The sequence below is a fragment of the Roseiarcus fermentans genome, from assembly GCF_003315135.1.
Lineage (GTDB): Bacteria > Pseudomonadota > Alphaproteobacteria > Rhizobiales > Beijerinckiaceae > Roseiarcus > Roseiarcus fermentans.
This window is the reverse complement of sequence record NZ_QNRK01000019.1, coordinates 11,657-69,327: the sequence shown is the minus strand read 5'-3', so window position 1 is coordinate 69,327 and position 57,671 is coordinate 11,657. Positions and strand designations below refer to the sequence as shown.

46 protein-coding genes and 3 pseudogenes (1 of these 49 cut by a window edge) are annotated in these 57,671 nt (G+C 63.8%); 23 read left to right on the top strand and 26 right to left on the bottom strand.

Annotation, left to right across the window (positions count from 1 at the left end; genetic code table 11):
- Together istB and DFR50_RS17230 are read left to right on the top strand one after the other, a co-directional pair.
- Window positions 1–309 carry the 3' end of an IS21-like element helper ATPase IstB gene (istB, locus tag DFR50_RS17240; protein ID WP_113890515.1) on the top strand. 501 nt of this gene lie to the left of the window's left edge, so 309 of the gene's 810 nt are visible here — the last part of the coding sequence; its start codon lies beyond the left edge, outside the window; the stop codon is at window positions 307–309.
- A 581-nt stretch (window positions 310–890) separates the two neighbouring features.
- On the top strand, window positions 891–1,133 hold the full coding sequence (locus DFR50_RS17230; protein WP_113890513.1) for a BrnA antitoxin family protein: 243 nt from the start codon (window positions 891–893) through the stop codon (window positions 1,131–1,133).
- Between the two features lie 187 nt (window positions 1,134–1,320).
- On the opposite strand, the gene DFR50_RS17225 is transcribed toward DFR50_RS17230, so the two are convergent.
- Window positions 1,321–1,755 (bottom strand): DUF3291 domain-containing protein, encoded by a 435-nt coding sequence (locus DFR50_RS17225; RefSeq protein ID WP_245427876.1) that lies wholly within the window; start codon window positions 1,753–1,755, stop codon window positions 1,321–1,323.
- 260 nt (window positions 1,756–2,015) lie between these two features.
- On the opposite strand from DFR50_RS17225, the gene DFR50_RS33020 reads away from it, so the two are divergent.
- Both DFR50_RS33020 and DFR50_RS33015 read left to right on the top strand, forming a co-directional pair.
- Window positions 2,016–2,795 carry an IS110 family transposase gene (locus DFR50_RS33020; protein WP_281016411.1) on the top strand — a complete coding sequence of 260 codons (780 nt, stop codon included), beginning with the start codon at window positions 2,016–2,018 and terminating at the stop codon, window positions 2,793–2,795.
- 48 nt (window positions 2,796–2,843) lie between these two features.
- Window positions 2,844–3,230: pseudogene (locus DFR50_RS33015) on the top strand (transposase); the annotation flags it as partial.
- 11 nt (window positions 3,231–3,241) lie between these two features.
- Here DFR50_RS33015 and DFR50_RS17215 read toward each other — a convergent pair.
- Window positions 3,242–4,360: a zinc-binding alcohol dehydrogenase family protein gene (locus tag DFR50_RS17215; RefSeq protein WP_113890511.1), complete on the bottom strand. Its 1,119-nt coding sequence runs from the start codon at window positions 4,358–4,360 to the stop codon at window positions 3,242–3,244.
- Between the two features lie 141 nt (window positions 4,361–4,501).
- Between DFR50_RS17215 and DFR50_RS17210 the strand changes: the two genes are divergently transcribed.
- Window positions 4,502–5,110: a cupin domain-containing protein gene (locus DFR50_RS17210; RefSeq protein WP_342634569.1), complete on the top strand. Its 609-nt coding sequence runs from the start codon at window positions 4,502–4,504 to the stop codon at window positions 5,108–5,110.
- On the top strand, window positions 5,094–5,384 hold the full coding sequence (locus tag DFR50_RS33465) for a helix-turn-helix transcriptional regulator (RefSeq protein ID WP_342634568.1): 291 nt from the start codon (window positions 5,094–5,096) through the stop codon (window positions 5,382–5,384). The genes DFR50_RS17210 and DFR50_RS33465 overlap by 17 nt, the downstream gene beginning before the upstream one ends.
- A 494-nt stretch (window positions 5,385–5,878) precedes the next feature.
- Here DFR50_RS33465 and DFR50_RS17205 read toward each other — a convergent pair whose 3' ends face one another.
- The gene (locus DFR50_RS17205) at window positions 5,879–7,252 is read right to left on the bottom strand and encodes a tryptophanase (protein WP_113890510.1); all 1,374 of its coding nucleotides are present in this window, start codon (window positions 7,250–7,252) and stop codon (window positions 5,879–5,881) included.
- Window positions 7,249–7,458 carry a hypothetical protein gene (locus DFR50_RS32560; protein WP_210208944.1) on the bottom strand — a complete coding sequence of 70 codons (210 nt, stop codon included), beginning with the start codon at window positions 7,456–7,458 and terminating at the stop codon, window positions 7,249–7,251. Before DFR50_RS32560 ends, DFR50_RS17205 begins: the two co-directional genes overlap by 4 nt.
- Window positions 7,459–7,589: 131 nt before the next feature.
- On the opposite strand from DFR50_RS32560, the gene DFR50_RS17200 reads away from it, so the two are divergent.
- Entirely contained in the window at window positions 7,590–7,823 is a 234-nt protein-coding gene (locus DFR50_RS17200; RefSeq protein ID WP_113890509.1) for a hypothetical protein, read from the top strand.
- 115 nt (window positions 7,824–7,938) lie between these two features.
- On the opposite strand, the gene DFR50_RS31460 is transcribed toward DFR50_RS17200, so the two are convergent.
- Window positions 7,939–8,700 (bottom strand): hypothetical protein, encoded by a 762-nt coding sequence (locus tag DFR50_RS31460; RefSeq protein WP_210208943.1) that lies wholly within the window; start codon window positions 8,698–8,700, stop codon window positions 7,939–7,941.
- A 363-nt stretch (window positions 8,701–9,063) separates the two neighbouring features.
- On the opposite strand from DFR50_RS31460, the gene DFR50_RS17190 reads away from it, so the two are divergent.
- Both DFR50_RS17190 and recD2 read left to right on the top strand, forming a co-directional pair.
- On the top strand, window positions 9,064–9,471 hold the full coding sequence (locus DFR50_RS17190) for a PNPOx family protein (RefSeq protein WP_113890507.1): 408 nt from the start codon (window positions 9,064–9,066) through the stop codon (window positions 9,469–9,471).
- 867 nt (window positions 9,472–10,338) lie between these two features.
- Window positions 10,339–12,603, top strand: coding sequence for an SF1B family DNA helicase RecD2 (gene recD2, locus DFR50_RS17185; protein WP_113890506.1), 2,265 nt, complete (start codon window positions 10,339–10,341; stop codon window positions 12,601–12,603).
- A gap of 43 nt (window positions 12,604–12,646) precedes the next feature.
- On the opposite strand, the gene DFR50_RS17180 is transcribed toward recD2, so the two are convergent.
- Entirely contained in the window at window positions 12,647–13,213 is a 567-nt protein-coding gene (locus DFR50_RS17180) for a helix-turn-helix domain-containing protein (RefSeq protein ID WP_113890505.1), read from the bottom strand.
- A gap of 302 nt (window positions 13,214–13,515) precedes the next feature.
- Window positions 13,516–15,198 (bottom strand): long-chain-fatty-acid--CoA ligase, encoded by a 1,683-nt coding sequence (locus DFR50_RS17175; RefSeq protein WP_113890504.1) that lies wholly within the window; start codon window positions 15,196–15,198, stop codon window positions 13,516–13,518.
- Window positions 15,199–16,003: 805 nt separating this feature from the next.
- On the opposite strand from DFR50_RS17175, the gene DFR50_RS17170 reads away from it, so the two are divergent.
- Window positions 16,004–16,456 (top strand): phasin family protein, encoded by a 453-nt coding sequence (locus DFR50_RS17170; RefSeq protein WP_170153257.1) that lies wholly within the window; start codon window positions 16,004–16,006, stop codon window positions 16,454–16,456.
- A gap of 143 nt (window positions 16,457–16,599) precedes the next feature.
- Entirely contained in the window at window positions 16,600–17,406 is an 807-nt protein-coding gene (locus DFR50_RS17165; protein WP_113890502.1) for a PRC-barrel domain-containing protein, read from the top strand.
- Between the two features lie 94 nt (window positions 17,407–17,500).
- Here the strand turns inward: DFR50_RS17165 and DFR50_RS17160 are convergent, their stop codons facing one another.
- On the bottom strand, window positions 17,501–17,740 hold the full coding sequence (locus DFR50_RS17160; protein WP_113890501.1) for a hypothetical protein: 240 nt from the start codon (window positions 17,738–17,740) through the stop codon (window positions 17,501–17,503).
- A gap of 648 nt (window positions 17,741–18,388) precedes the next feature.
- Here DFR50_RS17160 and DFR50_RS17155 point away from each other — a divergent pair.
- The 4 genes from DFR50_RS17155 (at window position 18,389) to DFR50_RS17140 (ending at window position 23,379) form a co-directional block, all read left to right on the top strand.
- Window positions 18,389–18,577 carry a hypothetical protein gene (locus DFR50_RS17155; RefSeq protein WP_113890500.1) on the top strand — a complete coding sequence of 63 codons (189 nt, stop codon included), beginning with the start codon at window positions 18,389–18,391 and terminating at the stop codon, window positions 18,575–18,577.
- Window positions 18,578–19,095: 518 nt separating this feature from the next.
- Window positions 19,096–19,815 (top strand): ABC transporter ATP-binding protein, encoded by a 720-nt coding sequence (locus DFR50_RS17150; RefSeq protein ID WP_245427874.1) that lies wholly within the window; start codon window positions 19,096–19,098, stop codon window positions 19,813–19,815.
- Window positions 19,812–22,280: an FtsX-like permease family protein gene (locus DFR50_RS17145; protein WP_113890498.1), complete on the top strand. Its 2,469-nt coding sequence runs from the start codon at window positions 19,812–19,814 to the stop codon at window positions 22,278–22,280. Before DFR50_RS17150 ends, DFR50_RS17145 begins: the two co-directional genes overlap by 4 nt.
- The gene (locus tag DFR50_RS17140) at window positions 22,270–23,379 is read left to right on the top strand and encodes a lipocalin-like domain-containing protein (RefSeq protein ID WP_113890497.1); all 1,110 of its coding nucleotides are present in this window, start codon (window positions 22,270–22,272) and stop codon (window positions 23,377–23,379) included. The genes DFR50_RS17145 and DFR50_RS17140 overlap by 11 nt, the downstream gene beginning before the upstream one ends.
- A gap of 138 nt (window positions 23,380–23,517) precedes the next feature.
- Here the strand turns inward: DFR50_RS17140 and DFR50_RS17135 are convergent, their stop codons facing one another.
- The 5 genes from DFR50_RS17135 to DFR50_RS17115 all read right to left on the bottom strand — a co-directional run bounded on the left by DFR50_RS17135 (window position 23,518) and on the right by DFR50_RS17115 (window position 31,259).
- Window positions 23,518–23,700 (bottom strand): hypothetical protein, encoded by a 183-nt coding sequence (locus tag DFR50_RS17135; protein ID WP_113890496.1) that lies wholly within the window; start codon window positions 23,698–23,700, stop codon window positions 23,518–23,520.
- A 596-nt stretch (window positions 23,701–24,296) separates the two neighbouring features.
- Entirely contained in the window at window positions 24,297–26,021 is a 1,725-nt protein-coding gene (gene aspT / locus DFR50_RS17130; protein WP_170153256.1) for an aspartate-alanine antiporter, read from the bottom strand.
- Between the two features lie 131 nt (window positions 26,022–26,152).
- Entirely contained in the window at window positions 26,153–27,760 is a 1,608-nt protein-coding gene (locus DFR50_RS17125) for a bifunctional aspartate transaminase/aspartate 4-decarboxylase (protein WP_113890494.1), read from the bottom strand.
- Window positions 27,761–27,800: 40 nt separating this feature from the next.
- Window positions 27,801–29,396, bottom strand: coding sequence for an amino acid permease (locus DFR50_RS17120; protein ID WP_113890493.1), 1,596 nt, complete (start codon window positions 29,394–29,396; stop codon window positions 27,801–27,803).
- Window positions 29,397–29,459: 63 nt separating this feature from the next.
- Window positions 29,460–31,259, bottom strand: coding sequence for a pyridoxal phosphate-dependent decarboxylase family protein (locus tag DFR50_RS17115; protein ID WP_113890492.1), 1,800 nt, complete (start codon window positions 31,257–31,259; stop codon window positions 29,460–29,462).
- A 324-nt stretch (window positions 31,260–31,583) separates the two neighbouring features.
- Between DFR50_RS17115 and DFR50_RS17110 the strand changes: the two are divergent.
- The 3 genes and pseudogenes from DFR50_RS17110 to scpB all read left to right on the top strand — a co-directional run bounded on the left by DFR50_RS17110 (window position 31,584) and on the right by scpB (window position 34,567).
- Window positions 31,584–32,956: pseudogene (locus DFR50_RS17110) on the top strand (transposase).
- Between the two features lie 47 nt (window positions 32,957–33,003).
- Window positions 33,004–33,906 (top strand): DUF1403 family protein, encoded by a 903-nt coding sequence (locus DFR50_RS17105; protein WP_113890491.1) that lies wholly within the window; start codon window positions 33,004–33,006, stop codon window positions 33,904–33,906.
- A gap of 4 nt (window positions 33,907–33,910) precedes the next feature.
- On the top strand, window positions 33,911–34,567 hold the full coding sequence (gene scpB / locus DFR50_RS17100) for an SMC-Scp complex subunit ScpB (protein WP_113890490.1): 657 nt from the start codon (window positions 33,911–33,913) through the stop codon (window positions 34,565–34,567).
- 153 nt (window positions 34,568–34,720) lie between these two features.
- Here scpB and DFR50_RS17095 read toward each other — a convergent pair whose 3' ends face one another.
- From DFR50_RS17095 to DFR50_RS17085, 3 genes are all read right to left on the bottom strand, one after another.
- A complete protein-coding gene (locus DFR50_RS17095) occupies window positions 34,721–34,987 on the bottom strand; it encodes a hypothetical protein (RefSeq protein WP_245427872.1) in 267 nt (88 codons plus the stop codon).
- A gap of 93 nt (window positions 34,988–35,080) precedes the next feature.
- A complete protein-coding gene (locus tag DFR50_RS17090) occupies window positions 35,081–35,848 on the bottom strand; it encodes an IS6 family transposase (protein WP_113890489.1) in 768 nt (255 codons plus the stop codon).
- The gene (locus DFR50_RS17085) at window positions 35,820–36,128 is read right to left on the bottom strand and encodes a DUF1403 family protein (protein WP_113890488.1); all 309 of its coding nucleotides are present in this window, start codon (window positions 36,126–36,128) and stop codon (window positions 35,820–35,822) included. The genes DFR50_RS17090 and DFR50_RS17085 overlap by 29 nt, the downstream gene beginning before the upstream one ends.
- A gap of 332 nt (window positions 36,129–36,460) precedes the next feature.
- Between DFR50_RS17085 and DFR50_RS17080 the strand changes: the two genes are divergently transcribed.
- A complete protein-coding gene (locus DFR50_RS17080) occupies window positions 36,461–39,445 on the top strand; it encodes an AAA family ATPase (RefSeq protein WP_170153255.1) in 2,985 nt (994 codons plus the stop codon).
- A gap of 161 nt (window positions 39,446–39,606) precedes the next feature.
- Here DFR50_RS17080 and DFR50_RS17075 read toward each other — a convergent pair whose 3' ends face one another.
- A complete protein-coding gene (locus tag DFR50_RS17075) occupies window positions 39,607–40,533 on the bottom strand; it encodes an SDR family oxidoreductase (RefSeq protein ID WP_113890486.1) in 927 nt (308 codons plus the stop codon).
- 304 nt (window positions 40,534–40,837) lie between these two features.
- Window positions 40,838–43,261, bottom strand: coding sequence for an FAD-dependent oxidoreductase (locus tag DFR50_RS17070; RefSeq protein WP_113890485.1), 2,424 nt, complete (start codon window positions 43,259–43,261; stop codon window positions 40,838–40,840).
- 86 nt (window positions 43,262–43,347) lie between these two features.
- Here DFR50_RS17070 and DFR50_RS17065 point away from each other — a divergent pair.
- Window positions 43,348–43,485: pseudogene (locus DFR50_RS17065) on the top strand (DUF188 domain-containing protein); the annotation flags it as partial.
- A gap of 1,163 nt (window positions 43,486–44,648) precedes the next feature.
- Here the strand turns inward: DFR50_RS17065 and DFR50_RS31455 are convergent.
- The 8 genes from DFR50_RS31455 to DFR50_RS33610 all read right to left on the bottom strand — a co-directional run bounded on the left by DFR50_RS31455 (window position 44,649) and on the right by DFR50_RS33610 (window position 53,092).
- Entirely contained in the window at window positions 44,649–44,906 is a 258-nt protein-coding gene (locus DFR50_RS31455) for a hypothetical protein (protein WP_147262794.1), read from the bottom strand.
- 29 nt (window positions 44,907–44,935) lie between these two features.
- Complete coding sequence (locus tag DFR50_RS31450; protein WP_147262793.1) at window positions 44,936–45,121, bottom strand: hypothetical protein; 186 nt, start codon at window positions 45,119–45,121, stop codon at window positions 44,936–44,938.
- Between the two features lie 125 nt (window positions 45,122–45,246).
- Complete coding sequence (gene kdpA / locus DFR50_RS17060) at window positions 45,247–46,962, bottom strand: potassium-transporting ATPase subunit KdpA (protein WP_113890484.1); 1,716 nt, start codon at window positions 46,960–46,962, stop codon at window positions 45,247–45,249.
- Between the two features lie 11 nt (window positions 46,963–46,973).
- Window positions 46,974–47,714, bottom strand: a complete 741-nt coding sequence (locus DFR50_RS17055; protein ID WP_113890483.1) for a winged helix-turn-helix domain-containing protein — start codon at window positions 47,712–47,714, stop codon at window positions 46,974–46,976.
- Window positions 47,715–47,860: 146 nt separating this feature from the next.
- Complete coding sequence (locus DFR50_RS17050; protein WP_113890482.1) at window positions 47,861–48,877, bottom strand: potassium-transporting ATPase subunit C; 1,017 nt, start codon at window positions 48,875–48,877, stop codon at window positions 47,861–47,863.
- A 17-nt stretch (window positions 48,878–48,894) separates the two neighbouring features.
- On the bottom strand, window positions 48,895–51,039 hold the full coding sequence (gene kdpB / locus DFR50_RS17045; RefSeq protein WP_113890481.1) for a potassium-transporting ATPase subunit KdpB: 2,145 nt from the start codon (window positions 51,037–51,039) through the stop codon (window positions 48,895–48,897).
- A 70-nt stretch (window positions 51,040–51,109) separates the two neighbouring features.
- Window positions 51,110–52,930: a potassium-transporting ATPase subunit KdpA gene (gene kdpA / locus DFR50_RS17040; RefSeq protein WP_210208942.1), complete on the bottom strand. Its 1,821-nt coding sequence runs from the start codon at window positions 52,928–52,930 to the stop codon at window positions 51,110–51,112.
- A gap of 81 nt (window positions 52,931–53,011) precedes the next feature.
- Complete coding sequence (locus tag DFR50_RS33610) at window positions 53,012–53,092, bottom strand: potassium-transporting ATPase subunit F (protein WP_113890480.1); 81 nt, start codon at window positions 53,090–53,092, stop codon at window positions 53,012–53,014.
- 918 nt (window positions 53,093–54,010) lie between these two features.
- Between DFR50_RS33610 and DFR50_RS17030 the strand changes: the two genes are divergently transcribed.
- The 3 genes from DFR50_RS17030 (at window position 54,011) to DFR50_RS17020 (ending at window position 57,666) form a co-directional block, all read left to right on the top strand.
- Window positions 54,011–54,523: a helix-turn-helix domain-containing protein gene (locus DFR50_RS17030; RefSeq protein ID WP_113890479.1), complete on the top strand. Its 513-nt coding sequence runs from the start codon at window positions 54,011–54,013 to the stop codon at window positions 54,521–54,523.
- Window positions 54,524–54,653: 130 nt separating this feature from the next.
- On the top strand, window positions 54,654–56,045 hold the full coding sequence (locus DFR50_RS17025) for an IS110 family RNA-guided transposase (RefSeq protein ID WP_245427871.1): 1,392 nt from the start codon (window positions 54,654–54,656) through the stop codon (window positions 56,043–56,045).
- 229 nt (window positions 56,046–56,274) lie between these two features.
- Window positions 56,275–57,666, top strand: coding sequence for an IS110 family RNA-guided transposase (locus tag DFR50_RS17020; RefSeq protein ID WP_245427871.1), 1,392 nt, complete (start codon window positions 56,275–56,277; stop codon window positions 57,664–57,666).
- Window positions 57,667–57,671: the final 5 nt, after the last annotated feature.

Sequence of the window (57,671 nt, the reverse complement as noted above, 5' to 3'; positions counted from 1 at the left end):
TATCATCTGCTGGTCCTCGATGATCTGGCCTATGTCACCAAGGACCAGGCGGAGACGAGCGTGCTGTTCGAACTGATCAGCGCGCGATACGAGCGCCGATCCATGCTCATCACCGCCAACCAGCCCTTCGGCGAATGGGGAAAAGTCTTCTCCGACCAAGCGATGACGCTCGCCGCCATCGATCGTATCGTGCACCACGCAACGATCCTCGAAATGAACGTCGACAGCTATCGTCGAAAGGAAGCCATCGACCAAGCACGCGGGGCGGGACGCCCGCCGACACGCGCGACAATCAAAGGATCACGATGATTGTCGCGCCGCGACAATCAGACCATCTCTCAACGAAATAGCGCTTGCGTTATCGTCGCGCCGCGACAATCATCACCTCGCCGCGACCGCCAAAATAGCCATCCTGTTTGTCGCTGCTTTTTCCCATCCAGATTGTCGCGCTACACCGCGTGCAACCGCAAAGCCTGAGTTTCGCCCGCAAGGCGAGCCACGGCAAGTCGAGCGCCATTTGTGCTCTCTTCAGCACGTCGATGACGCCTCGCCATAGCCTCTGGACCATCCCGCCCATGGCGCCGGCGACTTCTTAGCCTGGAAAGCCAGGCATCGCCGGGTAGCGGCAAACGCGCCGTCTATCGACGAGAAGCAAAGGCACGATGTTCGGGAGGCGTGTCAGAGGCGTAACGTCATATGCCACTATGTGATAGTGGAATTCTCCTCAATCGGACTATCCGGAACGAGGGTCGGCCGCGCATCCCGCTCGCAGGACCCGCAGTCGGTGGACCGCAGCGTCAGCGAGGAAAGGGGACATTCGCCTTGGATCCCCATCGATTTCTGGGGGGCAGCTAAGTAGTATCGGTTAGAAACTCAGCGGGAGTATTCGCATGACAAGACCACCGAATCGGCATCGACCGACGGACGCCGTGTCCGTAGCCGAAGCTGTGTTCAAACCAGCTACGCCTCCGGCGGACGAGACCGTACGCGCGCAAAGAAAGGCTGGCGTTCCCGTCTCTAAAGAGTTGGTGTCGATCAAGCTCGACAGCGATCTGGTTGCACATTTTCAAGAAGATGGGCCCGGTTGGCAGGAGCGAATCAACGATGTGCTGCGCCGGGCAACGGGCTTGTAATCCGAGGGTGCTCAAAGTAGTGCTCGAGTGACAATTGTTATCAAAATATGCTGGTTTTGAAAATTGCAATGGACGACCGTCTGCTAATTGGCGGCGCGCTTTTCAAAGCCGTCGTCGAGCTACAATGCGCTTGTAGCGCGCCGCTGGCCCATCGTCGTCTCGGCTTCGTCCCGCCACGGCCCCGTCGTCAAAGCCGCATCCCGTAGCTCATCTTCGATTCGGCGAACCCCCGCTCGGCATGATCCAGCGCGGGATGTTTGAGCCTCAGCGGTCGCCCGACCTCGCGCAAGCGACGGACTGCCTCGGGCCATTCGGGGAGTTCGCCGCCGTGTTGGGTCCAATGACAAACGCTAGCCTGGTCGCCCCACTCGATGAGATGGGGCGCTGCTTTTCGGTGGGCGCCGCTGGCGGCGTACGCCCGCATCACGTTTTCGTCCCGCCAGACCGTCATCGTCCAGAAAGCCAGGTCGGCTTCGCGGCGGACCGCTCCGGCCAGGAAGCCTTCCGCCTTGCGGGTCTGCGCGATCGTGCGGTTCGTATGCAGGGTGAAGAACGGGAGGAAGCGCAGGGGGCGCAGTCGAAAGCGCGTCACGCTGACTATGGTCTCAACGGGCGCGCTCATTGGTGCACCCTGACCAGAGTTGAGCTTTTCATCCCGCATGCGGGATGAAAAGCTCGGCGCCGACCGAGCGCCCGACACGATGGCCAAGCGCGCTTGCCGTTTGACGGCCCGTGTGAGACCCGCCGCGTGGCGGGCGCCGGGAGGATACGACGGGCAACAGGGTGTAGCGCCAGGGTTCGCGGCCCGGAGCGCCAGTCAATGAGCGGCCCGCAGGTCCTCCCGACGCTCGGCAGTCTAACAAAGGCCAAGGGAGACTGCATGTGTCCTATTTCGCCGGGCTCGATTGGGGCGGCGCCCGTCATGCCGTGTGTGTGGTCGACGAACGCGGCGCCGTCGCGCTCCAGATGGAGGTTGCGCATGACGATGCGGGCCTCGGAGAACTCCACAAGCGATTGGCCAGGCTCGCCCCGGCCGGCGACCTTCCCGTCGCCATCGAGCGCCCGAGCGGGTTGATCGTGGACGCCCTGATCGACGCCGGCCACCCCGTCGTTCCGATCCATCCCAATGCCGTCAAAGCCTGCCGGCCGCGGTATCGCGCCGCCGGTGGCAAGAGCGATCCCGGCGACGCGTTCATGCTCGCCGACATCCTGCGCACCGACGGATATCGCTTCCGCCCGCTCACGCCCTGCTCCAACGAAATCAAGGCGTTGCGCGCCCTCGTGCGCGGTCGCGACGACCTGGTCGCCGAGCGCGTCTGCCTGGCCAACCGGCTGCGCGGCCTTCTGGAAAGCTTCTGGGCCGGCGCCGCCGTCATCTTCGCCGACGTCGACAGCCAGATCGCGCTCGCCTTCGTGCAGCGCTATCCCACCCCAGAAAGCGCCGCGCGGCTGGGTGAAAAGCGGCTGGCCGCTTTCCTCGCCGCGCACGCCTATTGCGGGCGGCGCGACCCTTCGGCTCTCCTCGATCGCCTGCGCGCGGCCCCCATCAGCCCCTGCGGCCCGGCCGAGGCCGAAGCCAAAGGCGAAATCGTCCGCCCTGGCGGCCGTCCTCGAGCGCATCGTCGGCGAAATCGCCAGACTCTCCGGCCGCATCGAGCATGACCTCGCCGAACCGCCCGACGGCAGGATCGTCATGTCCTTCCCGCCGCCGGGCGCATCTGCGCCGCCCAGATCCTCGCCGAACTCGGCGACGTCCGCGAACGTTTCCAATCCGCCGACCAGCTCGCCGCCGAAGCCGGCGTCTGCCCCGTCACCCACGCCTCCGGAAAAAGCCGGGGCGTCGTCTTCCGATGGGCCTGCAACCACCGTCTGAGAGCCGCCATAACCTGCTTCGCCGACAATTCCAGACACCAGTCCCCTTGGGCCGCTGACGCCTACAAACGAGCCAGGGCCAGAGGATGCGCGCATCCCCACGCCATCCGCATCCTCGCCAGAGCCTGGATTCGTGTGCTCTGGAGGGCTTGGATCGACAAAAACCCATATGACCCAAACGCCCACGCCACCGCCGCCCTCATCCAAGCGCGCGCCGCAGCTTGACACAGGGTGTCTCACAGCGTCACCACAAGCTTGGCGGCGGAGACGCCTTGACGCTGGCGTTCGAGAGCGGCGGGGATAGCCGAAAGTCCGGCGCCGATCACCGTGGCGGACGGCGCCGCCACGAACCGGGCTTCCGCCAGCGCCGCCGGCAGGAACGCCTCGAAGATCATCGGCCCCACCTCGTTGGCGATGAGCGTGCTGCCCCAGATCATCTTTGCCTTCACGCCGCGCCGGCGGGCCTTGAGCGTCAACGCCAGCGTTCCGGCGAGCATGCGCGCGATGGCTGGCGCGAGCCGCAGCCAGCGTCCGCGCCCGGCGGGCACGTCGTCGAACGAGGTCGGCGGCGTCGCCATCGCCACGAAGCGGTTGCCCTTGCAGGCGCCGACGACGCCTACGCACGCCGCTGCGGAACCAACGCCGATCGCCAGCGTTCCGGCGACCTCGCGCCCTCGCAACGCGCGCACGATATCCGCGACGACGGTCTTGGAGCGATAGTCGAACGCCTGACTCGCGCCGAGCCGCTTCACGTAGTCGAAATTGCGCGGCGAGGCGGTTGCGATCACGTCATAGCCGGCGGCGACCGCCAACTGTATCGCGTTGCTGCCGACGCTGGTCGAGCCGCCCCAGACGAGCAGCGTCTTGCCCGCGGGCCTGGCTGCTGCCGATGGGGCGTTCATGGCGAGGAGGTCCTTCTGGAACAGACCGCATGCCGCCGTCGACAGGCCGAGCGGCAAAACGGCAGCCTCCTCGAACGCCATGGATTCGGGAATAGGCGCAGCCATGTGCGCGAGGAGCACGACGTAATCCTGGAAGGCGCCTTCGGCGGCGCGGTTGCGGACTTTGTCCGATCCGGCGGCGAAGCCGACAACGCGGTCGCCGACCCGGAAGCGCGTGACCCCGGCGCCGACCTCGACCACTTCGCCGGCGACGTCGGAGCCGTCCACGAACGGATAGGGTGTCCAGGGCGTGACAATATCGCCCATCGTCTGTTGCAGCCGGTCCATGGGATTGACGGCGACGGCGCGTACGCGGACCACGATTTCGTTCGAGCGCGGCGCGGTATAGGGCGCGGGGCCGACGGTAAACGGCGCTCGCTTGGCGGCGAGCCAAAGGGAATTGTTTTCGGGCATGGGGGCGGTCCCTGAATCGACGCCGGGCTTGGCGTCGAGGTCAGAAATACGGGGAATTCGTTGGACGCTCCATGCTCGCTGGTCCATCATAACATCGCGATCGTCCAGGAACGCGATGGACCCTCTTTCCGATATCCTTTCGTGCTCAAACCCAGCGGCTACGGCTTCCGCGGCCTCGACGCAGGCGGCGAATGGCTCTTGCGCTTTGGACCGGAGGACGGGGTGAGGTGCTACGCGTTGGAATCGGGGGCGTGCTGGCTCGCGCTGGACGGCGCTTCCGAGCCCATGCGGCTGGGCTCGGGCGATTTCGTGCTGATTCCCGGCGGCAGGGGCTATCGCCTCTACAGTGCGCCTGACGTCGAGCCGATCGACGCCTTCGCGTTCTTTCCCTCAATTCCCGCCGGCGAGACGGCAGTGCTAAACGGCGGTGGCGGCGTATCTGGGGTGGGCGGGTACTTCGGCTTCGAGGGAATGCACGCCGAGATGCTGCTCGGCCTGCTGCCGCCTGTCGTCCACATCCGCGCCGAGGACAGCAAGGCGGTCTTGCGCGGGTCGATCGAACGGCTGATGCGCGAGCTTCGCGAACCGCAGCCGGGCAGCGCTGATCGCCGAACACCTCGCGCAGGCGCTGCTGATCGAAGCGCTGCGGCTGCATCTGGCGGATGCTTCGCCTCACAGCGCCGGTTCGTTGTTCGCGCTCGCCGACAAGCCGATGCACGTCGTGATCGCGGCCATGCACGCGCAGCCTGAACGCAAGTGGACTCTTGAGGCGCTGGCGCGGATCGCGGGCATGTCGCGGTCGAGTTTCGCGGTACGCTTCAAGCGGACCGTCGGCGAGCCCGCGATGGACTACCTCACCCGCTGGCGGATGATCGTCGCCTCCGACCGCCTCGCCAATCGCGGCATGCCCATCGCGGTCGTCGCGCCGCTGGTCGGCTATGAATCCGAAGGCGCGTTCGGCGCCGCGTTCAAGCGCGTGATGGGCTATTCGCCCAAACAGTTCGAGAGAGCCGCCGCCGGATAGTCGGGCGGTGAGCCCGTCCGCGCCTGGCCCTGCCCAGCCTCTTGCGGCGCCGGAGTGACTCCACGGTGCGCGAGCGGCGGCCCGAGTTTCCGCTGCTGTTCATCCCTGGCTACGCGAGAGCCGAGCTGCCGCCCGGCGCCGAGGTGATCGACAAACCCTTCGACCTGAACACCCTCGCTCGGAAGGTGCAGACGTCCTTGTCGAGGCACTGAAGGCGGCGAGCGAAAAAAGGCGTCCGGCGGGACTGGGCGCCGCCGCCGGTGCCGGGTCGCCGAAATCAGCATGGGCCACGCGGCTCGTCCCCTCCAGGCCGCTCTGCAACTCGATGACGGAAGCTTCGTCGTCGCGGAACCTGGAACCGGCAGAGGGCCCGGTGGACGGCGCTATGGACGGCAAGAGAGTCTTCGTCACGGAGTTCGAGGGCGGCGCTGAGGCGCGTCTACACTGCAACAGGCGCCAAGACGGTCGTGGACCTGGCGCGGCTTCCCCCGGGGTCAGCCGGGCCCAAGTGGTTTGTATCGCGCCGCAAAGTGCCGGAGCGCCGATGGCTCCCATTCGATCCGATAGCCGCGAAGCGACGTGCGCACCCCCGAGATCTCGGCGAAGGTCTCGACAACGTAGTCGGCGTGCGACTGGGTGTAGACGCGCCGTGGCATGGCGAGGCGAACGAGGTCCATCTTGGCCGGCTTTTCTGACCCGTCGGGCTGGCGGCCGAACATCACGGTGCCGATTTCGCAGGCGCGAATGCCGCCCACTTCATAAAGGGCGCAGGCAAGCGCCTGACCCGGGTATTCCAGCGGCGGGATATGCGAAAGCCAGGTCCGTGCATCGACAAAGACCGCATGCCCGCCAGTCGGCTGCACGATCGGCACGCCGAGCGTGGCGAGCCTCTCCCCGATATAGGCGTTGGTGCGCGCGCGATAGGCGAGATAGTCCTCGTCGACGATCTCGACGAGGCCCTGAGCGATGGCGTCGAGGTCGCGTCCGGCGAGGCCGCCGTAGGTCGGGAAGCCTTCGGTCTGGATGAGGCGCGTGCGGGCGCGTTCGGCGAGGTCGTCGTTGTTGAGCGCGAGCCAGCCGCCGATGTTGGCGAACGCGTCCTTCTTTGCGCTCATCGTCATGCCGTCGGCGAGCGCAAACATATCGCGCACGATGTCTACGACGGGCCGGCCCTGCTGGCCTGGCTCGCGCTGTTTGATGAACCAGGCGTTCTCGGCGAAGCGGCAGCCATCGACGATGAACCGCTTGCCGAATCGATGCGCCAGTTCCGCCGCCTCGCGGATGTTGGCGAGCGAAGCCGGCTGACCGCCGCCCGCGTTGTTGGTGACCGTGATCATGACGCAGGGGACGGCGTCGCCATTCTCGCGGAGGAAAGCTTCGAGCCGCGTGAGGTCGATGTTCCCCTTGAAAGGATGGGGCGCCGCCGGGTCGAGTCCTTCCGGCGCTGGCAGGTCGATCGCCTCGGCGCCGGTTGCTTCGATATTGCCGCGCGTGGTGTCGAAATGGGTGTTCGAGGGAATCTTGCGTCCGGGTCCGCCGATCAAATGAAACAGGATCGCCTCGGCCGCGCGGCCCTGATGAGTTGGGATGATGTGGCGGAACGGCATGAGGTGGCGCACCGCCTGCTCGAAGCGGCGGAAGGAGGGCGAACCGGCGTAGCTTTCGTCACCGAGCATGATCGCCGCCCACTGCTTCGCACTCATCGCCGAAGTGCCGGAATCGGTCAGGAGGTCGATCAGCACGTCGTCGGAAGAGAGCCCGAAAAGGTTGTAATGGGCGTCGCGCAAGAGGCCCTTGCGCTCCTCCTCTGTCGTGAGCCGCAACGGTTCCACGGACTTGATTCTGAACGGTTCGATGATCGTCTTCACGGGGCTTCCTTTCCGCCCCGTCGAAAGAGTCCACCGGGGCTGATGCGCTGCGGTTGCCGCCACGATGGCTTGCCGCGCTCAGCGCCCTGATCGGCCACCAAGGTAATGCAGAATCGACCGGTCTGCAATGAATGCAGTTTGCCCTTGGGAAGTTTGCTTAAATCGAGCAGCGAAGCCGCCAAGCGAGCTGAGGGAGGCGCGACCATGCTGACCTCCCAGCATGGCGTCGGCGCATATGGCGAGGCTCAACGTCGAGAAAGGGAGGGTACGGCGCTTCTGGGGCCCGTCCAGCGGCTATGTTCTTGTTGTGTTCTAAGAGGTCGACTATCCTACCCGGATGCCGGACGACGAAAATCTGACTCCCGCCACCGCGGCCGATGTCGCCGACGCGCTCGCCTTCGCGCTGCGTTTTCATGGCCGCAAGCGGGTCCACAACGCCGACGAATTCATGTCAGTTATCGTCGCCGAGCGGCTCGTCGAGCATCTCGAGCGCTCCGGATTTGTCATCATGAAGAAGCCTCCGCTTTGCGGAGGGGGCGCCCTCGGACGCGGGTTCGAAGGTGACCGCTGATGGTCCGAGGCCAAAGGAACAGCACCTCGCCAAAGCCCATTGGCAATTTCACAACTGAAAACGCTCGGCGAACGCGCGCTGTTCCTCGTTGCCACCGTTTTTTGTATTGGCGTGCTCAGCGTCCCTTGGATAAACGCCGCTTCCAGCGTTCGCCAAGTTTGGGCTCATCGCCGAAGACATAGCGACCCATGATGGTTCGCTTTCGACTTGGACGCGAAACGTCGTCGTCGCGCGTCTCGACCATCCCCACGGACTCGGTTTGCGCGATGGATGGCTGGTCTTTGGCGGAAACGGAGGGCGTCCTGGCATCGAGAGCGATCGGGATCTGGATTCTTCGTTTTGCCTTTGGATGCGGCGCCGGACCGCCGGAGTTTCCGACGGCCCGATTCGCCGTCGCCGTCGGTATGACTGACGAGCCGGCTGTCGCGTCACTCAGCGAGATGCCAGTCAGTTGATGGGACGCAACCGAAGGACTTTCCGACATGTGCGCGGTCAGATCAGACGAGGCCTCCGAACTCCGAGGCGCCTTGGATGTTTGTTCCTTGTCCTTTCGTGCGCGCACCAACGGCGCTTTCCGCGCGCGCGATTTTGGATTCGACGTTGCGGTGGACAACTCGCCTTGGAGCCGACCAACGGGCGGCATTTCTGGGACAAGGCTCTCAAGGATTCGACGCGTTGGATGCGATGCGGCGCCATCACTGGACGGCTGATTTGACGTCTTGGCCTCGAATGTCGCGGCGGCTACACGATGAGACTCACGTTCAAATGCTTTAGGTCGGGTCGTGGCCTCCAACAACGGCACGCCTTGGCTTGAGTTGGTTGCCAGTCTTGGCCGATGCCGGACTTCGACAGTGAATGACGGAACGGTGCGTCTCAATGAGGCCCTCGATCAATTGACGGCGGGTGGGAATTGGTCGGCTATAACCTTGCGTGCCAAAGCGCGGCAAAGCATTACGCGACAATCATAGCGGAAACCAGCTTGTCGCCTCGCCGCGTGCGTCGCCCCAACATAGTGATGGGGGCTGGTAAGCGCCGCATGCTGTTTCGAAGGTCAAAGCCATGCGCCTCAGCAATACAAACCGCTCGTAGGGAGGCGGTGATTTGACCGCGACCGTTACGCATTCCAGTGTTCGCCGGCGCCGACCAGTGTTCGGCGGCGCCGATCGCCGCGTCGGCGTGGGGCCTTGGAGACTCGCCGCGATAACCGGACAGCCGAGTTCCATGTTTCAAGGGGCTGACTGTGATCGAAGCGAACCTGGATCGGGTCTGGGCGGCCCTCATGACAGGCGCGCAGCCCGGCCGTACGCCGTTCACCGTTCTTCAGCTCGCCACCTCGGGGCTTGACGGCGCGCCGAAGGTTCGCAGCGTGATCCTTCGGGGCGCCGACGCCGAACGAGACGCCGTCTCGTTCTTCACCGACGTACGTCCTCGAAGAGATACGACATGGAGCCACGGGTTTTCCTGGTCGGGCTACGATGAAGAGGCCGGATTTCAAATCCGTCTTGAGGGCAAGGCGACCATTAGACACCGAGGGCCCGGAAAAGGCTGCGGTCTGGGCGGCTTGTCGATCACATACCCGCGCGCTCTTCCAGCATCCGCTGCCTTCCGGGAGCCCGATCTCCGCTCCAGCCGAAGCTGCGCCAGCTGACGATGTCGATGGCGAAAGGCATTTCGCCGTGATCGTGGTCTCGGTCATCCGTATCGGTTGGCTCGATATCTCTCGACCTCTCCACCTGCATGCGATGTTTCAGCGCGACGGCCGCGATTGGCGTGGAGGCTGGGTTTCACCGTAGGCGATGCGCCTTGCTGTCGAGAGCCGCGCGTTGGTTCCACGACATCTTTTCGGAATCTTGGCTGCTGGCGCAATCTTAGCGTGGCGCTTTCGAGAGCTTCCTTGGCTGAGACCGACCTTTCGTCTTTGATGATCACTGGGCCTTGCACTGCGGCGCGTCGACGGTCCTCGTTACTCGGGCGGCCAGGCAGTCACGCCGGCAGGGCGTAGATCCAGCGGCTCGGCGTTGTCGGCTACAACAATCGCGCCCCGATTGGGACGCTGCAGCGGTGGGGTGTAAGAGCGAACATATGGCCGACATAGTCTGGCAACCGCTGCCTCCACTCTGGCCGAGCCCTGCGGTTTCGACCGATGTTGGAGGTTTCATGCTGTGGTATTTACGGAGGATGGCGTCCCGACATGGGAGGTCCGGGCGCAAAACGAAAAAGGGCGGCGGCGACAGCGATCTGGTCATTGGCGGCACGGCGGACACATTCGAAGCGGCTAACGCAGCGGCGCTGTTTGAAGCGACGGCCCGGTCCGCAGGATGGCGAAACCATCTAAACGACGAAGACACGAAAAATGCCCGTCAGTCCGCAATGCGAAAACCTGGATTTGTTGCCCGCGAGAGACCACCCAGCAGGCGATTGACTCTGTCTCTGTCTCACGGGTCCAGCTCGCGTAACGGCAGGACGCCATAACGTTCGCGGCATCTTGCCGGAAAAGAAGGATCCTGCGGTCCGTATGAAGTCGAATCCTGAGCCTTCGACACAGGAAGTGCTCGCTGGCCTGGTCGAGCGGGTCACCTTCCACAACCCGGAGAACGGCTTCTGCGTTCTGAGGGCGAAGGCGCGCGGACACCGCGATCTGGTGACCGTGGTCGGCCACGCCGCCGTGATCTCGGCCGGCGAGTGGATCACCGCATCCGGCGAATGGATCAACGATCGCGCGCACGGTCAGCAATTTAGGGCGCGCTTTCTCAAGACCTCGGCGCCGAGTTCGATCGACGGGATCGAGAAATATCTGGGCTCCGGCATGATACGGGGCATTGGGCCAGTCTATGCCAAGAAGATGGTCAAGGCCTTCGGCGAGAAGGTCTTCGACATCATCGAGGCCGAACCCGATCGGCTTCGCGAGGTGACGGGCATTGGCGCGGTTCGGGCCAAGCGCATCACCGACGCCTGGGCCGAGCAAAAGGTCGTCCGGGAGATTATGGTTTTCCTGCATAGCAACGGGGTCGGAACCGCCCGGGCCGTCCGCATCTTCAAGACCTACGGCGTCGACGCCGTGCAGGTCATGACCGAGAACCCCTATCGCCTTGCCCGGGATATCCGGGGCATCGGCTTCAAGACCGCCGACGCGATCGCGATGAGGCTCGGCATCGAAAAGACCGCCATGATCCGACTTCGCGCCGGCATATCGTACGCGCTGACAGAGGCGATGGACGAGGGGCATTGCGGACTGCCGACGGATCAATTGATCCCGCTCGCCGAAAAACTACTCGAAGCGCCGAAGGCCTTGATCCTGACGGCCCTCGAGCTCGAACGATCCGACGGCGCCGTGATCGCCGACAAGGTCGGCGATGCCGACTGCATGTTCCTGGCGGGCCTCTACAGGGCCGAGCAAGCGATCGCCGATCGACTGATCCGCATCGCGCGCGGCCGGCTGCCCTGGCCATGGATCGACGAAGCCAAGGCCATACCCTGGGTTGAAAAGCGCAATGGGCTGCAACTTGCCGACAGTCAGAAGGCGGCGATCCGTCAGGCGCTGACCGCCAAGGTAGTGGTGATCACCGGCGGCCCAGGCGTCGGCAAGACCACGATCGTCAATTCGATTCTCAAGATTCTTGCGGCCAAGGGCGTGCGGCTGCTGCTTTGCGCGCCCACAGGTCGCGCTGCGAAACGCATGACCGAAGCGACGGGCGTCGAGGCCAAAACCATCCACCGTCTCCTCGAGGTCGATCCAAGGAACGGCGGGTTCAAGCGCAACGCCGACAATCCCCTCGATTGCGATCTGCTCGTGATCGACGAGGCCTCGATGATCGACGTCATGCTGATGCAGGCGCTGATGAAGGCGACGCCGGACGGTGCGGCGCTGCTCATCGTCGGCGATATCGACCAATTGCCTTCGGTCGGACCCGGGCAGGTCCTGGCCGACATCATCGGCTCCGGCGCGGCGCCCGTCGTGCGCTTGACCGAGGTGTTCCGGCAGGCCGCGGCGAGCCGGATCATCATCAACGCCCACCGCATCAATCAAGGCTTGACGCCCGATCTGAGCGCGCCTGCCGGCGAGACCGATTTCTATTTCGTTGCGGCCCAGGATCCCGAGACCGCCGTTCAGCGCATCCTGGAGTTGGTGAAAACCCGCATTCCAAAGCGCTTCGGCTTGAATGCGATCCGCGACATCCAGGTGCTTTGCCCGATGAATCGCGGCGGCGTTGGCGCCCGCTCGCTCAACATCGAACTGCAGGCGGCTTTGAACCCCGCTGGCGAACGCAAGGTCGAGCGTTTCGGCTCGACCTTCGCTCCAGGCGACAAGGTCATGCAGATCGAGAATGACTACGACAAGGAGGTCTACAACGGCGATATCGGCTACGTCGTCGACGTCGATCCCGACGTGGGCGAGCTCGTGGCGAGCTTCGATGGGCGCTCGGTGACCTATGGCTTCGGCGAACTCGACACGCTGATCCCAGCCTATGCCGTCACTATCCACAAGAGCCAAGGCTCTGAGTATCCCGCCGTGATCATCCCAGTCACGACTCAGCACTACCCGATGCTGCAGCGGAATCTCCTCTACACAGGCGTCACTCGTGGCAAGAAGCTCGTGGTTCTCGTCGGACAGAAGAAGGCCGTCGCGATCGCCGTTCGCAATGTTTCGGGCCGGCGACGCTGGTCGAAACTCGACGATTGGCTGCGGCTCGGCGCGTCGCGCGCCGCTCGTAGCGTCCGCCACGAGCTGGAGTTCCTTGATCGTGGCGAACTGCCTGACGCGCTCGGCCGCCATGGCTAAGTTGACGATGTCCGCGACGGTTTTCTGACTCCTGTCCGCAACGTCACGGCCCCGGCGGTTTCGCGCGGCGGGTCTTCTGCGACGCATGGAAGCCGACCGCCATGTCGAAGGCCGAGCCGACGAACTTCAGCACATGCGCGAAGTCTTCGTCCGTGAGGCGGCGTGCGGCGTCGTTCGCCCGATAGAGGTTGGCGAAGTCGCGCTCGCGGCCGGCCTGCACCACCAGCTTGCCGACCCCGAGATCGTCGAGCGCCTTCCAGATTCCGGGGTTGTAGGAGCGCGTGAGCTTCAGGGCGAAGGAGATCGGGTCGTTCCTGCCCAGCACCCCGGCGAGCCGCAGGACGAGGTCGAATGGGAGGGCCGCCTTGCCCTCCTCGGCTTCCTCGATCAGCGTCGGGTCGGGAAGGTCGACCGCCGTTCCGAGTTCGTCGACTGTGATCCCGGCGGCCTCGCGCGCCGCGCGCAAGAATTCGCCCGCCTTGCCGATCGCCGCCTTCTCCCCCGGGCCGCGCGCCAGGCTCTTGGCCGCGGCGACCGTCATTTCGGTTGCGCCCTCGGCGACGCCGAGCGCCGAATTCGCCCAGGAGGTGAGCTCGCGCGCGATCCGCATGATCGCCGTAGGCCCCGCCGCCTCCGGAGGCGACACGGCGGGCTTTGACGAACGCGCCCTGGCGCGCCCCGGCGCGTGCGATTTCGGGCGAGACGCGGACGGCATTCTGACCTCCCTCGGGTATACCTTGCGGCGCTTGGCGCTTTTTCTTGTTGGCGGCGATTGCCGCGCGGTTTCATTCTCTCAAATCAACGTGTTCGCTGCCAATTGGACCGCATGTCTTCGATGCCGATTCTTGTCGTGAAGCATTGAGTTTCCGAGCGTGATTGGGTCGATACCGGAAGACGAATTACAAGACGACGTCACTCCGCCGCCGCGGGCATGTGCCCCGCGGGCAGTTGGACGCGGTACTCCGCACGCAGCTTCTTCTTGTCGATCTTGCCGACGCTGGTCAGCGGCAGCGCGTCAACGAATTCGACGCGGTCTGGCATGGCGAATTTCGAGATCAGGCCCTTCTCGACGGAGCGCTTCACATGGGCGCGAATCTCGTCCCTACCGATCGATCCTTTGAACTCCGGTAGCAAATGGACCAGGACCAGTGGACGCTCGCCCCATTTGTCGTCATGAATGCCGATCACAGCGGCTCTCGTCACACCTTCCAGCCGCAGAATGATGTCCTCCAGGTCGATCGAGGAGATCCACTCGCCGCCGCTCTTGATGATGTCCTTGAGACGGTCGGTTATATGCAACGCGCCATCAAGGTCGATTGAGCCGACGTCCCCGGTATGCAGGTATCTCCCAGCCCAGAGCCGCTCGGACGCTTTGGGATCGTTCAGGTATCCCGTCGCCAGCCACGGCGCGCGGGCGACGATCTCGCCCGTGGCCTTGCCATCATGCGCCACGTCCCGCATATCTGAATCGACCACGCGCAACTCCATCAGCGGCGGGGCGTAGCCGGGTTTGATCCGAAGCTCGACCTCTGTGTCAGCGTCTCCTGTCGTCTGCGCCGTGCTGAGATGCATGATCGTAAGGGTCGGGCAGGCTTCTGACTGGCCATACGCGGCGCACACGTCTATCCCGCGCTCCAGGGCGGCCTTCACGAGCGGGCGCGGAAGCGCGGCGCCCCCAACGATCATCTTCAGCTTCGAAAGGTCCACGCCCTCACTGCCGGGCGCGTTCAAGAGCATCTGCAGGATCGTCGGCACGCAGGTTGTGAAGGTCACGCCCTCGTCCCGGATCAGCCGCAGGAACACGTCGGGCGCGTAGCGGCCGGCATAGACCTGCTTCAGGCCGATCAGCGTGGCGGAGTAGGGCACGCCCCAGGAATGGACGTGGAACATCGGCGTCATCGGCATATAGACATCGTCGCGATGCACGCGACCTTGCGCCGTCGCAACGCCGATATCGACCAGGGTGGCCAGGACGTGCAGCACGATCTGGCGATGGCTGAAATACACCCCCTTTGGCTGCCCTGTCGTGCCTGTGGTGTGGAACGTCGTCGCGCGAGTCCTCTCGTCGAAGTCAGGGAAGACAAAGAACGGCGAGCCTGATTCGATCAGCGCCTCGTATTCGCCGGCGACCGGCAGCGTCGTCGCCGGGAGTTCGGGCCGGTCGTTGAGCAGGATGAAGCGGGTCACGTTCGGCAGCCTCGACGCCAGCGGCTCGATCAGCGGCAGGAAATCGACGTTGAGCAGCAAGGTCGATGCGCCGGTTTCGTTCAATGTGTAGAGCAGTTGCTCAGGTGGCAGCGCGATGTTCGCCGTCTGCAGCACAGCGCCCATCATTGGGATCGCGAAGTAACATTCATGGTAGCGGTGGGAGTCCCACTCCAGCACCGCAACGACGTCGCCGGCCTTGACGCCAAGATCGGTCAGCGCACTGGCCAGGCTCCCCAATCGATGGCGGAACTGCCGGTAGGTGTGCCGGTGCTCGCGATAGACGATAACCTGGTCGGGCGAGCGGGCCAGAGGCGTGTCCAACAAATGCCTGATGAGCAGTGGATAATCGTAAGCTGACGGGGTGATCTCGATCAGATTGTTGGGCATTGTTTCCTCCGGATATTATTTGCTTTACTGGCCGTATCGCGCGCGGGCTATGCTGACTCCAAAAGATCGCTTGGGTCCTTGCGTTTCGCGGCGCCATGCTACCGCGGCTACGAAGTTGCTCCGAAGCGGGTCCGCGCTGCGACCGCGCAAATAGTGAGGTAACAATGACATTATGATTGTACTGGGGTCCGCGCTCCGCGAACGCGCAAGACTCGGAATGTACCTATGGGCAGCAAGGATCCGGATTGAAATGCTGGCTCCTCGGCTACCCGCAACGCCGCGGACGGCGTGTGTGCTTCCCATCGAGCGACGATAAAATCGGAGTTGTGTAGGTAAATTCCGAATCTGGCGTCTCCTGATATTCTATGCGACCGGTCGAGTTCAAATCGGTCGTCACCTCACCAACCATATGGCGGCGATGAGTTACCAGGCTTCTTCTGGAATAGAAAAATGCGGTGCGAACTGAGCCCCAGGGCGAGGTTGCGACGAGTAAGTGGGCGGCGTTGGCTCACGAATATGAGCGCACCGGTTGCGATCACGAGGCGTGCGCCAAATACGGTTGGTCGCAATCGAATAAATGACCTCAAGATATCGATTTCATCGTCGTCCTCGGCATGCGCAGCGGTCGAGTGCCCACCCACAGAGAGAGGCGCAAAGTTTAGCGCCAAACATGGCGCGGCGGCTCTGCCCTCCCGAGGGCGCTTTTTGAATAGAGCGCGGAATGCGATCTAACGCTTTGCTACCGAAGTCTGGCGGCCGGAGTGGCCGACAGCAAAAAGGGTTAACAGCGAGAGGAGCGACCAAGATGCCGACGAAGTCGAAAGAGGCGCCGAAGGAAGACGTCAATAAACAACTGGCGGAAGGAATTCGGGACTCAGCAAGTCGGATCTGGTTGGCCGGGGTCGGCGCCTTCACCGCGGCCCAGAAGCAAGGAACCGGAGTTTTTGAGTCGCTGGTCGAAGAAGGCGAACGGGTTCAAAAACAGGTCAAGAATGCCGCCGAAGATGCATATACCGGTGTTGTGACGAAGGCTTCCCAGGCGTGGGATCAACTATCACCCGACCAGTTGGGGCGCCCGTTTGAAGACAGTGTGGCGCGAGCGCTTCGCGTTTTGCGCATTCCGACCAGGGAAGATGTTGAGAAGCTTTCGCATCGCGTTGCGGAACTTACCAAGATCATTAGGACTCTATTGGAAGAGACGGAGGCGTCGGGAGGAAAACGCAGTCCCCGCGCTCACGCGGCAAGCAAGCGCGCCTGAATCGCGCGCGGCAGTGGCACTGAAGCGGCCGACGCGAGCGCAGCGCCGATAATGTCAGACACGATGGATAACACGCCGGTCTTCCGCCCGCTGCCGACTAGCCAAAGCCAACAAGGGGGCGATTAACCAGGAGTGACCGCACCATGTTGTTCGCCGTTAGCGGTTTGCTCGGATGCCCCGTCGAGGCAGGCGACGGCCATGTTGGCTCCGTCAAGGACTTCCTGTTCGACGACCGGAGCTGGAAGGTCCGCTGGATGGTGGTTGACACCGGACATTGGTTGCCCGGTCGCCAGGTATTGATCCACCCCTCAGCGATCGCTCCGTTGGACCTCGCTCCGGCAAGACGCGTTCTGCCGATGATGACTACGGGCGACACGCCGGTCGTGTCGGTCCGGCTGACCAAGGAGCAGATCGAGGCGAGTCCGGATGCGCGCCAGGATGAGCCGGTGACGAAGCAAATGGAGACCGACGTTTACGACCATTATGGGTGGGATCCGGCGTGGGGAACGACGTATTTTGGCGCAAGCGACATCGCCTCGCCGCTTTTGGAGCCGCTGATCTTTTCGGAGAATGCAGCGCGTCAGGCGGCGGACAGGGAAAGCCATCGCAGCGAGGGCGATCCGCATCTGCGCAGCTTCGTCTCGGTCAACGGCTATCACGTCCACGCAACCGACGGCGACCTCGGCCACGTAGAAAATTTCCTGGCCGACGACGTCAACTGGGACATCCGCTATCTCGTCATCGCCACCCGGGATTGGTGGCCGGGAAAGCATGTCCAACTGGCGCCGTTTGCGGTGAAGGACATCGACTGGTCCGAACATCACATCAATGTCGATGTCACTCGCGATCAGGTGAAATCAAGCCCAGCCTGGGACCCGCTGGCCCTGGAGGACCAGGTCGGCGAGCGACAATTACACCGCCATTTCGGCTGGCCAGGCTACGGCTGGTAGCACGAACTGAAGATTGCGGATGTCGATTTGCGCTTCATTTGAGACCATGGGCAAAGCTGTACGTCCCAGGGAATACCCGCGCGCCGACGAAACTCTATATTGCCGCTTCTGACTCGGGCGCCCGGCTCCTGCGGGTTCGCGCCTCGGCGAAGCTTTTCTCGATCTCGCGGGCGGCGAGACGGTAGAGCTGGCAATTCCTGACGGCGCGCATATTCGCGGCGACCTCCGTTAGATGCAAAGCCTCGTCCTGCGCCTCAAGGCCGAACCGAATAATCAAGTCCGTCGCGACGGCGACGACTTCTTCCCTTGTCGGATCAAAGAATGGCAGGCGCATTGCGTGGGCCAATTGCGAAGCCGGCGGGCGAGCGAGACGAGAACCGCGTCTCGTCCAGGATGAAGCCGATAACGGCGTATGAGCACCGCAGGCGGCCTCAGCCGGCCTGCCCGTCCTCATTCAAATCGCCCGCGCCCGCAAGGTCAACGGCGACGTCATCGTCGGGCAGCGGCCCACGCCGGACAGATGAGCGGCCGACCTCGCCGCCGAAATCGGAGCCGACATCTCTCGACAGTCCGCGCCGCCCGCGGTCCTTTGAGGAAAATCGCGCTTTGGGCGACTAAGGACCGGCGGAACAATAACTGAATCGCGCTCTGTTGGGGTGCGTCTGGATGACTTGGCTTGCTGGGATTCCGGATTTCGGCGAACCGGCGTACGCGGGTCGGATGATCGACGAAGGCGTTCCGAGGGAATCCATCGTCGGAAGCGTCAATTGATCCAACAGGCGATTGTTGCCGTATCTCTAAGTCGCCCGGAAAAGCGCAGTCGTTGGCGCTCGCGTCAAGCGAAAGCCATGTTGCAGCGCACAATCAGGGCCGTGCATCGTCAATGTCAGGCTGGAGTGACCCCAATGTGGGTTCGTGCTCGCACTATCCGCGTGCTGCCTTCGTCGTGGGGATTCCAGGCAGGACAACAGAGGAGGCTTCAATGACGACAAGCTCAAGAAAGTTCTGTGCCGTGATCATCGAGCGAAACGGAGAGGAACTCGCGCGGGACGTCCTCCATATCGACGGCGCCGCGGACGCTCGCAGCAGGCTTATGCAGCTTGTGAGGCGGCATGAGATCGACCCCTTCGACGAGCCGATCAATTGCAGGGTCGTGGAACTCTCCGAATAAGCGTGGATGTGATCAAGTCACGAACGACACCCCGTCCCCCGCGGAGCCTGGACGGCGCGCCGGACGAGACGCCTTTCGCCCAGTCGGGCCAGCGCTTTGCGCGGCGTACGGGTTCACCATCGCGGCAGTGACCGAAACGAGACAGGGAACGTCATGAATCAGACTCAGTCCGTCCAATCAGAAGGGGACGGACTGTTTCGCGTGAGGGCGGGCGTTCGCTGAGTTCAGGGAGCTCAAGCGCGGCACGCTGCAGATCGTCGCCAGCCCGACCATCGCCGGCTACTGGCTGCAGACCCTCACGAGGAACCACGAAACGTTCGCTTTCCCGATCCTCGATCCGCCACTTACGGATCAGCCCGTGCTCGCGATCCATGGTTCTTATGGCCGAAAGACGGAATGACGATATCGCCGGCAGAAGCCGTCAGGCTGCGGTTTCGCCTTTGGGTCTCTTACAGGAATCACCTCGCGTTCTATCTTCCCGGTGAAGCTGAAACCCATCAATGAAATGCGACGCGACCATGGATGACGCAGCCCAAACCGAACGAAGCGGCGATACGGCGGGCCAGGCCCGTGCGTCCGTGCTGCGCGTCATCGGCTTGAAGAAGAGCTATCTGACGCCTCAAGGTCGCGTCGCCGTCCTGAGGGGCGTCGATCTCTCGCTCGAGGCCGGCGCGAGCGTCGCCCTGATGGGAGAATCCGGCAGCGGCAAGAGCACGCTCCTGCATCTCGTCGCGGGACTCGACGACGCCGAAGACGGCGAGATTTTCGTGGACGGCGCCGAGGTGACAGGGCTTTCCGACTTCGGACGCGCTGCGCTGAGGCGTGAGACCCTGGCCGTCGTTTTCCAGCAGTTCAACCTGATCTCCAGTCTCACGATCCGCGCCAATGTCGCGTTTCAGGCGCGCCTCGCCGGCCGCTTCGACCCGGTCTGGCAGGAGGAGCTGATCCATCGCCTCGGGTTGGGAAATCTCCTTGACCGCTATCCCGAACAGCTGTCCGGCGGCCAGCAACAGCGCGCCGCCATCGGGCGGGCGCTCGCCGTTCGTCCGCGTCTCCTGCTGGCGGATGAGCCCACCGGCAACCTCGACGAAGCGACGGCCGACGACTTCATGGAGCTTGCGCTCGACGTCGTCGCCGCGACGGGCTGCGCTTTCCTGATGGTGACTCACAGCGCGCGACTGGCGGCGAGACTCGAACGGCAGGTCCGACTCAGCGCGGGAGTGATCGAAAAGCCGTGAAACAGGTCTATTGGACGCTCGTCACGCTTCTGAGCCATTGGCGCCGGCGCCCGGCCAATTTCGCCGCTTTGTTCGTCGGGCTGGCGATCGCCACGGCGCTTTGGAGCGGAGTCCAGGCGCTGAACGAGCACGCGCGCAAAAGTTATGATCGCGCTGCTTCGGCTTTCGGCGGCGGCGAGGCACAAAGCCTGGTCCCAACGAGCGGCGGCGCGATTGCGCAGGATCTTTTCGTCAAGCTGCGGCTGGCGGGCTGGAAGGTGTCGCCGGCGCTCGAAGGAACGGTTCTCATTCGCGGCATGCCCTTCCTGCTGATCGGGATCGAGCCCCTGACCCTGCCTCGCGGCGTTCGCTATGGCGACCTTGCGGGCGACAAGGGTTTCGGCGCCTTTTCCGCGCCGCCGGGAGAGACCATCGCCGCGCCGGAGACCTTGCGTGATCTCGGCGCCGCGGCAGGCGCTGCCGTCGCCATCGATGGCGGGAGGGCGCTGCCGCCGATCCGGCCGAGCGTCGGGACGCCGCCCGGGCTGCTGGTCGTCGACATCGGCATCGCGCAAGCGTTGCTCGGCCGGCCCGGACAGCTTTCACTACTGATCCTGCAGCAGGAGCCTGACGTCGAGACGCCGCCGCTGGCGACGGTCACCGGCGGCGCGCTGCGCCTTCGCCCGCCCGGCGAAGAGGAGGCCGACCTGCGGCGGCTGACCGAAAGCTTCCATCTGAACCTGACGGCTTTCGGGCTGCTCTCCTGTCTCGTCGGGCTGTTCATCGTTCACGCGGCCTATGGACTGGCCTTCGAACAGCGATTGGCGATGGTGCGAACGATGCGCGCGGTCGGCTTGTCCTCGCGCGCGCTCGTCGCCGCGATGCTCGGTGAATTGGCGCTGCTGGCGCTGGCCGCCGGGAGCGCCGGCGTCGTAGCCGGCTACTGGCTTGCGTCCGCGCTCCTGCCCAATGTCGCGGCCAGTCTCGATGCGCTTTACGGCGGACAGGTGTCGGGAAGGCTGGCGCTCGATGGCGGATGGCTGCTGTCGGGTCTCGGCATCGCCCTCCTCGGCGCGCTCGTCGCGGCCGCGGGCGGCCTCTGGAAAGCGCTTCGCCTGCCTGTTCTGGTCGCCGCTCAACCCTTCGCGTGGCGGAAAGCGCAGCAACGCTTCATGCGACGCCGGGCGTGTCTCTCGCTCTTTGCCTTCGCCGCGTCGCTCGCGGCGTATGTTTGGGGCAAAAACCTCTATTCGGGTTTCGCGGTGATCGCCGGGCTGCTGCTCGGCGCTGCGCTGCTGGCGCCGATTCTGCTCGCCGGCGCCTTGCATATTGGCGAAATGAGCGCGCGCGCGCCGCTGGCGCAATGGTTCTGGGCGGACAGCCGGCAGCAACTTCCCGGGCTCTCGCTTGCCTTGACGGCCCTGCTGCTGGCCCTGGCGACCAATGTCGGCGTCGGCGGCATGGTCGAAGGCTTTCGTCAGACCTTCACGCATTGGCTGGACGGACGGCTGGTCGAGGAAGTCTATTTCGAAGCGGCGGGCGACGCCGAAGCCCGGCGGATCGAATCGTGGCTCTCGACGCGGCCGGAGGTCTTGGCGTTACTGCCGGCGGCGAGAACGACCGTCAGGCTCGCCGGCTGGCCGACCCAGGTCGTGGGCATGACCTCCCATGAGACCTACCGATCGCACTTCCCGATGCTCGCGCAAGTTGCCGATTCCTGGGATGAGGTGAAGCGTGGCGACGGCGTGCTCGTCAGCGAACAGCTCGCGCGCCGCCTGGATCTCGCCCTCGGGTCGGAGCTCGCAATTCCTACGGCGGGCGGGATCTGGCGCCCAAGAATCGTCGGCGTCTTTCCCGATTACGGCAATCCGAAGGGACAATTGCGGATCGACATCGATGCGCTTGCGCGGCGCTGGCCCGACGCGCCGCGGGTGACGTTCGGATTGAGGGTTGCGCCGGACGCGGTTTCCAGATTGATCGTGGCCATGCAAAGCCAGTTCGGCGCGCAGATCGTCCGCATCGCCGACCAGGCCGCCATCAAGAAAATCTCGACGCGAATCTTCGAGCACACGTTTGCGGTGACGGCGGCGCTCAACACGCTCACCCTCGTCGTCTCGGCCATCGCCCTGCTGGCGAGCCTGACGACGCTCGGCGACATCCGTCTGGCCCAAGTCGCGCCCGTCTGGGCGACGGGCGTGCCGCGGCGGCGCCTGGCGCAGCTCGAATTCCTGAGAATCCTCCTGCTCACTGCCGCCACCGCCGTCATCTCGTTGCCGCTCGGGCTTGCCCTGGCGTGGTGCCTGGTGGCGGTTGTCAACGTGCAGGCCTTCGGCTGGCGCCTTCCGTTCTATCTCTTTCCCGGGCAGTGGCTCGAGATTCTGGCGCTTGCGCTGCTGACCGCGGGAATCGCCGCGATGGCGCCGATCATCCGTTTCGCCCGGACCACGCCGGCGCAGTTGGCGAGGGTTTTTGCCAATGAGCGCTAGATGGATTGTGTTGGTCGTTCTTGCCGCGCTGGCCTTGGCCGCGGCGCCGGCCGCCTTCGCGGAAGGGGCCGACAAAGGGTTCGCGGGACTGGGCGCGGAAGCGGCGGGTTTCGACCGGCCAATTCCGGGAACGCCGCTGGTCTTCCCGCGGGATCTTGGCCCCCATCCCGGCTTTCGCACGGAATGGTGGTATCTGACCGCCAATCTCGAAGACGAATCCGGCGCCGCCTACGGCGTTCAATGGACGCTGTTCCGCCAGGCTGGCGCGCCGGGAGACGAGCGCGAGGGATGGGCCAACCAGACGGTCTGGATGGGCCACGCGGCGGTGACCACCGCTACGGAGCATCTCTTCGCAGAAACCTTCGCCCGCGGCGGCGTCGGACAGGCCGGGGTGACCACGCAGCCGTTTCGCGCGTGGATCGACGACTGGATTTTCGAGGCGCGCCAGGAAGCGCCCGGCGCGGGCCTGGATGCTCCGGGGGCAGCGCTCTCGCGCGCAAGAATCTCGGCCAACGGCCCAGGCTTTCGCTATGCGTTCGATCTCGCCGCCGACAAGCCTCTTGTTCTCCATGGCGACCAGGGCTTCAGCCGCAAATCGGACGACGGGCGCGCCTCCTACTATTTCAGCCAGCCCTTCTTCAAGATCGATGGCGTCCTCGTGCTTCATGGAAGGAAGGTCGAGCTGTCGGGCCTTGCATGGATGGATCGGGAATGGAGCAGTCAACCTCTCGCTGCGACCCAAAAGGGTTGGGACTGGTTTTCGTTGCATCTCTCGACCGGCGAGAAGTTGATGGTCTTTCGGCTGAGAGACGGAACGTCACGTGATTTCTGCGCAGGGACCTGGATCGGCGCCGACGGCGCGGCGCAGACGCTCGATCGCAATGACATTACGCTTCTGCCGCTCTCGGAGACGCATCTCGCTGGGCGAGTTCTTCCCGTGAGCTGGAAGCTCCTTGTGAAGAGTCACGGGATCGACGTCGAAACGGCGCCGGTGAACGGCGCCAGCTGGATGGCGACAAGCTTCCCCTATTGGGAAGGCCCGATCAGCTTTCACGGCTCGCACGAGGGGAAAGGATACTTGGAGATGACGGGTTATTAAGCGCCACAGATCGAGGTGCCGATGCCTGCGCGTCGCAGGCAACCCTGCGAGGTGGTGGTGGTCCCATTTGCACGGTTCATTTTCGCGATCTGCAACGGCTTGGTCAGGAGGTCGATCGCACAACCTCGTAGCTGGTAGCTAACGCCGATGACCCAGACCAATTCCTAGCGCCAAGGCTTTTTGGCGCAATCCGCCCACGGTTCGCTTCATTGCTTTCGATATCGCCTCGACCGGAGTCCTTGCCTTGGAATGTTTCTTCAGATCACGCACTTCGTCCTTCGACCAAGGTCTTCTGGCGGGCGGTTTTGGTTTCTTCGCCATACTATAATTCTCCTGATGCGCCGCGGACCTCTTGATGGGCGCTCTTCTGCTCTCTAGCGCAGAATAGACTCGTATCATAAAGCACGCGACAAACGCCGTTCTGATTCGAAGCGATTCCGAACTTCATTGGGGTTCCGATCGGTCTTGTACCTTCTGTGGGGCATGGCGCAGGCGACGCGCGACCTGACGGAGCACCTGCGCTTGAGCGACATGGAGGCGAAAAGCTTTCGGCCCCCGTAACCGTTCGAAATTCCCGAGCGCGGTCGACACGCGGTCGTGCGACTGCAGCGCTTGGTGATGACGCGTTGCTCGTGACCTCGATCCGGTCAGCCGCGGGCAACGCGCTGCCCGATAGCGCGCGGCGTGTAGTCCGGCACGTTCTGTTGTTGTTGTGTCTGTCGAAACGGATATGGGACACTATGGAACCGAGAGCGCCACAATGCCGCCCTCCGTCCCAAGCGCAGGAGAACTTCGCTATGCTTACGAACGCGCGTTGTCGCGTTTCACCATTGACCGCAATCCGGCGCTTCGGTCGCGTTCGCCCGGGCCATCGGACGGTAGGAGTCCGCCCTTTGCGGACGCCCGAGATTGTCGGCCTAAGGCGAGACTGCATGGATGTTCATCGCCGCGAATGCCGCCACGAAGAGGGGACCGAGCAGCGGCAGCAGCACATTGGCGATCGCGTAGGTCACGGTGTAGCCGACGACCGGAACAGAATTGCCCGCGGCGGCCTCGGTCGCCTTGATCGCGGGCGTGCTGGCCTGCTGACCGGCGATGGCGCCGCAAAGTATCGCCGGCTCCATGTGCAGGAGATAGCGGCCAATGTAGATCGACGCGGTCGTGGGAACGAGTGAGATGAAGATCGCCGAGACCGGCAGTTCCCAACCGCGGGCTCTCAGAAGCGCCACGACGCTCGTCGCCGAAGTCAGCCCGATGGCGGCGATATAGACCGACAGTCCGAGGTCCTTCAGGATCTGCGACGCTGCCGGCGGGAACCTCCCGAAGGTCGGCCGCCTCGAACGCAGCCACCCGAAACCGAGGCCCGACAGCAGAGCGCCGGCGCTCCCCAGCGCAAGCGGCACGCCGGCCAGGGGCACGGTGACCAGGCCAATCAGAATACCGAGAACCAGACCTCCGCCGAGATAGACGAAATCCGTCGTGTCGTTGGGGGCTTCCGCCTCGCCGAGCAGGCGGGCGGCGCGCGCCACATCCTCCGGCTTGCCATAGAGCCTCAAGACGTCGCCGGTGCGGACCTTCGCTCCCGGCAGAGGCGGGAGGCTCCGATCCATCCGCTTGATCCCCGCGAGATAAACGCCGCGGCAATGGGACGCGCGAAGGAGGTCGACGATCGCCGCGGCGTCCGTGCGGTGCATGTCGCGGCGAGTCAGCACGACGTCCCGCGTTTCGACAATGAAGTCGACGTCGGCGGGCGCGCCGAGTTCCGGACCGAAGACGCGCGCCGCGTCGGCAAGCGTCGCGCGAGGACCGGTCACCGCGACCTCGTCGCCGGTTTCGAGCAAGCAGGTTTCGAGCACGGGAACGGTCGTCGCGCCTCGCCTAATGCCCTCGATGGTCGAAGCGCCGCTGAGCTCGGTTTCGAGCGCCGCGACCGTCTTGCCGGCGGCGGCGGCGACCCGGAAACCACGGCTGCCGAACGACGGGAAGGAATGGGTCTGGTCGGCGTCGAGGTTCTCGTCTGCGCCCCCAAGCTTCGCCATGACCTTGCGCGCCTCCGCGCGCAGGTTGATGCCAAGGAGCCTCGGCGCAAGCTGGCTGGCGAACAACACGATGGTGATAAGGCTGAAGATATACGACAGCGCATACGCGCTCGCGACATTCGCCTGCTGCGCTTTGGTCACGTCGGTTGCGAGCCCGAGCCGACCGATCGCCTCGCTCGCAGTGCCGACCATGGCCGATTCGGTGGCCGATCCGGCCAGCAGCCCACTCGCCGTGCCGACATCGAGCTTGAACAGCCAGGTGGCGACAAAGGCCACGACGACGATCAGGACGACTTCGACGCCGACCAGCAGGCCCCAGGTCCAGGTCGTGCGGTCGACGCTGGCGAAGAACTGCGGCGCGACCGAGAAGCCAAGGGCATAGATGAAGAGCGTGAACATGAAGCGCTGGAGGCTGGGGTCGATGGCGACGCCGACTTGCCCGATCACGAGCGCCGCGATCAGCGTCCCCGCCACCCCGCCGAGTTGAAACGGTCCGAACTTAATGCCCCCAACCGCGTAGCCGACAATGAGCGCGGCGAAGATCGCAAGCTCAGGGCGTTCGGACAAGAGTCCTTTCAGCATGCCGAAGAGGTCCTGAAACATCGCGAAGGCTCCTTCATTCAGACGGATCCCATCAGACGCAACCGCGTTCGATGTCGTTGAGCCCATGCGCCCCGGGGGGCGATCCGCCGCGAGGGCCGCCATGAGGGGCCGCCCCGAACGGATACAGCGCGTTACTCGGCCGCGGCGGAGGCGCGGTGAAGAAATTCCTGGTGGTACTCTTCGGCTAGGGTTCGGATCACCCGTCCAATATTCGTGTATTCATATTCATCGAGGTTCGCGAGCGATGCACGGGCGGATGGATGCAGGGTTCCGAATCCCTTGCCCGGCAGCAAGACGACGCCGCCCTCGTCCGCGAGCCGGAACAGCATTTCGAGCGGCTCCTTCTTCGCGAGCATCCATTGGGCGAACTCGGCGCCGTAAAGTTCGGAGGCAATCGCCTCGAGATCGAGCAACGTATAGTAGTCGGCGCCGTTCGGGTCCCGTTTGGCTGGCAGGCCGAGCTCCCGGTACAGGGCGCTCTGGCGGTGGCGCAGGACATGCTTGATCGCCTTCTTGTAGGACTCCTGCTCGTCCATCAGGGCAAACAGCGCGAAGAGGGCGATCTGAACCTGTTGCGGCGTCGAAAGCCCTGCCGTGTGGTTCTGCGCGACCGTCCGGCTGTCGGCGACCAACCGGTCGATGAACTTGAGTTTCCTCGGGTCGACGACGAGCGAGCCGTAGCGGCCGTCCAGAATGGCCTTGTCGCTCTCGGGCAGCGCCGCGAGCTGCTTATCGAGGATCGTGTCCCGATGCGTGGCGACGACTCCGAGACGCCATCCGGTCGCGCCAAAATATTTCGAGAAGGAATAGACCAGAATGGTGTTGTGCGGGCAGGTGGCGAACAGCGACACGAAACCGTCGACAAAGGTCCCGTAGACATCGTCGGTCAGGATGATGAGGTCGGGCCTCTGACGCTTGACGATGTCGCCGATCCGGGTGAGCGCGCGCCCATCGATTTTCACCGATGGCGGATTGCTGGGATTGACCACGAAGAAAGCCTTGACCGTGGGGTCAGCGAGCTTGTCGAGTTCCGCGTCTGCGTATTGCCAGCCGTGCGCCGGGTCCGCGTTCATCTGAACCTCGAGCAGCCGATAATCGTTGAGCTGCGGAATCTCGATGTAGGGCGTGAAAATCGGCATGCCGATCGCGATCTTGTCGCCCGGCGTCAGCAGCTTGTTCTCGCGCAGCGTCTCGAAGACGTAGGTGATGCCGGCCGTCCCGCCTTCGACCGCGAACAGGTCCATGCCGCCTGTCGGGAGCTGGCCGCCAGTCAGCTCCCGCACGAGATAATGGCCGACGATGGCTTCCGTGATCGCAAGCATGCGGGGCGGCGTGGGATAGCTGCAGGCGAGAATGCCGGATGTCAGCTCATGCAGGAAGGCCTGCGTCGAGAGGCCGAGTTGGTCGCGCACGTAGGAGACGGCCGAATTGAGGAAGGCGACCCCCGCTACGCCCGAACGGGCGGCGACGAAGCTGTCGAAGCGCGCCTCCAGGCCCTCGAGCCGGGGATGGCCGCCGACGCCTTCGGGCATATAGGCGAAAGACCGCTCGGCCTCTCCCATCGCGAACAATCCGAGTTGGAAAAAGCCGTGGCGAGGGATGGTTGCGAGGAAATTCGGGTTGCCGCGGCCCGCGTTGAGCATCAGGCGGTCCGCATGACTGGACGCGAGCTTTGTCAGGTTGTCCTTGAGCTCGAACGGGCTGAGCCTCGAAAACTTGCTGTAGTCGACGGCCTTCATGGGAGCGTCCTTTCAAGACGAAGAAGCGAGAACTCTGCTTTCAAGCCGCTCCCGCAGCGGCCGGGAGCACCGGGATTGGAGCGCCGGGCGGCGCGGGCCGGGAGTTTTTCGTCTCCCATTCGAACGGCTCGAAATCGGAATTCGGATCTTTCCAGGACTGCTTGCGGAAGGCGAAGACGATGAAGGGAATCGCGATCTCGACGAGCGTGCCGATCACCAGGAAGCCGATATAGATCGAAGCGTTTCCCGTGCCGATCTGCGAGGGCGGGTTGAAGCTCAGGAATCCCGAGACCAGCGCGCCAAGGAAGCCGACGACGCCGACAAGCCACATGCCGAAGTTCCCGCCCGGGATTTTGAACGGACGGACAATGTCGGGCTCAGTGTAGCGCAGGCGGATCGCGGCCACGAACATCGTCATGTACATCGCCAGAAACATCAGGTTCGAAATCTGGCTGAGAATCTGGAAAGCCGATTCGACAGACGGCAGGATCAGGAACGTCACGCAAAGCGCGGTGACGATCGCGGCCTGCAGGAGCAGGATGGGCACGGACATGCCGTGAGCGTTTGTCCTCTGCAGGATGTGGGGAAGGTGGCCGGCTTTGCCGACGGCCAGAAGTCCCGTTGAGGGGCCTGATGTCACGACATTGACCTGGCCGAGCACGCCAATGGCGACCATCAGGGCCATGATGTTGCCGACCCAGGGCAGGCCGATGGCGGCCCACAGATCGCGATAGGCGACCAGCAGGCTCGAAGCCAGATTGATGGACTTGTGCGGGATGACCACCCCGACGGCGAGCGTCCCGAGCACAAAGATGACTATCGTCATGATCGTCGCAATCAGGATCGACAGCGGATAGTCGCGGGCCGGATTCCTCATGTTCTTGACATGCACCGCCTGCGTTTCCATGCCGGCGTAGTAGAGGAAGATCCCGGCGGCGAGCACCATGCTGTGCCAGTCGCCGAAGTTAGGCAGAAACCCAGTGTCGAGAGGCATCTGGATTGGATTGCCCATGGCGACATAGACGCCGCCCAGACCGATCAGAATGGCGCCGGGAATGATCGTCCCGACCACCCCGGCGAATGTGCTCAGCCGGACCGAGGACTCCATGCCGCGGAAGGTGAAAACCGTGACCGCCCAGAAGACGACCAGCAGTACGGCCATCGCATAATATTTGTTCGTCGCGAGCGCCGCATCGAAGCTCTGCGGCCACCAGACGAAGGCGAGCGCCGCCGCGCCGAAAACCAGCACTGCGGGCAGCCACAAGACCCAGGCCTGCCACTGCCAATAGACGGCCGCGAACCCCCAGCGTGGCCCGAACGCCTCGCCGACCCAGCGGAACACGCCGCCCTGCTTGGGGAAGGTGGAGGCCAGCTCCGCGGCGACCAACGCGGTCGGGATCAGAAACACCACCGCGGCGAAGACGTAATAGAAAATGGAGACGAGCCCGTATTCCGCTTGCGCCGGCAGTCCGCGCAGACTGACGACGGTCATGAAATTCATGATGGCGAAGGCCATCATCGTGATGACGACAGGCTTGCCGCTCGCCTTGAGCTTGCCGCCGTGGGCGATTGCCGTACCAAGTTTGGCGAGCGGTTTGCCGGGACGTGCGCTTGGAGAAGATGCGGCGGTGGACATCGTCTTCGTCCTTTCAAGGAGACGGCCGGCAACGAGCCGGCCGCCACTGAGGAGTTCCGATGTCTATGCGGCAGCCAATACCCTGCTCTTCATTACGTCATCGCGTGCGGCCTGGACGCAGCGGACCACATGCTTCATGATCTCTGGTGTGACATATGGGTTCATCGGGAACGATTTCAGCGCGAAGACCACCTCGTCAGAGTCATGCTCGTCGCGATTATATTCGGTGGTGCGGAAGCCGGTGGTAAAACTCATCCAGGGCGTGAACTGACCATCGATCTTCTTGCCGGTGCGATACCATTCGAACAGCAGATTGCCGACCGCCTCGGTGAGATGGTTGTGCTTGATCAGATCGGGGCGCCCGCCCGGATTTGTCAGTTCCTTGTTATACTGGGCCTTTGCATCAACCCCCTTGGGATAAACGCGATAGAGGTTGATTAGGCCGGTGTCTTCGGCATTGACGCACACCATGTCCGGCTCTTTTTCGAGCAGATCGTAGAGATAGTATTTCGTTTCCAGTATACCGCCAAGCAGCGCCTGGAAACCTTCAATACCAAAATACTTCAACGTCGCCCAAGCTGCGAGGGCGCCCTGGGCGGTGCGTGATGTTTCCAGTGTATAGTACATCGGATTGAAAGGCGTCCGAACCTGGAGATACGCATCTTGGCCCCGGCGATGGAGCGACTCGAATTCATCGGCATCCTTGTACAGGAAAAGACTGCTTATATAGGGCGCATATCCTACCTTGTGAAAATCGATGCCAATGCAATCTGCATGCTCGATCTCCTTCATCATTTCTCCGTTCTGCTTAAGAATCGGCAGGATCCGGTCAGAAAAACCAAGCGGGTTCCCAATAAAATCGTAGTCCTTGAAGTAGATCCATGACCATCCGACAACAGCATCGGCGTAGATGACTGTCTTGCCGAAGCCTTTGGGGTTGGGGTAGCGATCGAGCAGTGTCCGCACCTTGCCGATCGGGTCAAAGCAGCTCGAATCAGTGGTTCCCATCGTGCAGACGACGACAGCGATCGGTGTCTTCGACGCGGTGAGCTCCTTCAGGATTCGCTCAAGATCAATCAAATCCATCTGGTTGGTGGCGATGTCGGTTTTGACGCGAATGACGTTGTCCTCGCCAAGGCCGGACCAGTCGCTGCAATTGGCCTGACAGTAGTGGGCCTGCTCCGAACAGATGATTTTGGCGTCCGTTCGAATGCCTTTTTTGCGCGAATCCGGCAGGACACGGGTCAGACCGTACTTGACGCCGTAGAGCCAGCACCCGGTGCCGCCGAATGTAAACAGGCCGCCCGCTTTTTGCGCGTCCCATCCGACGAGGTTCGACAGCATGCCGGCGCTTTCGAGTTCCGCGCGCTGGACGTTCCACGAATATTCGCCCTCGATCAGGCTTGCCGCAAATACCTGGGCCATCATTGACGCCATGATCGCCGCCGTATTTCCCTGCGGCAGCACGTTGCACATGGTAAGTGGACTGCCCCAGTTGCCAAGACCTTGGAACATATCCACGACCCCATTGAGCACGTCATCGATCGGTCCCATCTCTTGGGCAATCTTGACGTCCTTGACCTCCGGATAGGTCCAGGTCAGCTCGGCGTTATCACCGAGATAGGCGGGGCCGCCCTTTTCGGGACGAAGCATGTCGAGCTTGCCGACGAACTTGCCAATCTGCTCGGCGAGCGGGTCCTTGCCGCCGCGGTAGGGCAGCGGGAATTCGCTCCTCATCTCGGCGCGGTACTTCGCCCATTTCGGCGCCTTGCTGTTGGCTGAGCCGTCAGCCTTCCAATGGCCCTCGTGAGCCAATCGAGACGCATGCCTTATCGCAGCCGTGGGCTGTGTGACCTTGTTCATGGAAGACCTCGCTCGGATTGCCCGCTTGCGGCCGGATCGTCTGCGATCTGGCGGCGCCAGTCGGCGGGCTAGGCAAGCACGGTAGGTGGCCTCGCTCGGCAGCGCCAGATTCGGAAATTACTCAGGGCGGACGAGCCCAGGCGCGCGACTACATTCCGAGCCTGTCTGCAAGCGGATTGCGGCGGTACGGCGCACAATGTCCGCACCTGGCGCTGCCTGCGCGTTCGGCCAACGACCGCAATCCGACTGATATTGTTGAAAAACTCGCTTGCTTCGCGGACTCGGCTCTGATTCAGTTTTCTTAATGATTCTGGGGCTTTCGCGATGATCGGCGAGCGGAAAGTGGTGCAGGAGTCGCTGTTCTACGGCTTCAGCCTCGAGCGGCATGTCCCGGACAATCACCTGCTTCGCAAGATCGACCGGTTCGTCGACCTTTCGGAGGTCCGCGCGCATCTGGAGCCGTATTACAGCGAGACGGGTCGCCCCTCGATCGATCCCGAGGTGATGATCCGGATGCTGATCGTCGGCTACTGCTTCGGTATTCGCTCCGAACGGCGGCTGTGCGACGAGGTCCACCTCAATCTGGCCTACCGTTGGTTCTGCCGGTTGGGGCTCGACGGCGACGTCCCGGATCATTCGACCTTTTCCAAGAACCGTCACGGCCGTTTTCGCGAGAGCGATCTCCTGCGCAAGCTGTTCGAGACCGTGGTCGCGCGCTGCATCAAGGAAAGGATCGTGGGCGGCGAAGCGTTTGCGGTCGACGCCAGCATCATCGTGGCGGACGCGCATCGGCGGCGAAGCGTCTCCAGGCCGAAGACCTCGACCCGACGTCCAGTCGCGCCGTCGCTGAATATCTGTCGGTCCTGGACGACGCGGCCTTCGGCGGGTCGACGCCGGTCGAACCGAAGGTGATCTCGCCAACCGATCCGGCGGCCCGCTATACCGCCTCGGCCAACTCCGTCGCCGGTTATGCCTATTCCGACAACTATCTCATCGATCTGAAGCATGCGGTGATCATGGACGTCGAGGCGACGACGACCATTCGCCAAGCGGAAGTCGGCGCGGCCAAAACGATGCTCGACCGCACGGCCGAACAGTTCGACGTCACCCCGTCGCGCCTGGTCGCGGATGGGGGCTACGGCTCGGCCGAGATAGTTGCGTGGCTGGTGGACGAGCGCGGGATCGAGCCGCATGTGAAACTGATCGACAAGGCCGAGCGCACGGACGGAACCTTCTCCCGCAGCGACTTCGCCTTCGATCCAGAGCGCAACGTTTATGTCTGCCCCGACGGCAAAGAGCTCAAGAAATACCACCGCGCTTTCGCTAAGCCCCGCGATGGGGTGACGAAAGCCGGCACCATGATCTACTTTGCGCGCAAGCAGGACTGCGAAGCCTGCGCGCTCAAGCCCAAGTGCTGCCCAAACGGCCCAGTACGGACAATCGGCCGCTCCATTTATGAAGCCGCTCGCGACAAGGCCCGTGCGATCGCGAAGACCGAGGCCTACGCCGTCTCGTGTCGCGAGCGAAAGAAGGTCGAGATGCTCTTTGCTCATCTGAAGCGCATCCTCAGGCTCGATCGATTGCGCCTCCGCGGCCCAAGCGGAGCCAAAGACGAGTTCCTATTAGCCGCCACAGCCCAAAATCTGCGGAAACTGGCGAAGCTGGCGCCCTTCCAGGGGCCGGTCTTCGCCACATGAAGCGGGGACCCCCGCTTTTGCCTCGTTGACAGCCGCCGCTGACCCGTATGGCGCCTGCCTCAAGAAGGGGTTTTTCAACGAAATCCGACTCAACGGTCTCGTTCGTCGTGTCTATCGATCGGGGGGAGTCCACCCACTCAGGACATCACCATCAGGATTGCCGTAGGCGATCGAGCCGACCACACGGCATTCGGCCGTCTTGGACCTATGCCCAGAACCTGCTAAACAGGCGGGAGGATGAAGCGGCGCTGCGCGACGCGATCGCCCTCGCCAAGCCCGGGCAAGATCTCGGTCCCGCGGGACGGGCCTATTCGGCGTTCCGCGCGCTCGTCGACCACGGCAGCGCCTTCCGCCCCGGGCGGCTCGTTGTGGTCGCTGCCGACCTGCAGTCGCCGATCCCGCCGGAGCACGCGGCGGAGCTCATCGCCGCACTCCGGGAGATAGTCATCGGAGGTCGCCCGGCCCCGGTCGTCGCAGCCGCGGCCGCCACAGCGGTCATGGACCTTCGGGCCGACGTCGAGTCGCTCGCGCTTCTTTGCGCCGACGCCGCGCTGGCCAAGACCCTCGGCTGGCCGACGCCGCTGCCGCTGCTTGCCGGCGAATTGTTCGCCCGCCGCGCCGCGGGCGAGGGACGGCGGCCGCGGCCGGGCGAGGCGGGGTGGGGCAGGCTCGTCGCGCTGAGCTACGGCCGCGCGGCGCTCGCCGCGCTCGACCTGGCGCAGGACCTTTCCCGCCGAGCGGTCCGGCTCGCTGACGCCGCGCCGAAGCTTCGAGCTAAGGGCAAGACCGGCGCCATCACGGCGCTGTTAGGCGACGACGCGGTCTCCGCCGCGGCGCCCATCGCGGGCCTCAGCGATCGCGCCCGGCGGCGGCTGTTCGACCGCCTGGTCGCGCTTGGCGCGGCGCGCGAGCTCACCGGCCGCGCGGCATTCCGGCTTTACGGGCTTTGACGCCATGGCGCGGAAGTTCAACCCAGAGACTGACTTCGACCGCGAGCTCGCCGACATGCCGCCGGAACTGCGCTGGCGCGAATGGAAGGCGCAGGTCGAGGCGGTGCTGTTCGCCGCGGCGAAGCCGGTGACTCGAGACGTGCTCGCCCGCGTCGTCGGCCGCGACTGCGCGCTCGAGCTTTTGCTTGACGATCTCAGCGAGGATCTGCGCGGGCGGCCGATCATGTTGGTCAGGGCAGGGGAGAGTTTTGCCCTTCACACCCGGCCCGCCTTCGGCCCAGCTATTCGCGTCGCCTTCGACATCCCGGCCGACGCGAAAGAGCTGACGAAACTCGAGGCCGGCGTGCTGATGGCGGTCGCCATGTTTCAGCCGGTCACCAGGGGGGAGATTTCCGAGATGTTCGGGAGGGAGATCTCGCGCGACCTGATCGCCGCGCTGCGCGAAGAGGGCCTGATCGCCGCCGGGCCCCGCAGCCCGAAACTCGGCGCGCCCTATGCATACGTCACCACGGAGAAATTCCTGTTCGAGTTCGGGTTCGAGTCGCTGCGCGACCTGCCGGACATCGAGGCGCTCAAGGACGCGGGGTTGATCGGAACGGAGGCGGAGACCGTCAGCGACCGCTTGATGCGATCGCAAGAGTCGAGAGATCGGGTCGAGTAGGGTACATTCTGCCAAGGGTGGGAGCAGAGGTTCGGTTCGCCTACTGAAAGCCTCCTCAGGAAATCATTGTGTTATCGGAAGGCGGTCGCGGGGCGGTCATTCGCTTTTCCGGCATGGTGCTCACATGGTGGCCACCATGGCGAAGGGCAGTCTCTAGGAAGTCGGCCTCAGCAGCACGCATACGTCGTCCCTCGGCGTCATGATCGTTGTGTGGACCTTTGCGCGCGTGACGCTGACGCGGAAATTCTGGCGCGCCTGCGTCATCGGCCCATCATAGACATTGCCGGATACGATCCGACCAGGATTGGCTACGATCTCGCCTCGCGCCCGCTTCGGCCACCCCTCGAAGATGATAACCTCGTCGAATTGCTTCCCCTTTGCCTTGTGCATATTCATCACCACGACGCCGGCCTCCGGCATGTGAGCCGTCGCGAAGTGCTCCTGCACGAACGACGCTGTTGCAATCTTCCGGCGCGGGCCGCACGAAGGCGCCCGAATGGTTCGGTTAACCTGTCACGCCGATTCGAGTTCGATCTGCTCGCTGTGAAATTGGACTGTCTCAGCCAGGACGGAGGCGCCGAGACCGAAGGCGCGCTCGACGATGCGAGCCTCGCCTCGCATGTCACGCGTGATATTGAAGGCCGATGCCTGTCCTTTGCGGAGCGCGTGCATCACTTCGAAGCCTTTGATCGTTGCGTAGGCCGTCTTCAGCGTCTTGAAGCCTCTGACCGGTCGGATCAGCTGCTTCAGCTTCCCATGGTCAGATTCAATGATGTTGTTCAGATATTTGACCTGCCGGTGCAGCGTCTCCTCGGGACATCGGCCTTCCTTCTTCAGCTCGGTCAGCGCGGCGGCGTAGGTCGGCGCCTTGTCGGTGTTGATGACCCTCGGCTTCTCCCAGTCCTTCAGGCCGCTCAGCGCCTTGCCGAGAAAGCGCTTCGCCGCCGCCGTGTTGCGCGTCGGGGAGAGGTAGAAGTCTATGGTGTTCCCATGCTTGTCGACGGCCCGGTAGAGATAGGCCCATTGGCCGCGGACCTTCACGTAGGTCTCGTCGATCCGCCAGCTGGTCGAGCGCGGCCCGCGCCACTGCCAACGCAGCCGTTTCTCGATCTCGGGTGCGTATTTCTGAACCCAACGGTAAATCGTCGAATGGTCGACCGAGACGCCGCGCTCGCCCATCATCTGCTCGAGATCACGATAGCTCACCCCGTAGCGGCAATACCACCGGACCGCCCAGAGCACGACCTCACCCTCAAAGTGGCGCCCCTTGAAGTCCGACATGGCCCGCTCCCGTCCCTCGCACTGGGCCCATCTCGACGGAGGACGGTGGGTTTTGCAACAGAGCCTTCTGGGCTACCGCGACGGCGCTCTTCAGGGCGAGGCGGCGGCGAAAGGCGCCGGCCCACGGCGGGTCGGATTTGGCGACGGAATCGAGCGCCGCGAGGGCCGCGCCGGCGAAAAACAGGGCGTCCGCCTCGGAATTGTCGCGAAAAGACCCGCCCGGCCGGGCCCAGGCGGGAGCGCGGGGCGGTTCGAAGGGGACGGGGTCGACGCGAATCATGCCGGAAATGGTAGCCGACGGCGGCGCTTATGACCATCGTTTGGCAGCGAAAGCGCCCCAGGTGTCGACCAGATTCGATGTCCGATAATTGCATTATCAGACGTTTATGAAAAACCCTGGAACCGTACGTAATGGCAAAGCGGGCAGAGTTCCAATGTGGGGGGAGGCCCCAATATCCGCATCAAATCTCGCTTCATTATTGCCACCGTCATCACGCGTCTGATCTGCGTTCAGATGGCGTTTGGCATCCATTTCTGATCGAAGGGACTTCGACGCCGCGTCCCTCGGCTGAACGACGCGGTTTCCGCGCGCCGTTCGCGTACACTTCCCGAATGCGAATCGTCACATATCGCGACCTCCGCCCCGGCCGCTTCGCCAAACCGCTCGAACGACTGCAAGCGGCGCTCGCCCGCGGCGACTTCGCCGCCGCAGGGCTTAAGAAACTCGCCCCCACGCCCTATTGGCGAGCCAAGCTCAGCGACGAGGCGCGCCTCCTGATGCAATTCGTCCCATACAACGGCGAAACCGTCTGCCTGTTTCTGGAGGTGATCGCCGACCACGCCTACGAAAAGTCTCGCTTCCTGCGGGGCGCGCCGGTGGATCGCAACAAGATCGAGGCCGGTCCGGACGATCTGACGCCTCAGCCCGAGCCGACCGCGCGCCTGGGCTGGGCGCTCAAGTGGCTGCCGCCGGAGGCGGTGGAATTCGACCTCATCGACAAGCCGATCGTTCTCGACGCCGCGCAGGAGGCGGTGCGCCGCCATGCGCCGCCGCTTGTCATCATCGGCCCCGCGGGCTCGGGCAAGACCGCCGTGACGCTCGCCAAGATGCGCGAGGCGGCTGGAGACGTCCTCTATGTGACGCTCTCCGCCTATCTCGCGCAGACGGCGCGCCGGCTCTATGGCGCGCACAGCTATGAAAATCCGCACCAGAACGCCGAATTCATGAGCTTTCGCGAATTCGTCGATACGATCGCCGTCCCTGAGGGCGAGGAGGTTCATATTTCCGCCTTCCGCGCCTGGCTCGAGCGCCGGCGAGGCGGCCTCAAAGGCGATTTGCGGCAGGCGGACGCGCATGCGCTGTTCGAGGAATTCCGCGGCGTGCTCGGCGCGCCCGCGGGCGGGGCGCTGACCGAGGCCGAATATCAGGCGCTCGGCGTGCGCCAATCGCTCTACCCGGCGGGAGACGCGCGCGCGGCCGTGCATGACCTCTTCGAGAAATATCGGGCTTGGCTGAAAGAGGAGAAGCTCTTCGATCTCAACCTCGTCTCGCACGCTTGGCGCGCCAAGGCCGAGCCCCGCTACGATTTCGTCATCGTCGACGAGGTGCAGGATTTCACCAACGCCGAGCTCGCGCTGATCCTCGATACGCTCAAGACCAAGCATCATTTCCTGCTTTGCGGCGATTCGCATCAGATCGTGCATCCGAACTTCTTTTCCTGGGCATCGGTGCGCGCGCTGTTCTGGCGAACGGCGGAGGCGGCCGAAGACACTTCCGCCACGCGCGAAATCTCCGTTCTGCAGACCAACTTCCGCAATACGCAGGCCGTCACCGACCTCGCCAACCGACTGTTGAAGATCAAACAGGCGCGTTTCGGCTCGGTCGACCGCGAGAGCAATTTCCTTGTCCGGTGCGCCTCCGGCGCGGCGGGCGCGGCGCAATTGCTCAAGGGCGAAGACAAGGTCTTGCGCGCGCTCAACGCCACGTCGCGCGCGTCCGTTCGCTACGCGGTCATCGTCCTGCGCGACGAGGACAAGGCGGCCGCCCGCGCCCATTTCGCAACGCCGCTCATCTTCTCCGTTCACGAGGCGAAAGGCCTCGAATATCCGAACGTCATCCTGTTCCAGATGATCTCGGCGAACCGCGCTCCTTACGGCGAAGTGTGCCGCGACGTCGCGCCTAGCGATCTCGAAGGCGAGGAGCTCGATTACCGCCGCGCCAAGGACAAGTCCGACAAATCGCTCGAGATCAACAAGTTCTACGTCAACGCGCTTTATGTCGCGATGACCCGCGCAGTCGAGGGACTGACGATCGTCGAGTCCGACGTTCAGCACCCGTTGCTCCGACTGCTCGAGCTCAAGGAGATCGCGGACATCGCGCCGACGGTGGCTCCGGCGTCGAGCAAGGACGAATGGGCGCAGGAGGCCCGCAAGCTCGAACTGCAGGGCAAGCAGGAACAGGCGCGCGCGATCCGGGAAACGTTTCTGGCCGCACGGCCGACGCCATGGACGCCTTGGTCGCTTGAGACCCTGCGGGAATGGACGCCCAAGGCGCTCGATCCCAAAAATCCGTCCGCCAAGACCAAACAGGCCCTGCTCGACTTTGCGTTGTGGCACGGACAGGGCGCCTATGTCGAAAGGCTCGCGGAAGCGAAATTCGCGCCTGCGCTGACGCTGACCCACCGCGGGCGGTTGCTGGCCCGCATCGCGCAGGTCTTTCACGACGGCAAGTTGGTCGACCTCGCCAAGGTTAAGGGATTCTCGGAAGATCCCCGTAACCCGATGGGCCGCGCGACGCGCGCGGCGGCCGCGGTGCGCGAGCGACAGTTGCGGCCGTATCTCGAACGATCCACGAAGGCCGTCCTGCAGGATTGCGACCTCTACGGCGTCGACCACAAGACCTATTGCGGCGCCACCCCGTTGATGCTCGCCGCGCGCGCCGGCAACGTCGTGCTGATCGAAACCCTGCTCGCGCGCGGCGCCGATCCGGAGATCGTCGACGATTACGGACACACCGCCTGGATGGGCGCGCTCAACCGCGCCACCGACGATCACGCTTTCGCCCGCGCCCATGTCGCGGCGCTATTCGAGCGCCTGGGACCGGAGACGCTCGACGTTCACACAGACGGGCGGCTCGTTCGTCTCGAGCGCGGCCAGGGCGAATTCTGGCCCCTGGGGTTGATGCTGGCCGGCCTCAAGACCCACTGCGGCGGTCTGACCGCCCGGCCGCTCGGGCCCTACCGATATACGCATGGCTTTTTCGCAGATGGCCTGCTCCAGACGCTCGAATGTCTGCCGGAGCATCTCTGGCCGAAAACACGCCGCAAGAAGGACTATCTCAACGGCGTGCTGGGACGAGCGGAGATCGAATCCAGCTACCGGCCCGCCCGCAAGCTCTGGAAGCGGCGCGCGGTTGGCTATTACATGCCCGCGCGCAACATGAAGCTGCGTCGCAAGACGGCGGATGGCGAAGCCTGGATCCCCATCGCCGAAGCCCTCGGTCTGGCGGCGGTCAGCGACGGCGGAGAAGGCAGGCTGTTCGACGTTTACGCCCTGCCCCCTGCGAGCGCGTCGGCGCCGGTAGGAGAGTGGTTCTGATCGGCGTCAATGAGCGGCGAACGCGAGTGACTGCTAACCGATCGTGCGCGACGTGGCAGGCAGGTATCCGTAGCCCAGCGGCTGGAAAGCGGCGGATGTCAGCGGCAGGTGTCGGGAGGGAAGCGGACGCATTCGCGTTTGATTTCAAAACACGTCAACCTCTAGACCAGCCCCTTGTCCTGGCAGTACCGGGCCACCGTTTCCTCAATCGTCGGCAGTTCGCCGAACAAGGTTTTCTGCTTCTGGGTGTCACGGCTGACATAGCCACCTTTGCGCAACCACGCCACCACGGCGAGGCTGTCGCGCAGACGCGGCATGAACCGGACCAGTGGCGGCATCACTGTGAAAAAGATGCGCGGAAAGACACGTTTGGCGACCACCGGTCGGCCCAAGACCCGGGTGAAGGCCGCAGCCACCATCGCTCCGGTGGCCGGAGTGTCGCAGCCTATATCCACGCTCTGGTTCAGAGCGGAAGCCGGAACGTCGAGGGCTGCCTGGGCCGCATACCGAGCGAGGTCCCGCGAGTAGACCAGGGCCATGGGAACGCCAGGGAGAATGTCGGGGAAACACCCTTTCCGGACCCTGTCAGGCACTATGTCCTTGGCTCGGTCCAAGAAAGCGCCCGCGCGCAGGGAAAGATACGGCTGGCGCTTCTCCGCCAGATATTTCTCGGTCTGGAACTTTTGATAAAAATGGGGAACCTCGATCGCTTTATCACACTCGAGAATCGAGATCAGGACAACTCGAGCCACGCCTGCGCTCTTGGTCGCGTCCACCAAGTTCCGATACCCCTCGGTGTCTGTCCGGGAGTTGTCGCCTTTCGTGCGCGCCGAATGGGCGGAGAAGCCAGCCGCGCTGGCGATCACGGCCCGGGCTCTGGGTTCAGCGGTCATAGCCCGCTGTAGCGACGCGGGATCATTGAGATCGGCCACCACAAAATCCGTCACGCCCAGGGCTTCGAGTTTGGTGCGGTCGCTGGTCGCACGAACCATCGCCCTAACCCGTGCGCCCCTTTCGAGGAGGGCCTCGACGATGTGGGAACCCAGGGTTCCAGAGGCTCCCACAACTGTGACTATCGTCGTTTCCATGACTATTTCCCGCCGACAGATACGACCGCGACGCCAAAGTCGTCATCCCCTCGACCTTTAGCGATGTCGTCGCAAGCAAGCCAGACGCGACCTCTCGAAACACATGGGGTGCGCCGAGTTTCAGAAGATTGCATTCTGGCTAGACGCGAATCACCGCATCGGGGTCGATCGCCGATCTTGGCTCGCGGCCAAATCCATATGTAGTGGGTGTCTGCGTTAACCGGATAGCACGGCCCAAACGATCGGACCCCATGCCGAATAACATCCCACGCCCCGATGTTCGGGCCGTACAGGAACGGTTTCCTCAGTTCAGAGTGTCCTGTCGTTTCGTGGCGTGCGCAGCCTCGGCGGGGCTGCCCAGAATGGCGCGTTTTGCCATGTGGTAGCCGGCTTTCTTCAGCCGCTCGATGGTCGGCGCGGAGAAGTTGTTGGCCGCAAAAGGCGGCTCGCCCTCCGCGCCTTCGTTCATAATCCGCGTGATCGTCGTCGGCGCAGTGTCAGCCATCCGCTGAATGAAGCGCGGGCTCTGCCGCAGTCGCTGGCCGGCCTCGGGCTCTAGATTGTCCATGATCTCATACACCAGCCTCCGGAAATCGCCGATCCGTTCCCGATGGCGCACGTCGCTGCGGACGCGTTCCGAATAAACGATCTCTTCGCGCCGCATTAAGACCTCGGCGAGATTCTCTGGCAATCGCTGCTGGCTCGCGAAGAGATCAACGATGAATACGCGTTTGCTAACCTCGCCGCATCGCTCGGTCACCAGTTCCAGCGGTGAATTGCTGACGATGCCGGCGTCCCAATAATGTTTCCTCTGGATGGTGGTCCATGGAAAGGCCGCCGGCAAACTGCCGCTGGCCAGGATATGGTCCACCGTGATGTCATCAGCGCGGCTATCGAAAACTTCAAGCTGCGCGGTCTCGACATTGACGGTGCTGACCAGCAGGCGCACTGGACTTTCTCGGAGGCGGCTGAAATCAACATACTTCTCCAGCAACACTCTGGCCGGCCCGAAGTCGTATAGGCTCGTCCAGTTCCACGGAAGATCGTCCGGCGGCAGCTGCCAGTGCGGCAGGAAGAAACGCGGAGAGCCGAACCAGATGCTCCACCATAACGCCAGCGCTTCCTGCCAGGCTTCGGTGGGCGCGTACGGCGTCGCAACGGAAAGGTCGTTCCAAAATGCGTCCAGCGCCTCGGCGGCTTTACCCGGATTGCCGGCGATGATCGCGCCGTTGAAGGCGCCGATGGAGACTCCGGCGACGATATCGGGATGGATGGCCGCCTCCTCCAGCGCTTTGACCACTCCGCATTCAAAGGCGCCCAAGGCGCCGCCGCCCTGCAGGATCAGAACGGTCTGGGTGGCAACGCCCTCCAGCGCGAAGTTCTCGTCCGAAAGCCTATCATGTATTGAACGCACATTGACGTGATGGCGGATCATCAGTTCGGTTGCGAGCGTCTCGCTGGCTGGACGCCCCATGGAGAAGGAAGCATGCACAACGTCGTTCTTGAGATAGAACAATGCGAATGAGCGATCCTCCAGCGATCCACGGCTGACGCGGTCGTCTACGTCTTGCGTCGAGCCGAGGAAGTTGAAACTGAGGTCGAGAATATTGCAGAAGAAATAGGAAACCTCGTCATAAGCCAATCTTCGCTCGAGCATGTTCCGGGCCGCAAGCCGCCCCTGCTTGACAGCGTTGTCCCAATGCTCGATCCGACGGCGCTGCTTGAATACGATGTCAAAGAAATTCGCCACGTCGCCGGCCGCGAAGACGCCCGGCGCGCTCGTTTCGAGATACTGGTCGACCAAAATGCCGTCGCCAAGCAAAATGCCGCTGTCGCGAAGAAACCCGGTCTCCGGCGTCACGCCGATCGCGACGACCACCAGGTCGCATGGCCAGAGTTCCCCGGAGCGCGCCACCACCGCCTCCACGCGGCTGGCGCCCTTCAAGGCGACGGCGATGTCGTTCGTGCGCAGCTCAATGCCGCGCTCCGCGCAATAGCGGCTGAAGAACGCCGAGAGTTCGGGAGCGGCAAGCTGCGGGAGCAGGAGTTCGTTTTCCTCGATCAGCGTGACATGAACGCCCATGCGGGCGAGCGACGCGGCGACTTCGAGGCCGAGAAAGCCGCCGCCGACAACGACGACGCGCGTGGCGTTCTTGGCGGCCTCTCTGAGCGCCTCGGCATCCCCTATTGTTTGCAGGTAATGGACGCCCGCTAATGTGGAGCCCGGAACGGTCAAGCGAATGGGCTTCGTCCCCGTCGCAATCAGCAGTTTGTCGAAATGGAAGTCCCCGGCGCAATCGGTGCGCACAAGCCGGTCAGGCGCATCGACGGCGACCGCAAGAACGCCAGGCATTATATCGATCGCCCGCTCCCGGTAGTAAGCCGCGTCGTGGATCATAAGCTTCTCTTTTGGCATCGCGCCCAAGAGAAACTGCTTGGGCAAAAAGGTGTGCCCGTAGGGCCGACTTGTCTCGCCCGAGACCAGCAGGATGCTGCCGGTGGCGCCTTCGGCGCGCAGCGTCTCGGCGGCGCTCACGCCGGCCGGGCCGCCGCCAAGCAGCACAAAATCGAAGTGCTTTGGCATTGATTCTCCGTTCGCTTCGATTTCAGTCTTGCCAGGTGTCGCCGTCGAGCCGACCATCGCCGTCGATGCGATCTTCGGTTCCTTCGCCTTCGTCATCGCTAAAGCGTTACCCGAGCGCCGCGCCACGGCAATGATCTCGATCAAGCGCCTCGGATCGGAAAGAATGCTTTTTCCAGCTACAGCAACCCCGTCACGCCGACTTCGGGGGAGGCCGCCGCCTCGTCTCAGCGCGGGTTGTCCTCGGGGCGGTCCCGGACGCTGCGGACGACTGGATCGCCGAGCGGGCCGGGCCAGGCGCAATCGTCGTCACCTCGGACATTCCGCTGGCGAGTCGTTGCGTGAAATCGGGCGCCGAATACCAAGTCCCTAAAGAGCGAACCCATGAGCCCATTGCCGCAATTAAGCGCCAACCGACAATGGCCTTCGACATCCTTCGCTAGTCTCAATCTGTCAATGTAGTGCCCAGTGCGAAGCGACGACCGAGCCGATCATCAGCGCGAAGACAAAAAAGATCAGGCCGACCATGCTGCCCCAACGGTAGGTGACGCCCGCCGTGACGAAAACTAGGCCCCAAAATAGGGTTGAAAGGGGTTTCATGGCTAAGCGACTGCCGTGCGCGCCGATCCTGAATGCCGCAAGTGCCCTGAGGCGCTTTCGGGACTAGGCCGCGCCGACCAGAAAGTGCCCGGCCAATCCGAAACAGAGTGCGACCGCGAGCAACGCCGCGAGACGGGCTAGCAAGTTCGCGGGCGGGCGCAGCCTACGATCACGCTCATCGTTGAGAGCCCAGACCTGCAGTCGAGAGCCGCGGGAGACCGTTCCGTCGGGTGGGAACCTTCGCATGAAACAACTCAGAGCTTTCGGCTTATTCGTTCATAAGCCCTGAGCGCATAAACAAGCGATATGGAATGCGCCCACCTGAAGTAAGAATTCCGTGAGGACCGAGGTCACGGGTATGACCGGCGCCCCTTCGCAGGTCCTCGGCTCCATTCGTTTGATCCCGATCGGCCGGTCGTCTGCCTTACGTGCGATTTAGGCTGCATCCGCAGGACTGTCCGGCGAATAATCGGCGAGCTGCGGAGCGAAAGATCGGCCGCCCTTGCGCCGAACCGTATGGCCGGCGGGCGCGACTCGCCACGCTGAGGGACGAGGGGAGAAATGGCTTTGAGAAGCCATGCGCTTGCGCACACCGTGGGCCGACGCTCCGACAGTTTTTCTGCGCGTCAGAACGGGCTGCGAGCCATGGGCGCCGCTGGAATATCCGCGGGCGGATTCCGGGCCAACAAGCGTCAACAGGGAAGACCCGGCGCCGGAGACCAAACGACAGGGCCGTTCCGGCTTCCCTTGCCGGTCATCGCTTCTCATTGCGGCGCCCAATGAGAAGCGACGAATCCCAATCGTCATGCTAGGCGAGCAACAGATCCAACTGTTCCTGGCCGTGGAGCGCGACGAACAGTGGATGGCTGGAGCGGGCGAAAGGCCGATTTCGTGCGCCAAGGTCCTCTGGCGCCGCGGTCACCGCGGACGAAAGTCAGGCGGCGCGCTTGCTTCTCCAATTGGCCGCGACGGGGAGCGCGAAGGCCGGGTCCAGTTCGAGTCCTTCCGGCAGCATAATGACCGATTGGGGGCGGCTCTGGCATTCATACATCGCGAACCGAATCGCCGCGGTGCGGTCGGCAAACAGTCCCCCGCACATGCCGCGACCGTCTCTAACGACCCAGCGCCCGCATCGATCCTGTCCGATGAACAGGCAAGCGTTGGTCGCCACTTTGATGTCTTGAGGAACCATGGAGGCCTCCAGTGCTGCGCGAGCCTCGATCAACGAGGCGCCCCGGCAAAAAGCTGCGCGGCCAGCGCTAAGCTGAGGACGATGAGTAGAAGCAAGCCGATACGGCCGACCATTGCCGAAGTGGCTATCGGCTCGTGTTCGTTGCGCGCATCAAGTTCAGGCAACGTGCGTGGGCGATCGAGGGGCCTGTGCGGATGTGACAGGAAGCTACGCATGCTTCAACTCCCTTATTTCCGGACGCAATTTTGTGCCGGCGCCCGTAAGCGAACAAGACGGAACTCGCCCCTCGCTCGTTAGCGATCGATAAAGTTCCGGGCTTGGCTGCTGTTACCGCCTTTCTTCAGAACAGCGTCCCTTGCTGAAGCAGGAAGTGCTCGGCGACCGGACCGAGCGCAAGCGCCGGGAGATATTGCAGCAACGTGATGATCACGATCACCGCCAGCAGGAAGGTTATGAACAGCGGGCCGTCGGTCGGCAGGGTTCCGGCCGAAGGCATCGCCTTTTTCTTCGCCGCCAGAGATCCGGCGATCGCGAGGATCGGGATCGCATGCGCGAAGCGGCCGAGAAACATCGCGACCCCAGTCGTGACGTTCCACCACGGCGTGTTCGCGTTCAGGCCGGCGAAGGCCGAGCCGTTGTCGGCGGCGCTGGACGCGTAGGCGTAGACGATCTCGCTGAGCCCGTGCGGGCCGCCCGCTCCGAGGCTGTCGAGGGCGATCTTGACGACGGACGCGCCGCCGGCAAAGACGAGCACGAGCGCCGGCGACAGGAGGAGAGCGAACATCGCGAACTGCATGTCGCGAGCATTGATCTTCTTGCCGAGATACTCGGGGGTCCGCCCGATCATCAGCGCGCCAATGAACGCTGTGATCAAGACCAGGAGCAGGAGGCTATAGAGCCCGGTCCCGACGCCGCCGGGCGAGATGCAGCCGAGCAGCAAATTGAACATCGCGGCGAGGCCGGAGATCGGCGCCATGGATTCGAGGACGGCGTTCGATGCGCCCGTACCGGTCCCCGTTGTCGCATCGGCGAACAGGGCGGCGCCCGCCTGGCCGAAGCGCAGGTCCTTGCCTTCCATGACGCCTTGCGAGGGATCGACGCCAATCGCGGTCAGCGCCGGATTGCCCGCCGCCTCGACCTTCCAGATCACCGCCAGCGCCATCACGAAGATGACGGCCATCGTGATCAGCAGCGCCCGCCCTTGTTTCGCGTCGCCGGCCATGCGGCCGAAGGCGAACACCAGCGCTACCGGCAGAACGAGCTGGCTCCAGTTCTGCAAAATGTTCGACCAGACGCTCGGATTCTCGAACGGATGGGCGGAATTGGCGTTGAAGAACCCGCCGCCGTTGTCGCCGAGCAGCTTGATCGCCTCCTGGCTCGCGACCGGCCCGATGGCGATTGTCTGCTTTAGGCCCTCGAGCGTCGCCGCCCCGATCGACCCGACGAGAGTCTGGGGCACGCCGAACGCAGCGAACACGAGCGCGAGGACGAACGCCACGGGCAGCAGCACGTAGAGCGTCGCGCGGGTGACGTCGACCCAGAAATTGCCGATCGTCGTCGATTCGTTGCGCGTGAGCGCTCGGACGAGCGCGACCGCGATGGCGATCGCCGCCCCCGAGTCGAGGAAGTTGTTGGCGGTGAGCCCGACCATCTGCGACAGATGCGACAGCGTCGTCTCGCCGCCATAGGCCTGCCAATTGGCGTTGGTGACGAAGCTCACCGCGATATTGAAGGCGAGGTCGGGCGGCACGGCCGGAAAGCCCTGTGGGTTGAGCGGCAGCCAGGCCTGCAGGCGCAGGATCGCGTAAAGCGAGAGCATGCACGCGCCGCCGAACAGGACCATGGAGATCGCGTAGGCGTCCCATTCCTGCTCGTCCTCGGACTTGACGCCGGCCGCCCAGTAGAAGGCCCGCTCAATGGGGCCGAGGATCGGCGTGAGGACGGTGCGACGATTCTGAAAGAGGTCCGCCATATAGGCGCCGAGGGGACGGGCGGCGACGACGACGAGCGCAAGCGTGAATACGATTTCGAAAAAACCAGTGACAGTCCTGAACATGAGGGTACGCCCTATTCTGGGTCTTTTGGAAGGCAATCGCGCGGCCGGCGCATGGGGCCGGCGGTCGGAGGCGCCAGGCGGTAGCCCACGCCGATCTCGGCGAGCAGAATTTCGGGATGGAGCGGATCGCGCTCGATCTTGTGCCTGAGGTGCATAACGCAGGAGCGCAGCGCCGCTCGCCCACGCGGTGAGCCTGCGGATTCGGCGTCCCCAAGAAGCCGCTCGTAACCGACGACGCCGCCCGCTTTGCCGGCGAGATGGGCCAAAACGGCGAGTTCGGACGGCGCCAGCGCTACTGTCTGGCCGTCGATCGACAGCTTGCCACTGAACAGGTCGAAGGCGAGCGCACCGTTGTGGTAGAAGCGCGGCCGCCCGGTCGCGGCGAAGCGCCTGAGCTCGGCCACCCGCACCCGCACGGCGAGATCCGTGGGGCTGAACGGGCGGGGAAGATAGTCCGCGCCCATTTCGAGCGCGGCGATGCAGGCGGTTTCGCCGCGCTCGGGAGAGAGGACGATGAGCGCGGCGTCGAAGTAGGCGCGTCGGACCGCCAGGATCGCGTCCTGGTCGACAGCCTCCAGGTCGATGACAACGATGTCGGCCGCGCCGGCGACCGCAAGTGATTCCGGCCCAAAGGGCGCGCTCCCGCTCACAATGCGGTCAGGCTCGAGGATCGAGCGCGCCAGCCGCACGAGCGCAGGCTCGCCCGTCAACACCAGCACCGTCGTGCAGCGTCCTGGAACACGCGCGCCCATGGGTTGTGTCCGCGGCGCCGGCCGAACCGGCGATTCGAAGCAAGGGAGATTGGGAGACGCGCGCGGCTGGGGACGAGGCGAATGGCCACGCGCGCCTCCCTGGCTTCCGTCCGGACTATCGGATCTCCGAATGGAAGCCGTTCGCGTCAGGCCGGGTCGCCGTAACGCTTGTGCAGCTCGAGGTTGACGTCGAGGACGTTCACGAGCTTCTCGCCGATCAGGCCGCCCCACGGCGCATGCGCCTTGTCTTGCAGGATCGCCTCAATCTCCTTGCGCACGTCGTCGACCTTGAGCTTCTTGTCGTCCGCCCATTTGGCCGCGACTCGATCGAGCTGGAACTCGGCGTTCTCAAGCGTGATATCGGGGTCGAGGCCCGAAGCGGAGGCGGTGACGAGATCGGCCGGAACGTCATTCAGCGCGACGTCGGGATGATCCGACCGCCACATGTCGAAGAAGATCGACTGGATGTCCGAGCCCGTGTTGACGGGTTCGATCGACGTCGCCGGCTTGCCGTCCGCGCCGGTCTTGGTGACCGACGAGGGGAACGCGCCCGGATGGTCGTTCGAGAAATTCTCGAAGAAGACCACGGCGAGGTCGGACCCCTTCGGCTGCGGCGTCGCCGGGTTCTTCTTGATCCAGTCCTGAACGACGGCGTCATGCGCCTTGGACCAGTCGTCGACGAAGGCGCCGTGGGTCGGATCGCCGGTCACCCAGGCTTGTGCGATCGAGTTATGCGCGTCCGCCCACTGCGCGACGATGTGCGGATTGCCGCCAAACTTGTCGGCCTGAAACCAGGTTTCGACGTCGGGCGCAACCGCCTGCCCCTTCTTGTCGCCGGACGCGTAGGTCGCAATCGGGCCAATCACTCGGGCGACGCGATCGCGCAACGCGTAGTTCGAGGGCGCATAGCCGGACGACGTCGAGGCGGTCGCATCGTAGGAGGCGGCCGACGGGCGCGGCTGGAAGTACTCGTCCTTGGTGAACGGCTGGGCCACCAGCATCGAGCCGATGACCGCGCCGTCCGCGTTCCGGACGATGCTGCCGTTGGCCTGGAACGGAAACACCGTCTGTCCGATCGCCCAAAGTATTGCGGGGTAGATGCCGCACGTGACGACCACGGCGACGGCGATGAGCGCGAAGCTCTTTGCGAAATAGCGCAACACCGAAGTTCTCCTTAAGCTTAAGCGACAAGGCGCAGGGCGACCATCACGAGGTCGATCGCCTTGATGCCGATGAACGGAACGATCACGCCCCCGAGACCCCAAATCAGCAGGTTGCGGCGCAACAGCGAGTCAGCGCCGAGCGGCCGGTACTTGACGCCCTTCAGCGCGATCGGGATCAGCAGCGGGATGATCAGCGCATTGAAGATGACCGCCGACAGGATCGCCGAAGTCGGCGAATGCAGGTTCATGACGTCGATCGCCTTCAGCCACGGTAGCGTGCCGGCGAACATCGCAGGCACGATCGCGAAATATTTCGCGACATCATTGGCGATCGAGAAAGTCGTCAGCGCGCCCCGCGTCATCAGGAGCTGCTTGCCGATAGCCACGACCTCGATCAGCTTGGTCGGATCGCTGTCGAGATCGACCATGTTGCCGGCTTCCTTCGCCGCCTGCGTGCCCGAGTTCATCGCGAGGCCTACGTCCGCTTGCGCGAGCGTCGGCGCGTCGTTGGTGCCGTCGCCCATCATGGCGACGAGCTTGCCCTGCGCCTGCTCGTTGCGCAGGTAGGCGAGCTTCTTCTCGGGGGTCGCTTCGGCGATGAAGTCGTCGATGCCCGCCTCGTGCGCGATGGCCTGCGCGGTGAGGGGATTGTCGCCCGTGATCATGACCGTGCGCAGGCCCATGAGCTTGAGCTGGTCCATCCGCTCCTTGATTCCAGGCTTCAGCACGTCCTCGAGCGCGATCACGCCCAAGACACGCGCATTCTGGGCGACGACGAGCGGCGTCGCGCCGCGCGCGCCGACCTTGGCGACGACGCCGTCGAGCTCACGGGGAACGACCCCTTTGAGACCGACCACATAACGAACGATGGCGTCCGGCGCGCCCTTGCGGATCGCTGTGTCGTCCGGGAGGTTGACGCCGCTCATGCGGGACTGGGCGGTAAAGGGCACGAACACCGAGCCCTCGGGAGCCGCGACCGGAGCTGTCAGGCCTTCCGCCTGCGTGTAAGCCGCGACGATGCTCTTGCCCTCCGGGGTCTGATCCGACACCGAGGCGAGCGCGGAGAGATACATCAGCTCGAGCTGGGAGACCTGACCGAGCGGGATGAACTCTCGCGCATGGCGGTCGCCGAGCGTGATGGTCCCGGTCTTGTCGAGGAGGACCGTGTCGATGTCGCCGGCGACCTCGACGGCCTTGCCGCTCTTGGCGATGATGTTCGCCCGCAGCGCCCGGTCCATGCCGGCGATGCCGATCGCTGACAAGAGGGCGCCGATGGTCGTCGGAATGAGGCAGACGATCAGCGCGATCAGGGTCGGGACGTCGGTGCCCAGGCTCCGAAGCTGGTCGGAGAGCCCGAGATAGCTCGTCATGTAGACTTCGGCGTTCGTCGCCATCGGCCACAGAGGGACCACCACAATCATGAAAATAAGCGTGAAGGCGGTCAGCACCAGCGTGAGCGCGATCTCGTTCGGCGTGCGCTGGCGGCGCGCGCCTTCGACGAGAGCGATCATCTTGTCGAGGAACGATTCACCCGGGCCCGCCGAGATGCGCACGACGATCCGGTCGGAAAGCACCGTGGTGCCGCCGGTGACGCCGGAGCGATCGCCGCCGGCCTCGCGGATGACCGGCGCGGACTCGCCGGTGATCGCCGCCTCATTGACCACGGCGCCGCCCTCGATCACGTCGCCGTCGCCGGGAATGACCTGGCTCGCTTCGACCACGACCTTGTCGCCGACCTTTAGCGCGATCGAGGACACCGTCTCGGTCGTCCCGTTCGCGCGCAGCCTGTAGGCGGGCGTCGCCACGCGCGTCTTGCGCAGCGTCTCGGCCTGCGCCTTGCCGCGCTCCTCGGCGATGGCGGTGGCGAAATTGGCGAACAGCACCGTCAGCCACAGCCAGATATCGAGCGCGATGAAGTAGGTCAGCGACACCGAGCTCGACGAGAAGCCGAGCGCCGACTGGATGATGTAGAGGAGGGTCAGGGCGGCGCCGATCTCGACGACGAACATGACCGGGTTCTTCCACTGAACGTCGGGCCGAAGCATCATGAACGACTGCTTCAGCGCGGTCATCGCGATGTCCGACGAGAACAGGTCGCGGCGCCGGGCGAGGTTGATAGCCGGAGCGGGAGCAGCGGGCGCGCGGTGTACGGCGGTGTTCATGACTTGAACTCCTGAAATTTATGGGCGAGGCGCGCGCGAAGGGTCCGCGCCTCGCAGGAGGGGGCGGCGTTCACCCGCCGAAGGGGATCGGTCCGAGATGCTCTGCGATCGGTCCGAGCGCGGCGACCGGCAGGAACAGCAACGCGCCGACGATGGCGATCGTGCCGAACAGTAGGAAGCCGAAGGTCACGGTGTCGTCGCTCATGGTGCCGAGCGTGACCGGCGCGACCTTCTTCCGGCCGAGCGAGAACGCCATGGCGATCGGCGCGATGATCGGCAGATAACGGGCGAACAGCATCACGAGTCCCGTAGCGATGTCCCACGGAACCGCTTCCGGCGACGGACTCGCGTTGGCGTTGAGGCCGTAGGTCACGCCGAGCCCGTCCATCGCCGAGCCGTTGTTCGCCGACGACGACGAGAACTGGTAGACGATCTCGCTGAACCCGTGCGCGCCGGGGTTGGCTTCCGCCGTCGTGCCCCAGCCCGTAGCGGCGAAGAGGCCGGCGGGGCCGAGGATCAGGATCGGGTGCACGAGCAGCGCGATCATGGCGAGCTTCATCTCCCGCGCCCCGACCTTGCGGCCGAGATATTCTGGCGTGCGCCCGACCATCTGCCCGGCGAGGAACACGCCAACGATCAGGAAGAGCAAGAGGTTGATCATGCCCACGCCCTTGCCGCCGAACACGCAGTTCAGCCACATGCCGATCATCGGCGAGAGCCCGGAGAGCGGATTCAGGCTATCCATCTCGGCGTTGATCGCGCCGCAGGTCACGTCGGTGGTGATCGCCGCGAAGGCCGCGCCGGCGGACGTGCCGAAGCGCAATTCCTTGCCTTCGAGATTGCCGAGATGCTGGTTGACCGGGAGGGCCGCGACGGCCGGACTCGGAACGTCGAGCTTGCCACTCGGCGCCGAGGCCGAGGGAACCTGCCAGGCCGTGGCGGCGTGCGCGGTGAGGCCGGGATTCGGCTCCATCGTATCGGTCCGGATCACCCAGGCGATGAGCCCGATCATCATGGCGAGCATAACGCCGTAGATGACGACCGAATGCCTTATGCGCCCGAGCATGCGCCCGTACATCAGCACCAGCGCGAACGGGAACAGCATCATCGCGAGCGTGGTGAAGAAGTTCGTCGTCGCCGTCGGGTTCTCGAGCGGATGGGCGGAATTCATGCCGTAAAAGCCGCCGCCGTTGGTGCCGAGCATCTTGATCGGGATGACCGCGGCCACCGGGCCGACGACGATGGTCTGCGGCTTCGCCTGGCCCTTGTCGTCGAGGCCCATCGAGCCCTGCTCGAGGGTCGTGGCGACCTCGGTCGAAGCGTAGGTCATCGGCATGCCCTGCTGCATGAAGATGATCCCGAACAGCAGGGCGACCGGCACGTAGATGTACATGCAGACGCGCCACATATCGACGAAGAAGTTGCCGCACTTCTCCGCGCCGCGGAAGAGGCGGATGATCGCCGCCAGCGCGCAGAAGCCGACCGACGCCGACAGGAACATGTTCGGCAGGATGAAGAAGATCTGGCTGAAATTCGAGAGCGCCGTCTCGCCCGCATAGTGCTGCAGATTGGTGTTGGTCAAAAAGGATATGACCGTGTTGAAAATCGTCGTCGGCTCGAGCCAGCCAAGCCCGCGCGGGTTCAACGGCGCGTACGGCTGCAGGCTGAGCACAACGAAGCCGAAGATGAACAGCGCGATGTTGAAGACGATCAGCGCGATCGTGTACTGCTTCCAGTCCTGCGGACCGGTGTCGACGAGGTCCTCGAACCACTTGAGAACCCTCGGCGCGCGATAGCGGCCTTCCATCAGCCAGGTGAAGTATGCGCTGAGCGGGATCGAACAGGCGATCGCCGCCAGGATCAGCATAGCAGGCAGGAGCCACATGATCATGGGCCTTTCAAATCGTGCGTCGGCCCGCGCTCGGCTTCGCGAGGGGCCTGACCGAAAAAGGATGGAGAACCGGCGGTCCCGTCAGAACCATTCGGGCCGGATGAGCGCCGTGAACAGGTAGACGATGACGGCGGCGGTCACCGCGATCGTGACATAGGTCATGTCTCGGCTCCTCAGATGTCTTCGCAGGCGAACACGAAGGCGTAACAGACGCCCAGGCTGACAAGGCCGAGCGCGAACATCGCGGGCAGCCAGACAAACAGATTCATCGAACGCTCCTCTCGCCTCAGCGGCGTCGGACCGGCCAAGCGGAGACGTGCTTCCGCGTTGGCGTCGGCCGCATCGGCCGCGCCTGTTGCCCGTCTTCGAGCCACCCGGTCCAAAGGCGCGCGCGGCCGATTCCGCAGAGATTAGTCAACGTTGAAACGCTAGGTCAGCCCGCCGTAAGCCTTCAATTCCGATCGGCGGCTGTGCGCGTAAGGGGCGCGTAAAGGCGGCAGGCCACCTGTTCGGTTGCGTCAAGAGGAAGAACCGGCGCCGAGACGTCCAGCCGCGAGAAACGAATGCCGGTCACACTTTGCACGGGACAGACTTCCGACATGCCCGAGGCCAACGAGCTGGTGGTCGGCATCATGGCTGTGATCGGTCAGGCCTAGCGCAAGATGATCTCGACCCGCACCAAGGCGGCGCAGGCAGAGGCTCGGAGGAAGGTCGCCGTGTCCGGGCAACGAATCACCCGGAGATCAAGCGCCTCGGCTGTCCGGCCGGCGCAGCGCATCTACAGGGCCATGGCTTCAACGAACTTGCCGTGCAGGTTCTCAAAGCCAAAGCAGACGAGCGGGCGGCAGGTCTGGCGGCGACGCTCAACGCCTTGAAGGCCGAGGGCATCACGTCCGCCAACGCCATGCTGGCGTGCTCAACGCTCGGGACTATGCGACCGCTCGGGGCGGCCGGTGGACGGCCCGGAGCATTCGCAACGTCACGGCTCGGTTGGCTTGAAGCCAACCCCCTCCGTGCCAATGACGATGAGACAAACGCCCCCCTGGAGTTTACCCTTGAGGGCTGAGGTCACATCCTCCCATGGTCATGCCGGTCATCCCCTTCGAAAAGACTCTTGCCGACGGCGCCGCAACAGAGGGAGGCCGAAGGCCGAGCCTCATTGCGGCGCCGTCGGCGGCCTCGCCTGAACTCTCCGACCGGCCACGCCGGCGGACGTTCACGACCGCCTACAAGCTTGGGATCCTTCGCCAGGTCGATGAGGCGGGGCCGGGCGGCATTGGCGCGATCCTGCGGCGCGACGGGCTCTATTCCTCGCTGTTGACGGATTGGCGCCGGCAACGCGACGCCGGCGCCTGCGAGGGGCTGAAGGCGGTCAAGCGCGGCCCCAAGGTCGCCGAGCCCAATCCGCTGGCGGCCGAACATGCCCGGTTGCAGCGCGACTACAAGAGCGTGACGTTGCGCTTGCAGCGCGCCGAGGCGATCGTCGAAATCCAAAAAAACCAGCGCGGTTTGACGCCGCCTGTGGGGGTAGAAACGATTTGCGCTATCCTGGCCACGGAAGGGAGCGGCCGTCTACTTTTTGGTGGCGCGTGACCCCGTAAAAAAACATGGTCCATGGGTTGTTGCGAACTTGAGAATGGTGACGTCTTCGGGCGATCCCGGTTAGGAAATTGATCGCTTGCGCAGCCCAGCCCTTCCGCTTTTGTCAGCAGGAGGAATGAAGATGAAGGACCCGACAAAACCGATGGGTGCATCGTCCTCGATGACGATGATCCATCAAAACGCGGCCGCCATCGATATTGGCGCGACCATGCACATGGCGGCGGTAGGTCCGGACCGGTCATCCGAGCCGGTTCGCAGCTTTGGCACTTTCACGGCTGACCTACACCGGCTGGCCGACTGGTTTGCGGAATGCGGCGTCAGGACGGTCGTGATGGAATCGACCAGCGTTTATTGGATCCCGATTTTCGAACTGCTCGAAGAGCGCGGCGTCGAGGTGTTTTTGGTCAATGCCCGTGACGCCAAGCATGTGCCCGGTCGCAAGACCGACGTCAGCGATGCGCAATGGCTGCAGCGGCTTCATGCCTGCGGCTTGTTGCGCGCCAGCTTCCGACCGAGCGGCGAGATTGTTGAACTACGCGCCTATCTGCGCCAGCGCGAGCGGCTGCTGGACAGCGCGGCCTCTCATATCCAGCATATGCAGAAGGCCATGACGGAGATGAACTTGCAGCTTCATCACGTCGTTTCCGACATCACGGGGGCGACCGGCATGCGCATCATCCGGGCGATCATCGCCGGTGAGCGCGACCCGGCCGTACTGGCGTCCATGCGCGACACGCGTTGCCATTCGAGCGCGGACGTCATCGAGAGGGCCCTGACCGGCCATTACCGGGCCGAGCACCTGTTCGTCCTGGAGCAGGCGGTGGCGCTTTACGACGTCTATCAGCACAAGGTCGCCGCTTGCGATGTCCGGATCGAGGCTGTCTTGAAGCAGCTCGGTTCGGTTCGGGCGCACGAAGGCGATGGGCGGCGCGATGCTTCTGGACCGCCGCCGAAGCGCCAGAGCCGCCAGCCGAACGGCCTCGCCTTCGATGTCGGGGCGGCGCTGCATTCCCTGCTCGGCAAAGACCTGACCAGGATCCATGGCATTGGCCCTTATCTCGCGCTCAAGCTGGTGTCGGAATGCGGCGATGATCTTTCGGCATGGCCAAGCGCCAAGCACTTCACCTCGTGGCTGTGTCTGGCGCCCGGCAACAAGATATCGGGGGGCAAGGTGCTGTCCTCGCGCACTCGACGATCCGGGAGCCGCGCCGCGTCGCTCCTGCGCCTGGCCGCCGTGACCATTGGCCGGACCGACACCGCGCTGGGAGCCTTCTACCGGCGATTGTCGGCGCGCGTCGGCAAGGCCAAGGCCGTCACCGCGACGGCGAGGAAAATTGCGGTGCTGTTCTACAATGCGCTGCGCCACGGCATGGATTACGTCGACCCCGGCGCTTCTTATTACGAGACCCGATACCGAGAGCGGGTCATCGATAACCTCCAACGGCGCGCCAAGGCCTTCGGATTCGTTTTGCAAGCCGCCGTGGCGCCGGTCGCCGATCTCGCCGTTTCTTAGGAAAACCAGCGCGGTTTGACGCCGCCTGTGGGGGTAGAAACGATTTGCGCTATCCTGGCCACGGAAGGGAGCGGCCGTCTACTTTTTGGTGGCGCGTGACCCCGTAAAAAAACATGGTCCATGGGTTGTTGCGAACTTGAGAATGGTGACGTCTTCGGGCGATCCCGGTTAGGAAATTGATCGCTTGCGCAGCCCAGCCCTTCCGCTTTTGTCAGCAGGAGGAATGAAGATGAAGGACCCGACAAAACCGATGGGTGCATCGTCCTCGATGACGATGATCCATCAAAACGCGGCCGCCATCGATATTGGCGCGACCATGCACATGGCGGCGGTAGGTCCGGACCGGTCATCCGAGCCGGTTCGCAGCTTTGGCACTTTCACGGCTGACCTACACCGGCTGGCCGACTGGTTTGCGGAATGCGGCGTCAGGACGGTCGTGATGGAATCGACCAGCGTTTATTGGATCCCGATTTTCGAACTGCTCGAAGAGCGCGGCGTCGAGGTGTTTTTGGTCAATGCCCGTGACGCCAAGCATGTGCCCGGTCGCAAGACCGACGTCAGCGATGCGCAATGGCTGCAGCGGCTTCATGCCTGCGGCTTGTTGCGCGCCAGCTTCCGACCGAGCGGCGAGATTGTTGAACTACGCGCCTATCTGCGCCAGCGCGAGCGGCTGCTGGACAGCGCGGCCTCTCATATCCAGCATATGCAGAAGGCCATGACGGAGATGAACTTGCAGCTTCATCACGTCGTTTCCGACATCACGGGGGCGACCGGCATGCGCATCATCCGGGCGATCATCGCCGGTGAGCGCGACCCGGCCGTACTGGCGTCCATGCGCGACACGCGTTGCCATTCGAGCGCGGACGTCATCGAGAGGGCCCTGACCGGCCATTACCGGGCCGAGCACCTGTTCGTCCTGGAGCAGGCGGTGGCGCTTTACGACGTCTATCAGCACAAGGTCGCCGCTTGCGATGTCCGGATCGAGGCTGTCTTGAAGCAGCTCGGTTCGGTTCGGGCGCACGAAGGCGATGGGCGGCGCGATGCTTCTGGACCGCCGCCGAAGCGCCAGAGCCGCCAGCCGAACGGCCTCGCCTTCGATGTCGGGGCGGCGCTGCATTCCCTGCTCGGCAAAGACCTGACCAGGATCCATGGCATTGGCCCTTATCTCGCGCTCAAGCTGGTGTCGGAATGCGGCGATGATCTTTCGGCATGGCCAAGCGCCAAGCACTTCACCTCGTGGCTGTGTCTGGCGCCCGGCAACAAGATATCGGGGGGCAAGGTGCTGTCCTCGCGCACTCGACGATCCGGGAGCCGCGCCGCGTCGCTCCTGCGCCTGGCCGCCGTGACCATTGGCCGGACCGACACCGCGCTGGGAGCCTTCTACCGGCGATTGTCGGCGCGCGTCGGCAAGGCCAAGGCCGTCACCGCGACGGCGAGGAAAATTGCGGTGCTGTTCTACAATGCGCTGCGCCACGGCATGGATTACGTCGACCCCGGCGCTTCTTATTACGAGACCCGATACCGAGAGCGGGTCATCGATAACCTCCAACGGCGCGCCAAGGCCTTCGGATTCGTTTTGCAAGCCGCCGTGGCGCCGGTCGCCGATCTCGCCGTTTCTTAGGAAAG

What these genes read in the sequence shown, in the direction of transcription:
- DFR50_RS17230 (WP_113890513.1), top strand. Translation starts at nt 891, where the DNA reads ATGACAAGACCACCGAATCGGCATCGACCGACGGACGCCGTGTCCGTA.
- DFR50_RS17225 (WP_245427876.1), bottom strand. Translation starts at nt 1,755, where the DNA reads ATGAGCGCGCCCGTTGAGACCATAGTCAGCGTGACGCGCTTTCGACTG.
- DFR50_RS17215 (WP_113890511.1), bottom strand. Translation starts at nt 4,360, where the DNA reads ATGCCCGAAAACAATTCCCTTTGGCTCGCCGCCAAGCGAGCGCCGTTT.
- DFR50_RS33465 (WP_342634568.1), top strand. Translation starts at nt 5,094, where the DNA reads ATGCACGCGCAGCCTGAACGCAAGTGGACTCTTGAGGCGCTGGCGCGG.
- DFR50_RS32560 (WP_210208944.1), bottom strand. Translation starts at nt 7,458, where the DNA reads ATGGTCGCGCCTCCCTCAGCTCGCTTGGCGGCTTCGCTGCTCGATTTA.
- DFR50_RS17200 (WP_113890509.1), top strand. Translation starts at nt 7,590, where the DNA reads ATGCCGGACGACGAAAATCTGACTCCCGCCACCGCGGCCGATGTCGCC.
- recD2 (WP_113890506.1), top strand. Translation starts at nt 10,339, where the DNA reads ATGAAGTCGAATCCTGAGCCTTCGACACAGGAAGTGCTCGCTGGCCTG.
- DFR50_RS17180 (WP_113890505.1), bottom strand. Translation starts at nt 13,213, where the DNA reads ATGCGGATCGCGCGCGAGCTCACCTCCTGGGCGAATTCGGCGCTCGGC.
- DFR50_RS17175 (WP_113890504.1), bottom strand. Translation starts at nt 15,198, where the DNA reads ATGCCCAACAATCTGATCGAGATCACCCCGTCAGCTTACGATTATCCA.
- DFR50_RS17170 (WP_170153257.1), top strand. Translation starts at nt 16,004, where the DNA reads ATGCCGACGAAGTCGAAAGAGGCGCCGAAGGAAGACGTCAATAAACAA.
- DFR50_RS17165 (WP_113890502.1), top strand. Translation starts at nt 16,600, where the DNA reads ATGTTGTTCGCCGTTAGCGGTTTGCTCGGATGCCCCGTCGAGGCAGGC.
- DFR50_RS17160 (WP_113890501.1), bottom strand. Translation starts at nt 17,740, where the DNA reads ATGCGCCTGCCATTCTTTGATCCGACAAGGGAAGAAGTCGTCGCCGTC.
- DFR50_RS17155 (WP_113890500.1), top strand. Translation starts at nt 18,389, where the DNA reads ATGACGACAAGCTCAAGAAAGTTCTGTGCCGTGATCATCGAGCGAAAC.
- DFR50_RS17150 (WP_245427874.1), top strand. Translation starts at nt 19,096, where the DNA reads ATGGATGACGCAGCCCAAACCGAACGAAGCGGCGATACGGCGGGCCAG.
- DFR50_RS17140 (WP_113890497.1), top strand. Translation starts at nt 22,270, where the DNA reads ATGAGCGCTAGATGGATTGTGTTGGTCGTTCTTGCCGCGCTGGCCTTG.
- DFR50_RS17135 (WP_113890496.1), bottom strand. Translation starts at nt 23,700, where the DNA reads ATGGCGAAGAAACCAAAACCGCCCGCCAGAAGACCTTGGTCGAAGGAC.
- aspT (WP_170153256.1), bottom strand. Translation starts at nt 26,021, where the DNA reads ATGTTTCAGGACCTCTTCGGCATGCTGAAAGGACTCTTGTCCGAACGC.
- DFR50_RS17125 (WP_113890494.1), bottom strand. Translation starts at nt 27,760, where the DNA reads ATGAAGGCCGTCGACTACAGCAAGTTTTCGAGGCTCAGCCCGTTCGAG.
- DFR50_RS17120 (WP_113890493.1), bottom strand. Translation starts at nt 29,396, where the DNA reads ATGTCCACCGCCGCATCTTCTCCAAGCGCACGTCCCGGCAAACCGCTC.
- DFR50_RS17115 (WP_113890492.1), bottom strand. Translation starts at nt 31,259, where the DNA reads ATGAACAAGGTCACACAGCCCACGGCTGCGATAAGGCATGCGTCTCGA.
- DFR50_RS17105 (WP_113890491.1), top strand. Translation starts at nt 33,004, where the DNA reads ATGGCGCCTGCCTCAAGAAGGGGTTTTTCAACGAAATCCGACTCAACG.
- scpB (WP_113890490.1), top strand. Translation starts at nt 33,911, where the DNA reads ATGGCGCGGAAGTTCAACCCAGAGACTGACTTCGACCGCGAGCTCGCC.
- DFR50_RS17095 (WP_245427872.1), bottom strand. Translation starts at nt 34,987, where the DNA reads ATGCCGGAGGCCGGCGTCGTGGTGATGAATATGCACAAGGCAAAGGGG.
- DFR50_RS17090 (WP_113890489.1), bottom strand. Translation starts at nt 35,848, where the DNA reads ATGTCGGACTTCAAGGGGCGCCACTTTGAGGGTGAGGTCGTGCTCTGG.
- DFR50_RS17085 (WP_113890488.1), bottom strand. Translation starts at nt 36,128, where the DNA reads ATGATTCGCGTCGACCCCGTCCCCTTCGAACCGCCCCGCGCTCCCGCC.
- DFR50_RS17080 (WP_170153255.1), top strand. Translation starts at nt 36,461, where the DNA reads ATGCGAATCGTCACATATCGCGACCTCCGCCCCGGCCGCTTCGCCAAA.
- DFR50_RS17075 (WP_113890486.1), bottom strand. Translation starts at nt 40,533, where the DNA reads ATGGAAACGACGATAGTCACAGTTGTGGGAGCCTCTGGAACCCTGGGT.
- DFR50_RS31455 (WP_147262794.1), bottom strand. Translation starts at nt 44,906, where the DNA reads ATGGTTCCTCAAGACATCAAAGTGGCGACCAACGCTTGCCTGTTCATC.
- DFR50_RS31450 (WP_147262793.1), bottom strand. Translation starts at nt 45,121, where the DNA reads ATGCGTAGCTTCCTGTCACATCCGCACAGGCCCCTCGATCGCCCACGC.
- kdpA (WP_113890484.1), bottom strand. Translation starts at nt 46,962, where the DNA reads ATGTTCAGGACTGTCACTGGTTTTTTCGAAATCGTATTCACGCTTGCG.
- DFR50_RS17055 (WP_113890483.1), bottom strand. Translation starts at nt 47,714, where the DNA reads ATGGGCGCGCGTGTTCCAGGACGCTGCACGACGGTGCTGGTGTTGACG.
- kdpB (WP_113890481.1), bottom strand. Translation starts at nt 51,039, where the DNA reads ATGAACACCGCCGTACACCGCGCGCCCGCTGCTCCCGCTCCGGCTATC.
- kdpA (WP_210208942.1), bottom strand. Translation starts at nt 52,930, where the DNA reads ATGATCATGTGGCTCCTGCCTGCTATGCTGATCCTGGCGGCGATCGCC.
- DFR50_RS33610 (WP_113890480.1), bottom strand. Translation starts at nt 53,092, where the DNA reads ATGACCTATGTCACGATCGCGGTGACCGCCGCCGTCATCGTCTACCTG.
- DFR50_RS17030 (WP_113890479.1), top strand. Translation starts at nt 54,011, where the DNA reads ATGGTCATGCCGGTCATCCCCTTCGAAAAGACTCTTGCCGACGGCGCC.
- DFR50_RS17025 (WP_245427871.1), top strand. Translation starts at nt 54,654, where the DNA reads ATGAAGGACCCGACAAAACCGATGGGTGCATCGTCCTCGATGACGATG.
- DFR50_RS17020 (WP_245427871.1), top strand. Translation starts at nt 56,275, where the DNA reads ATGAAGGACCCGACAAAACCGATGGGTGCATCGTCCTCGATGACGATG.